Origin of the sequence: Streptomyces sp. ISL-66 (assembly GCF_018614135.1) — a bacterium.
Lineage (GTDB): Bacteria > Actinomycetota > Actinomycetes > Streptomycetales > Streptomycetaceae > Streptomyces.
In genome coordinates this window covers 1-55,559 of record NZ_JAGGOW010000019.1, presented here as the reverse complement: position 1 = coordinate 55,559, position 55,559 = coordinate 1, and the positions used below count along the sequence as shown (strand labels likewise).

The window sequence follows — 55,559 nt, the reverse complement described above, 5'->3', positions numbered from 1 at the left end:
CACCGTGCTGGCCATCCACGGCGGCGGCATCGAGATGGGCACCTCCGAGCTCTGCCTGGGCATAGCGGGCTACCGCCCCGACACCCTCGCCCCGGTCACGGCGGGCGCCCCCGTGTACGACTACTGGATGCTCGAAGGTCTGCGCCCCTCCAACAACGGCGACCTGCACGTCACCGCGTCGCACTGTGACGACTCGATCGCCCGGTCCATGGCGGCCGGCAGCGCGAACGTCCTCAGCCTGCACGGTTGTACCGCAGCTCAGGCCGGCGCGCCCGCGGGTCAGCCGAAGGCGGTCGTGGTCGGCGGTCTCAACCCCCGCTTCCGCCAGCTGCTGTCCACGAAGCTGACCGAGGCCGGCTTCCAGGTGCTCGGCGGCAACCCGGAGGACCTCAACGGCGACGTGCCCGAGAACATCTGCAACCGCACCCTGACGGGCGAGGGCGGCGGCCAGCTGGAGATCACCACCGAGCTCCGTCAGAGCCTCTTCGGCAACTTCTCCGGTGCGGGCAACCGTGCCTCCACCACCAACACGGAGTTCTGGAAGTTCACCGACGCCTGCCGCGCCGCGATCGCGACGATGGAGGCCGAGCAGCTGGCGCGCACGAGCCTCTTCGTCCACTGAGCGGACAGCACGGGGCTTGACGGCTGGTTCTTCCCTGGCATCGGCGAAGAACCAGCCGGCCGCGGGTGACCGGTCGGCCCCTGCGGCCGGCCTTCGCGCGCCGGCGCCGGGGCCGACCCCGCGGCGGCTCAGACCCCGGGCGGCCGGGCGGCGATCATCTCTGCGATCAGCTCCGGGGCCACCGCGCGGGAGTACAGCCAGCCCTGGCCGGTGTCGCAGCCGACGCGGCGCAGCCGGGCCGCTTGGCCGGCGGTCTCCACGCACTCGGCGGTCACCGTCAGGCCCAGCCGGTGCGCGAGCTGCACCAGGGCCTCGACGATGGTCTCGTCGGCCGGGTTCGGATGGGCGCCCTCCTCGTAGCGGAAGCCGCGGACGAAGGAGCCGTCCAGCTTCAGCACCGAGACGGGCAGCCGGCTGAGGTAGGCGAGGTTCGAGTACCCGGTGCCGAAGTCGTCGATGGCGATCCGCACCCCCATGTCGCTCAGTGCCTGCAAGGCCTGGAGCGGCCGGCCGGCCGAGCCCATCACCGCCGATTCCGTCAGCTCCAGCTGGAGCAGCTGCGGGGCCAGGCCCGTCTCGGAGAGGATCTCGGCGACGTCGCCCACCAGGTCGGAGTCCCAGACCTGGCGCACCGCCACGTTGACGGACACGAAGACGGGGGAGTCGCTGGGCTGCTCGATCTGCCAGCGCCGCGCCTGGCGGCACGCCGTCTGCAGCACCCACCGCCCCAACTGGACGATGGAGCCGTCCTCTTCCGCAATTCCGATGAACCGATTCGGCGTGAGCGTGCCGAACTGCGGATGGTTCCAGCGCACCAGGGCCTCGACCCCGCGCACCACCCCGCTCTCCAGGTCCACCAGCGGCTGGTACTCCAGCGTGAACTCGCCGCGCTCCACGGCCGGCCGCAGGGTGGAGGACAGTGCCTGCCGCGTCATCCGGTGCGCGTTGCGCTCCGGGTCGAAGAGCGTCCAGCGGGCCTTGCCGTCCGCCTTGGCCCAGTACAGCGTGGTGTCCGCGGCCTGCATCAGCCCGGTCGCCGAGGTCCCGGCGGCCGCCCGCTCCACCACCCCGATCGACGCGGAGACCGCCAGCCGCTGCCCGGCCAGGTCGAACGGTTCCTGTACGGCGGCCAGCACGCTCCGGGCCAGGTCCGCGAGCTGCTCGGTGCCGGTGGAGTCCTCGACGAGCAGGGCGAACTCGTCGCCGCCGAGCCGCGCCACGAGGTGCCCGCCGGTGCGCCCGTAGCCGGACTGGTCGGCGCACTGCGTCAGCCGGGCGGCCACGGCGGCCAGCAACCGGTCGCCGACGCGGTGGCCGAGGGTGTCGTTGACGGCCTTGAAACCGTCGAGGTCCAGGTAGCACAGCCCGATCCGGCCGGTGCCGCCGTGCTCGTACGAGGACGCCTCCAGGGCGGCGGAGAGCCGCTCGAAGAACAGTGCCCGGTTGGGCAGCCGGGTGACCGGGTCGTGCATCTGGAGGTGGCGCAGCCGGGCCTGGAGGTCGCGCCGGTCGCTGATGTCGGCGACGGACAGGAGCACCTCGCCGGTCCCGGGGACGGGCCCGAGGGTGATCTCGGTCCACAGCGAGTGCCCGTCGGGGTGCTTGATCCGGCGGGTGCAGCGCAGCCGGGCCTGACGGCCGCGCAGCACCTCTTGGTACGCCTGCCAGGTGCGGGCCTCGGAGGCCAGGTCCACCAGATCGGCGGCGGACCGCCCGGCGAGGGCGTGGGGCTGGGCGCCGAGGAGGGCGGCGAGCGCCTGGTTCGCGGAGACGACGTGACCGGTGCGGTCGACGAGGGCCATCGCGAGGTGGGCCGCGTCGAAGGCGGCCCGGTAGTCGGCCCTGTGCTCGGGCCGGCCGTCGGGGAGTGCGGACCGTGTGCGGTCCGGGGTGGCCGTCGCCGCCACTGCGGTGTGACGCTGCGTCATGGCCGGTCGGATGCTGTCGGCCGCCGAACCGGTTCCTTCTGAGGTTCCGCTCACCGTTGGCTCCCGCAGTGCGTGTGGGTGTCCGTGCAGGAAAGTCTGCCGATCATAGAGGCTGCCGTACGGCCCTATCCAGCGGCGTCGCCGTGGGGGACGCGGGAGTTCAGTGGGGTGACGGTTCGTCGGCACGTGCCCGCGTGATCGTTCCTGCACGGCTGTGACCGCACTGCGCCCGCTGCTGACCTCATCTGATCGGTCGTGACGTTCTGTAGGTGGGCGCGTGAACCCGCACGTCACCGGCTTGCCCTGGTGCTCACTCGTGTGGGGCAGCGGAACAGGGCATTAGTAAGACAATCGCCTCAAAGTGGATGAACAGGTACCAATCCACCACCGGAGGTCGATGTGCCGCGACAGCAGACACCCGGGGGAGTGGACCGCTCCACCTTGCGAACCACGGCGGCGGCCCTCACTTCCCTGACGGCACTCGCCGCCATGTCGCTCGTCGCGGGCCCCGCGGTCGCCGCCCCCGGTTCCGGGCCCTGCGCACTGACCCGCACCGCCGCGCACCATTCCCTGGGCCTGGACACCTGGAACGGCGCCTACCCCAGGCCCGAACGCACCCTCAACGCGGTCATGGTCTTCCTCTCCTTCCCCGACCACCGCACCACCCTGACGACCGAGCAGCTCACCGGCGACTACTTCCCGGCGACCAGCGACTTCTTCGAGCGCGCCTCGTACGGCCGGTTCCGGCTGGTCCCCCACCCGCAGAAGCAGTGGGTCAAGATGCCGAAGCCCTCGGCGGCCTACGGAATACAGCGCGACTGGGCCCCGGAGGACCGTGCCGCCTACCTGCGCGACGCCGTGGCGGCCGCCGACCGGGAGGTGGACTTCAGCCGGTACGACGTCGTCTACTTCGTGGCCGACCCGGACGCCCCCGGGGTCGACTCGGACGCCACCAAGGTCGTCAACTTCGACCGCCCGATCAGCGCCGACGGTACGCAGCTGCGCCGCATCGTCACGGTCTTCGAGAAGCACCCGCCGGACCGCAACGTGCTGGCCCACGAGACCGGACACGTCTTCGACCTGCCCGACCTGTACCACCGGCCGACGGACGGGAAGGGCGATTGGGACACCTACGTGGGCGACTGGGACGTCATGGGCAGCCAGTTCGGCATGGCCCCGGACCTCTTCGCCTGGCAGAAGTGGAAGCTGGGCTGGCTGGACGCCTCCCAGATCGACTGCGTGCCGTCGGGCTCCTCCCTGCACACCCTCCAGCCCCTCTCCGACGCCCCGCCCCGGGGCGGCACGGGCGGCACCCGGCTCGCCGTGGTCCGTACGGGCTCCGGCAGCGCGATCGCCGTCGAGGCGCGGGGCTCCGCCGGCAACGACGGGGAGACGTGTACGGAGGGCGTCCTCGTCTACCGCGTCCGCAACGAGGCGGCGTCGGGTGGCGGGCCCATCGAGGTCGTGGACGCGCATCCGGACACCGAGGCGTGCTGGGACCGGTCGGTCTACCCGCCGCTGGCGGACGCGCCGCTGGAGGTGGGCGAGACGTTCACGGTGCCGGGCGAGCGGATCACCATCGAGGTGGCGGACCGGACGCAGTCGGGCGCGTACACGGTGAAGATCACGCGGTAGCGAGGGCCGTGGCGGATGCGCGTGCGGCCGCACACGAAAAAGGCCCCCACTCGCGTGGGGGCCCTTCTCCGTCTGTGCGCCGCCAGGGACTCGAACCCCGGACCCGCTGATTAAGAGTCAGCTGCTCTAACCAACTGAGCTAGCGGCGCTTGGTGACGAGGAAGACATTAGCACCCCGACCGGCGATCGGAAAAATCGATATCCGCAGCTCGGGCGGCACGGACGAAGGCCCACAGCAGGGCCTCCGGTCCGGGCAGCCAGGGCAGCCGGGTGTCGGGCGCCACCAGCCAGCGGGACGGCCCGGGGCCGGCGGCCAGCGGGGGCACGGTGACGGCGTCGCCGCGGCCGTGGCACAGCGGGGCGGCGGCGGCCGGGGCAGTGGAAGCGGCCGGGGCGGCGGGGGAGGTGGAGGCGGCCGGGGCGGCGGGAGCGGCCCATTCCTCCCAGGCCAGGAGCGCGGGGAGCCGGTGGGCGGTGCCGGGGGCGGCGAAGAGCAGCATCCGCCCGCGGTGCACGGCGGCGGGCCCGGAGCCGGGGCCTTCGGCCCAGAGGAGGTCGAGCATGCGGCGGCCGAGGACGAGCGGGACGTTGACGACGTCGAAGGCGGTCCCGCAGGGCAGCACGGCGGGCGCGGTGGGCCGGGCCTGCCAGGCGGAGAGCGTGCGGTGGGGGTGTGCGGACGCCGAGGCGAGCCAGGCGGCGCCGGTCGGGGTGACGTGTGTGGCCGGCGTCCGCGGAGTCCGCGGGGTGCGCGCGTCGATGGCGGGACAGCTCGTCAGGGTCGTCATATGCCAAGGTCTACCCGCCGTAGCGGTTCGATCCCCGAGAGTTATGAAAACCGGGACATGCGGGGGCCGACTGGGGTATGTTGCGCCCCGCATATGCCAGTGGTGGTGAGGGGGCGGTGGTCGGGCGCGCGGGCCGCTCCCTCCCGAGCACGCGCTCGCGCGACCGGTCTTCGCGCCGTCCGAAGCGAGGGACGACGGAGCGGCCCTCCGCCGGGCGGCCCCGCCCCCGCGGCCCTCCGCCCCGGAGGGGGCCTACGGAAGCTCGGGAGCGCTGCCGCGGAGGAGGGATTCGCCGAATTCGATCATCTTCCGCGCGTAGTCCTCGGTCCACTCCGCCTGCTCCGCGATCGCCGCCGCCGGCAACCGGTCGAACCGCCTGGGGTCCGCCAACTGCGCGGCCGCCACCGCCTGGAACTCCACCGCCCGCTCCTGCGCCGCCCGGAAGGCCAGTGTCAGCTCCGTCGCCCGGATGAGCAGCTCGCGCGGGTCGTCGATCGATTCGAGGTCGAAGAAGTGTTCCGGGTCGGTGACGGTCTCCGACGGCTCGAAGAGCAGCTGCGCGGGCCGCAGCCTGCGCTCGGTCCGCTCGGGCTCTGCCATGCGTGTCCTCCTGCTGCACGTGGGAAGGCGTGGGACCGAAAAGCTTCCGGGCCACCGTCCATTGTCCAGCGTCGCGCAAGATGGCCCGAGCGTGCCCGCGCGCGGCTGCGTACGGTCGGGAACACGTGTACGGCCGATGGTGCGCAGGGGGAACCGGACCGGCACCGTGACGAGGGCATCGAGCAGGTGACCGGCCGCCGCCGACCCCTCCACCCCTCACCCCTCCACCGCGATCCCGGGCCCCCGTCAGGGCCGCCAGCTCACCCGGTGTTCCGCCAGGTGCGCCAGTACCGAGTGGTTCGCCTCCCAGCCGTCCGGGAACTTCATCGTCACGCCCAGCTGCACCGGCTCCGTCGACGGGTGCTCGTCCAGCAGTTCCGCTATCCCCGCCCGGGCCACCACCACGCAGGCGTGCCGGTGCCGCGAGGCCAGGACGCACAGCCGGCCCGTCTCCAGGTGGAAGGCGGTCGCGTCCGGGCGGCCCGACAGGGGGTGCAGGACGACCGTGAGGTCGTACTCGCGCCCCTGCAGCCGGTTCGCGGTGTCCACCGTGACCCCGGTGACGCCCAGGGCGGCCAGCGCCGCGCGGACCGCCGCCGCCTGGTCGCGGTGGGCCGTGCCCACCGCGATCCGGTCGGCCGTCAGCGGGGACGGGCCGCCGGGCAGCTCGTCCACGGTCACCGCGCCCCGGTCCAGCGCCCGGCGGACCACCAGGGCCACGGCCCGTACCGCCTCCGGATCGGTGCGCGGCGTGTGCCGGGCCGGGAGCTCCAGCAGCCCCCACCCCGACTCGGCGGCCTCGTCCAGCACCCGGTCGGGGCCCGAGCCGTCGCCCGCCACCCCGTAGGACAGCCGGCGCTCGCCGGGGCCCGTGCCGCTGCGGAACTGCGTGTACGGGTAGAACGCGCGGGAGACCAGTGGTGCGGCGGAGGCCGGCAGCCGCCACGACACCGGCAGCCGGTGCTGCGGCAGCGTCGGGTTGTGGGCGAGCAGGGTGCTGACCGCCGAGGCGGAGGGGTCGTAGGACAGGCCCGCCCACTGCTCGGCGCCGACCACGCTGAAGGGGTCCAGCTGCCCGGGGTCGCCGACGAACAGGGCCCGGTCGAACAGCCCGGCCACGGCCAGCAGCGCGTCCGAGCGCATCTGGTAGGCCTCGTCCACGATGGCGTGCTCCCAGGGCTCCACGTCCTTGACCCAGGCCCACTTGGCCGCCGTGGAGATGGTGACCGGCAGCCCGGCGAGGTCCGCCGCCTTCGAGGAGAGGACCACCGAGTCCAGCTCGCGCAGGGCCGGATCGTAGGCCTCCGCGTCGCTGCTGTGCAGCCGGCCGACCTTCAGCTCCGGGTCCTTGCCGTGCAGTCGCAGCACCAGGTCGTCGACCTGCGCGTTGGTCTGCGCGACGACCATCAGCCGGCGCCCGGCCGCGGCCAGCTCCCGCGCGGCCCGCACCACCAGCGTGGACTTGCCCGCCCCGGGCGGGGAGTCGACGACCACGCCCCGCGCCCTGCCGCTCACGGTGTCGCGAAGGATGGCGTCGACGGCACGGTCGGCCTCGGTGCCCGGATCGAAACTCACAGCAGGTCCTCGTCGGTCACGGGGTCGGGCAGCGGCAGCGGCGGCGTGGCCGCGGCGCCGGTGGTCAGGTGCGCGGGCGGTCCGCCGTGGGTCCACGGGATCTGCTCGGGGTCCGGCAGCTTCGGGCCGCCGCGCGAATCGTGCTCGAACAGCGTCCAGCACACCCGGTCGCCCTTCTCGGGCACCGAGCCGGCCTCCGGTTCCCTGCCGCGGCCCATCTTGTCGAGGAGGCGCAGCACGAGCCGGCCTTCCTCCTCCCAGCGGACGAACCGGGCGCTCTGGGGGCGGCCGTCCAGCGAGCGGAACACCTTGGCACCGCCGCTGCCGCCCTCACCGCTGCCCTCGGTGAGCTGCGGCCGGTCCTCCGTGGCCACCGTCACCAGCGGGCGCGGGCTCGGCCGCTTCGCTTGCGTCCACTCCATGACCACTTCGACGACCTCGCCGGCGAAGGCCTCGCCCGCGTGCCGCCGGCCCGCCATCACCAGCGGGTCGTCCAGGGCCTCGTGCGCGCCGAGCTTGACCTGCTCGCGCTCCCGCGCGGCCAGCTTCGCGGCCGCCGTCACCGCGTCGTCGCGGCGCGGCTGCGGGGCTTCGCCCGAGCGGACCCGGTCCCGGTGCGCCGTGTACGACCAGCGGTCGCCGGTCCAGCGGTCCACCGTCCGCTCCCCGGCGGGCAGTTCGCGCAGCAGCCGGACGGCCTGCCAGGTCGCGTCCCAGGTGCTCCGCATCTGCTCCTCGACCAGCCGGCGCACCACCCGTTCCGCGGACCGCCGCCCCTCACCGTCGGGCGCGGCGGTCCGCGCCGCGTCGTACTTCGCGAGGGCCGGAGCCAGGAGCTTGTTGTCGAAGGCCGGATCGGTGGCCGGACCGGCGGGCGGAACCAGCAACTGCCCGTCCGCGCCCCGGCCGAGCTCCGCGCGCAGCGCCCACTCGGCGCCGGACTTCCCCGCCGGCGGGTCGATCCACGCCAGCAGCGCCCCCAGGTGCTGGTCCTCCAGGTTGCTCTGGCCGGTCGCCCAGTGCCGGGCCAGCAGATCCGTCGCCGACAGCAGCATCGAGGACCCCGGCACCCGGGAGCGCTCCGCGAGGTGCGTGAACCAGCGCCCCAGCAGCGGTACCCGCGCGGGCGCCGGATACGGGTTCTCGGGGTCCTCCTCGGCGGTCCGGCGGAACCGCATGGACCGGCCCAGCAGCCGTACGTACTCGATGCCCGCGCGGCTCGGCACGATCAGCTGCGGCGCGTCCAGGCACAGCTCGGCCGTGGCCTTGAGCCCGGTCTCCGGATCGGTCTCGCCGCGCTCGATGAGCTCGACCTCGTCCGCGTAGCCGTCGATGTACGGGACCACGTACGCGGCGAGCTCCGCCAGGAACTCCCAGCGCAGGTCGCGGTCGCGCGGCTGCGGTACGACCAGGATCCGCGGCTCGTGCGGATCGGTGCCGAACATCGCCCCGAGCGGAGCCCCGGCCTCGCCCGCCGTCGTCAGCGGTACGAGGACCAGCGGGCGCTCGCTCAGATGCCGGTGCCGTACGGTCGCCAGCGCCTGGGCCCGGCCGGCCCGGACGGCCTCCAGCCGGGCCAGGGTGTTCAGCAAGGACATGCGGAGGCCTCCTGGCGGATCCGGGCGGGAGCCTGCTCCAGCGCTTCGGCGCGCAGCCGGGCGGCGTACCGCAGCGCGGCCGCGGTCGGGTCGGCTCCGGCCGCGGCCCGGAAGCCGGCGGCGCCGACGGCCTCGCCCTCCGGGCCCGGCAGGGACGCCGCGAGGGCGGCTTCGACGGTGGTCAGCGCGCCCAGCTCGCCCCGTACGGAGCGGCCCAGCGCGGTGACCTCGTCGGCCCCGCGGGCCCGTTCCCGGCAGTGGAAGGCCAGCTCGCAGGCGGCGAGGCACTCGGGGGCATAGGCGGCGGACACGGCCGAGACGGCCTCGGTCAGCTCCTCGGCGGAGCGCGCCGGATCGAAGCTGAGCCCCTCGGGCAGGGCCCCGGCCAGCTCCTCGACCCGGGTCAGCCGCTCCAGCTGGCGCAGGGTCACGGAGCGCTCGCGGCGGATGTCGACGGGAGAGGCGGTGGGCAGATTGGAGAAGTCCTTGGGGCAGACCAGCAGCACGGTGTGCCCGACCTCGGCGCCGGTCAGCTTGGCGGCGGTCTTCTCCAGGGCGAGCACGTAGACGGCGGCCTGGCGGGCGGCGGCGCCCACCTTCGCGGCGTCGGCGGTCCCGTCGATCATCGGGAACGACTTGATCTCCACGACGGTCCAGCGGCCGTCGGGACGCACGACCACGGCGTCCGGCTCCAGATAGGCCGGAGACCCGGCCACCTCCAGGGCGAGCATGGGGTGGTCGAGCAGGGTCCAGGCCCCGGCGGCGGTCGCGTCCCGCAGCGCGAGCGCGGTGCGGGCGGCGCGGCCTTCCGGCCCGGCGGCGGTGAGGTCGGGCACGAGGGCGTCCGCGCCGGGCGGCTCGGCCCGGCCGCCCGACCCGGTCGCGGCTCCCGCGCCGAGGTGTTCGTACACGAGCCGCAGGAGCTCGGCGCCGCCGTCGCCCTTGACCTTGGCCTCGAAGGAGTTCCCGCGCACGATGGCGAACTGCGACTGCCCGAAGGGGGCGGGCGAGCCGAGGGCCGCCGCCAGGACGGTCTTGTCCACGCCGGCGCCGTCGAGCAGGGCGCGTCTGCCGCAACCGGGGTTGGCGGCGAGGGCCGCCAGCGCACGCGCGTCGAGCGGGCGGGGCGGTACGGCGGGGCCGCGCAGCTCAGCGAGCCGCTGCCGCAGCGCCGCCGGCTGCGGGATCCTCGGCTGCGGGGTCTGGGGCGCCTGAGCCGGGGGCTGCAGGCTCTGCGGCGGCTGACCGCTGGACGGGTAGGAGCTCACCCGCGGAAGTCTCCCATCCGCCACTGACAATCGTGGACTTACCGCGGAAACCGGCTGCTCGGGCGGTGTCCCGGGCGGACGTGGCGGACGCGGCGGACGTGGGGGGCCCGGCGGACGAGGCGGCCCCGGCGGCCCCGGCAGACCCGGCAGAGCCCGCGGACGTGGTGGCGGACCGGGCGGGTACGGCGGGCACGACGGCGCGGGCCGCGAGCCAGCCGACGCCCATGACGGCGGCCCCGGCGACGGCGTCGAGGAAGTAGTGGTTGGCCGTGCCCATGACCACGAGGGCGGTGACGGCGGGGTACGCGGCGCCCAGCGCCCGCACCACCGGGTGGCGTCCGTGGCGCCACAGCGCGATGCCGCACCACAGGGCCCAGCCCACGTGCAGGCTCGGCATCGCGGCGAACTGGTTGGTGAAGGAGCCGAGCCCGCGCGGTGCGCTGGCCTCGCCGCCCCACCAGCCGTATCCGCTGTAGCGGGCCATCGTGTCGACGAAGCCGTACGAGGCGTCGAGCAGCCGGGGCGGGCAGGTGGGGACCAGGGCGAAGCCGATGAGCCCGAGGAGCGTGGAGCACATCAGCCAGGTCCTGGCGAATCGATACTGCGCGGGGCGGCGGCGGTAGAGCCAGATCAGCACGGCCGGGGTGACCAGGTAGTGCAGGGAGGCGTAGACGAAGTCGGCGGGTATGCCGAGCACGCTCTGCTCGGTGAAGATCCGGTTGAGCGGCCGCTCGAAGTCGATCCGCAGCAGCTCCTCCAGGCGCAGGATCGCGAGCCCGTGCTCCACGGCGAGCCGTAGGTCGCCCCGGGCGAGGAGTCTGCCGCCCGAGTACGCCGCGTAGACGAGCCCCAGGAGCAGCAGTTCGGCCCACCAGCGTGGGGGTTGCCGCCGATTAGTCATACGGCGTAAGACGTGTGTGAAGTGACGGAGGTTGCACGCCCTTCACGTGATGGATGATGGATGGACGACGCAATCCCCGCAAAGCCGTGCGAATGATTCCGCCGTCGCGCACCCCTCCGCCCTTCGACCGGGAGAACTCACATGGCCCCCCGCATCCTCCTGGCCCGCCACGGCCAGACGGCCTGGTCCCAGCTCGGCAAGCACACCGGACGCACCGACGTGCCCCTGCTGGAGGAGGGCAGGCGCGGCGCGAAGCTGCTCGGCGAGCGCCTCGCCCGCGAACCGTGGGCGAGCCTGCGCGGCCTGGAGGTGCGCACCAGCCCGCTGGTGCGCGCGAGCGAGAGCTGCGACCTGGCCGGCTTCGGGGTCGAGGCGGAGCCGTGGGACGCGCTGATGGAGTGGGACTACGGCGACTACGAGGGCATGACCCCGGCCGAGATCCAGGCGGTCCGCCCCGGTTGGCTGATCTGGCGCGACGGGGTCCCGGGCGGCGAGTCCATCGCCGAGGTCTCGGCCCGCGCGGACGAGGTCGTCACCTGGGCCCGCTCGGCGGAGCGGGACGTCCTCGTCTTCGCGCACGGCCACGTCCTGCGCACCCTGGCCGCGCGCTGGCTCGGCTTCGACGCCTCCTTCGGCGCCCGCATCCGCCTGGAGCCGACGTCCCTGTCGGTCCTGGGCTGGGCGTACGGGGCCCCCGCGCTGGAACGCTGGAACGACACGGGCCACTTGGACGCGTAGCGGTCGGCACCTCGGCCGGGCCGGCACCTCGGCCGGGCCGGGGTGCCGGGCGCGTCTCAGGCCGAGGCGTGGCGGGTCAGGAAGGCGCCCACGCGCGGGGAGCGCTGGTGGGGGACCAGGGTGCGGGCCGTCGCCGCGAGCATGGACTGGACGCGGGTCGACTGGACCTCGGCCAGCAGGTCCAGCACCCGCCCGCCCGCCCAGGAGGCCTCGTCGGGGGCGCCCGCGTGCGCCAGATCGTCGGCCAACTCGGCTGTGTACAGGGCGACGTTGCGGGCGAAGTGCGGATCCTGGAGGTCCGCGGCCCGGCGGGCGTGCCGGGCCGCGCGGGCGTGCTCGCCGAGCGCCGCCCAGCAGCGGGACTCCAGCGACTCCAGCTCCGCCTCGCCGAAGAAGGACATCCACTCGGGGTCCGCCCCCGCCTCGCCGCGCGAGAACTCCGTGTGCGCCCGGGCCAGCGCCTCCTCGCACGCCTTGCGGTCCGCCAGCCCCGCCCAGCCGCCGGCCTCGCGCAGGGCGAGCAGCGAGAGCAGCCGCGGGGAACCGAGGGCGCGCGCGGCGCGGCGGCCCGCCTGGGCCGCCCGTACGGACTCGCGCGGCCGGCCGCAGTCCCGCGCCAGGAAGGCCATGTTGCTGAAGGCGTGCGCCTCCAGGCCCGCGTCCCCCGAGACCCGGGCCGTGGCCAGGGCCTCCGCGTAGTGCGAGCGGGCGTCTTCGAAGCGGCCCGAGTCGTGCGCGAGCCAGCCCACCGAGACGGCGAGCTCGCCGGCGCCCGCGTGCAGCCGGTCCTCGGTGGACTGCCGGGTGGCTCCGGCGTCGAGCAACGCGTAGGCGGTGCGCAGGGGTTCAGCGGCCCGCCGGTACAGGGCGTCCGCCCCGTGCCGGTCGTCCAGCAGCCGGATCTGGCGTACGGCGTCCTCGACGGCGGCCGCCTCGGACTCGCCGGCGCGGGAGGGGAGGCGGCGGGCGTCGCCGAGCAGGGTGAGGCTGAGGGTCGCGGCCGCCACGGTCGCGGAGCCGCCCGCCATGAACGCGCGACGCAGCACGTCGCTCTCCTTGGAACGCGAAGGGGAACCGGGACGGGGACGCTGGGTGAAGGGGGAGAAGCGCGAGGCCTGTTCGCGCTGGGCGAGCCTGCCGCGCACGGTCTCGCGGGGGGAGAACCCGAGGTCGGCCAGGGTGCGGCCCGGGAACATGTGGAGGAAGACCCGCTCGTAGGCGTAGTTGGGGCAGCGGATCTCGCCGGACTCGACCCGGCCGATGTAACGGGCGTCGCAGGAAACCGTTTCGCCGATCTCCTTCGCCGCCCTGCGCACCAATCCGGCGAATTCGGCCGGGGAATGCTGCCCGCGCAGCCGCCGGAAGGAGGAATTGGGTGAGTGGGGGGACGCCGCCATGGACGTGGCCTCTCTGGGGCAAGGGACGCGCTGCCGGTGGCTGTGTGACGGGGTGTCCGGCGGGCTGAAGGTACCGCCAGTGACCGACGGCTGACCCGGTGTTTGGCTACAAAACGGATATCTCACCCGCGATCCGCCATGAACTGCCATCCTTTGCAGCGTCTTGCCACCGCACCCGTTGACGTTCCCGTGCGTTGAACCCATGCGGAGTGGGAGGAACCTTTCTGGTGCCGTCCCTTCCCCGCGAGGCTCGTACGCGGATCGAGGAGGGGTTCCCTTGGTGGAGGCCGGCATGGAGAGCACTGGAACGAACACCGCGCCCGAGCCCGGCGCGACCCTGACGGCCGGTGGGCCCCCGGCGCCCGGCATGCCCCTGGAGACCGGCGCGCCCCTGATCGCCGGCGCCCCGGACCTGGTCACCGTGCCCACCCGGCAGGGACTGGAGGCAGTCGACATCATCCGCCGGGCCGCCGGCCAGGCCAGCCGGGCGGGCGGCGTCGGACCGGTCCTGCACGACGGCTCCGGCAGCACCCTCGGCTTCCTCGTCCCGCCCGGCACCGCCGACGCCTGGGACCTCCCGGGCAGCGCCTGTACCCAGACCAACGGGCGCGGCATGCGCTTCGGCGACGCCTCGCCCGCCGCGGGCGCCACCGGCTGGCTGCTGCCCCCGGAGGCCGTCGGGCCGGTCACCGACCCGGAGGTGCTGCGCGCGGCGCTCGGCGAGGCGGCCCGGCTGATCGAGGCCGCGGACAACTGCCGCTGACCCGCTCCCGGCCCTGACCAGCCATAATGGGCGGGTGGCAGGCAAGGGCAAGGACAAGCGGCGCGGACGCGACACCTCCGAGGCGCATCTCGGGCAGGTGGACGGCGGCCAGGCCGCGCTGGAGCCCGACCGGGAGCGGCCCCGTGCCTGGACCCTGCTCATCGACGGAGCCCCGCAGTCGCACGTGGACCTTGACGACCCCGGTCACCTGGACTTCTCCTACCAGCGCCGGATCGGCCACCTGATCGACCTCTTCGCGCCCGCCAGGCAGCCCCTGAACGTGCTCCACCTCGGCGGCGGAGCCTTCACCCTCGCGCGCTACACGGCCGCCTCCCGCCCCCGCTCGACGCAGCAGATCGTCGAGATCGACGCCGGGCTCGTGGCCTTCGTACGGGAACACCTGCCCCTGGACCCGCAGGCGCGGGTCCGGGTCCGGGCCCTCGACGCGCGGGCGGGCCTGGCCAAGGTCCCGGACGGGTGGGCCGACCTGGTGATCGCGGACGTGTTCAGCGGCGCCCGGACTCCCGCGCACCTGACGAGCGCCGAGTTCCTGGACGACGTACGCCGGGCCCTGGCGCCGGGCGGCTGGTACGTGGCGAACCTCGCGGACGGTCCGCCCCTCTCCCACCTGCGGGGCCAGATCGCGACGGCCGCCTCCCGGTTCGCCGAGCTGGCGCTGGCCGCCGACCCGGTGGTGTGGCGGGGCAAGCGCTTCGGCAACGCCGTTCTGGTGGCCGCCGACCGGGAGCTCCCGCTCGCCGAGTTCACCCGCCGCGTGGCGAGCGACCCGCACCCCGGCCGGGTCGAACACGGCCGGGCCCTCACCGACTTCGCGGGCGGCGCCGTCCCGGTCTCGGACGCCTCGGCGGTGGCCTCACCGGAGCCCCCGCCGTCCGTGTTCCGCTGAGCGGGAGGCCGCGGCCATCGCCCGCAGCCTGCGCTTGTCGGGCTTGCCCCGGTCGGTCAGCGGGAGTTCGGCCTCCCAGAACACCGCCGCCGGCCGGTGGCCCTCCGCCAGCGCTTCCGCGACCAGCGCGCAGGCCTCGGCCGCCGCCGCGTCCGTCGGGGCGTGCCCGGGAGCCGCGACCAGGAACGCGCACACCGCCTCCCCGGTGACGTCGTCGGTCCGCCCCACCACGGCCGCCCTGGCCACGGCGGGGTGCCGGGTCAGGGCCGCCTCGACGGGACCGCAGTAGATGTTCTCCCCGCCCACCATGACCACGTCCTTGACCCGGTCGTCGAGGTACAGGTACCCCTCGGCGTCGAAGTGGCCGACGTCCCCGGTCCGCAGCCAGCCGTCCCGCAGCACCCGCGCCGTCAGGGCGGGCAGGTTGCGGTAGCCGGCCATCACCATCGGGGAGCGCACCCACACCTCGCCCGTGGCGCCCGGCCCAGCGGCCGCCCCTCCCGCACCGCGCACCTCCACCTCCACCCCGGGTACGGGCCGGCCGACGGAGCCGAGCAGCTCCGGGCGGTCGGCGGCCGCCGCGTCGTGGTCCGCCGGAGACAGCCGGCAGAGCACGCCCGCCTCCGTCATCCCGTACCCCTGGCGCCAGCGCACCCCCGGACCCCAGCGGCTCAGCGCCCGGCGCAGCCGCTCCGGGTGGACGGGGGAATCGCCGTAGGAGACCCGCACCAGACCGGGCACGCCGTCGGCGGTCGCCGGGTCGTCGAGCAGCCGGTACAGCATCGCGGGGGTCAGATACGTGGACGCGGGTCCCAGGCGTCGGCAGGCCTCGGCGAACTCCCGGGTGCCGAACGGGTGCAGGACCTCGGCGCGGCCGCCCACCCGCAGCTGCTCCAGGCAGCGGCCGCCGGAGCGCTGGGAGAGCGAGTCGGTCGATACGAACACCGGCGGGGCGGAGCCATCGGACCCGCTTTCGGACCCGCCATCGGACCCGCCGCCGGGCTCGTCGCGCGTCGCCGTCCGGGCCGCCATCGCGGCGAACGTCGAGGCCACCCCCTTCGGGCGGCCCGTCGTGCCGCCCGTGTAGGTCACCCGCGCCACGTCCTCGCCGCGCGCCGCCACCGGGACCGGCAGGGCCGGGCGGGCGGCGGCCAGCCGGAAGAGTCCGGCCAGGCCGATGCGGGCGGCCGGGCCCGGCGGTACCGGGGTGTCGTGGACCACCAGGGAGGGCGCGCAGTCCCGTAGGAGGAGGTCGAGGCCGTGGGTGGCGGGACCGACGCACACGTGGGTGAACCGCGCGCCCAGCACGTGCGCGGCCAGCCGCACCAGCAGGGTCCGGGGCGGGTTGCCCGCCGACACGCAGGCCAGCCCCGATCCGCGCCGCACGCCCAGCTCGGTCAGGGCGCCCGCCAGCCGGTACGTCCAGGAGAGCACCTCGGAGTACGTGAGCACCCACGGCCCCGACCCGAGTGCGGGCCGGTCCGCGTACCGCTCGCAGGCATCGATCAGATCCGTGACGTACCGCGCGCCGCCGTTCATACGGTGACCGTATCGGTGCGGCAACGACTACGGGTCGACGATCTCCACCAGCGGCGGGTGGTCGTGCCAGGTGCAGAACACGGACACCTCGCGGCCGTCACGGGTGAAGGTCACCCGGATCCACTTCTCCTGCTTCCACACCTGCATCCGCCAGCCGGCCGACGGGGTCGCCGAGACCAGATCGGCGGTGGAGGCGTGCAGATCGAAGACGACCCGGCCGCCGGAGACGGTGTACGACTTCACCACCTCGCTCCCGGACCCCTTCCCGTACGGCTGCGGGGCGGACGCGGACGCGGACGCGGACGGAGAACGGGCGGCGGAAGGCGAGCCGGGCCCCGAGGGGGCGGGAGCGGACGGCGACGGAGGGGCCGACGGCGAGGACTCGTCGGGCGACGGGTCCGGCGGCTGCGCCCGGTGCGTGGAGGAGGAGAGCGACTGCGTGGTCAGCGGCACCGCGAGCGGCGGATCGTACGCCGTGCCGGACATGACCGTGTGCACGCCCCACCACGACAGCGTCACCGCCGCCCCGGTCGCCAGCGTCCACGCCCCGGCATGTGCAAGTCCTCGTCGCATCGGGGACATACTGCATCACCCGCCACAGACGTGGCCCGCCACCCCGGGGTGTCCCCCAAATGGGTTACGGTGCGGGCCATGGCTAGTGTGCTCGTGGTCGAGGACGACCAGTTCGTACGTTCCGCCCTCATCCGGCACCTGACCGAGGCCTCGCACACCGTGCGTAGCGTCGGCACGGCCCTGGAGGCGCTGCGCGAGGTCGCGCACCACCGCTTCGACCTGGTGATCCTCGACCTCGGGCTGCCGGACCTGGACGGGGCCGAGGCCCTCAAGATGCTGCGCGGCATCACCGACGTGCCCGTCATCATCGCGACCGCGCGCGACGACGAGGCGGAGATCGTCCGGCTGCTCAACGACGGCGCCGACGACTACCTGACCAAGCCCTTCTCCGTGGAGCACCTGTCGGCCCGGATGGCCGCCGTCCTGCGCCGCGCCCGCTCCGCGGCCGGCGCCGAGCCGCCCTCCCGCGTCCTGCGCGTCGGCGGCCTCGCCATCGATCCGCTGCGCCGCCAGGCCGAACTGGACGGGACCGTACTGGACCTCACGCGGCGGGAGTTCGACCTGCTCACCTTCCTCGCCGGGCGGCCGGGCGTGGTCGTGGCCCGGCGGGAGCTGCTCGCCGAGGTCTGGCAGCAGTCGTACGGCGACGACCAGACCATCGACGTCCACCTGTCGTGGCTGCGCCGCAAGCTCGGCGAGACCGCCGCCAGCCCGCGCTACCTGCACACGCTGCGGGGTGTCGGGGTCAAGCTGGAGCCGCCGGCGTGAGCGGCGCACGCGAGGAGGCCGCCGGGCCGCGGGCGACCGCGACGGCCGCACCGTCGCACCGGGCGGGCGCCCGTGACGACCGCCGGTGCCGCTGCCTCGGTGGAGCGAGCCGCCGCAGATGAGGTGGGCGCTGGTCAAGGTGTGCCTCGCCGTCACCGCCATGGTGGTCGTGGCCTTCGCCGTGCCGCTCGGGCTGGTCGTCCAGGAGATGGCCAGCGACCGCGCGTTCTCCAACGCCGAGCGGCAAGCCGCCACCATCGGGCCGACGCTGGCCATCACCACCGACCCGGTGCAGCTGCGCAAGGCCGTGGAGTCCACGCAGATGGGTGCCGCCCGGCGGATGGCCGTACACATCCCGGCGACCGGAAGCAGCCCGCGCGTGGACATCGGCGACGGCTGGGCCGGCGAGCAGGCCGTGACCCGGACCCGGGAGATGGGGCGGGCGGCCACGGTGTCGGTGGGGCGCGCCGGCTCCGCGCTGCTCCAGCCCATCGCGCTCGGCACCGGCGACATCGCGGTCGTGGAGATCCACGTCCCGGAGAGCGAGCTCAGCAACGGCGTCGCGACCGCCTGGGTGGTCCTCGCCGGGGTCGGCCTGGCCCTGATCGTGGGTTCGGTGGGAGTCGCGGACCGGCTCGGCGCCCGCCTGGTGCGGCCGGCCGAGCGGCTCGCGGACGCCGCGCACCGGCTGGGCGAGGGCCGGCTGGGGGCACGGGTCCCGGAGGAGGGCCCCAAGGAACTGCGATCGGCGGCCGTCGCGTTCAACTCGATGGCGGACCAGGTGATGGAACTCCTCGCCAACGAGCGGGAGCTGGCCGCCGACCTCTCGCACCGGCTGCGGACGCCGCTGACGGTGCTGCGGCTCAACGCGGCCTCCCTCGGCGACGGTCCCGCGGCGGAGCAGACGCGGGCGGCCGTGGAGCAACTGGAGCGCGAGGTCGACACGATCATCCGTACGGCGCGCGAGCAGCGCGCGCCCGCTTCCGCCACGGGCGGCGGCGCGGGCGCCGGCTGCGACGCCTCCGAGGTGATCCGCGACCGGATGGCCTTCTGGTCGGCGCTGGCGGAGGACGAGGGCCGCGAGGTGCGGCTCGCGGGGGTCGACCGTACGGTACGGATCCCCGTGGCCCGGCCGGAGCTGGCGGCCGCGCTCGACGCCATGCTCGGCAACGTCTTCAGGCACACCCCGGAGGGCACGCCCTTCGCGGTGGACGTCCACGACGCCGGGGACGCGGTCATCGTGCTCGTCTCGGACGCGGGGCCGGGGATCTCCGACCCGGACGCGGCGCTGCGGCGGGGCAACGACGGGGGCCGCGACGGTTCGACGGGCCTCGGCCTGGACATCGTGCGGCGGGTCGCGGAGTCGACGGGCGGCGACGTGCGGCTGGGGCGTTCGGTCCTCGGCGGGACCGAGGTCCGGGTGTGGATCGCGCTGGACGGGCGGGCGCAGGGCGAGCGGGAGGCACGGGGGGACGGACGGCGCAGCCGGCGCAAGCGGCGGGGCGACTGACGGGCGCAGCCGGCGCAAGCGGCGGGGCGACTGACGGGCGAGGCGGGGGCGGCCTGCGGGGCGACCGGCAGGCGAGGCGGGGGCGGCCTGCGGGGCGACCGGCAGGCGACCGGCGTAACCGGGGGCGGGCCGGGGGCGCGCCGCGCGACTGGTATGTCCCCATGTCGATACGGTCCGCGCCATGGACACCCTCATCTTCGGCGGCCTCCTCGCCACCCTGATCGCGATGTACCGGGACTCTTCCCGGACGGTCGTGCTGGGCGCCTGGTGGCTGCTGCTCCTCGCAGTGATCCTGCTGCTGGCGCACCACATCACCAGCAGCCTCGCCCTCACCCTGAGCTACTGACCGTGGTCATGCACAGCTTCCTCCCGGAGGCGCCGCTGGGGGGCGGCCTGCTGGGCCGCGTCCAGTACTGGTTCGCCTGTGTGTTCGTCATGGGCTGGACGGGCGTCGTCTGCGGCGGACTCTTCTACCAGTTCGGGCTGTGGGAGTACCCCTGCCCGCTCTGCGTCGTGCAGCGGATGTTCATGCTGCTGGCGGCGATGGGGGCCGCGCACATCGTCCACACGGCGCTGACGCGCGGGACGGTGACCGGCCGCGACTACATGACGGGCTGGGGCCTGGCCCTGGTGGCCGTCATCGGGGGCTCGTTCACGTCGTGGCGGCAGACGATGCTGCACGTCCTGCCGGGCGACAAGGGGTACGGCAGCGAGGTGTTCGGCCTGCACCTGTACGTCTGGGCGTGGATCCTCTTCCAGGCCTCGGTCGTCGCCGTCGGCGTCGTCATGGCCTTCGCCCATGCCACGGCGGACCGGGCCGTCCCGGCCGAAGGGGAGGGGGCGTACCGGACGGTGGGGCTGGCAGCCCTGTGGTTCCTGGGTCTGGTGATCGCCGTGAACCTCGTGGCCGTCTTCCTGGAGGAGGGCTTCCACTGGTTCCTGCCGGACGATCCGGCGCGCTACCAGTTCTTCTACGACGTCGGAATCCTGGACGAGCCGCCCGCCACACCACCACCCGCCACGCCACCGGTCGTACCACCGGCCGTACCGCCTGTCGTACCGCGGTGAAATGACCTTGGCGCGGAGTTGACGGCGCCCGTGCGGGAATCCGCGGGACCTGCTTGAGTGGGCGCGCTCGCGGGCCCACCGCGGGCCCGTACGCCCCTGCGCGAAGTCCCGCATTCGACATTCGATTGGACGCCGTCATGCGCTACGCAGTCCTCGGCACCGGGATCGTCGGCCGCACGATCGCCACCCGGCTGCTCTCCCTCGGCCACGAGGTGGTCATCGGCACGCGGGACCCGGAGGCCACCCTCGCCCGTACCGAGTACGCAGCATGGCAGTCGGCCAACCCCGGGGCGGGGCTCGCGTCCTTCGCGGAGGCGGCCCGGCAGGGCGAGACGCTGGTCAACGCCACGGGCGGGCGGGTCAGCGTCGCCGCGCTGACGGAGGCCGACGCCGCGCACCTGGACGGCAAGGTCCTGATCGACATCGCGAACCCGCTGGACTTCTCGCACGGCTTTCCGCCCGGACTCGACCCCGTGGACAGCGACAGCCTGGGCGAGCTGATCCAGCGGACCTTCCCCGGCCTGCGGGTCGTCAAGACGCTGAACACGATGAACTGCCAGGTGATGGTGGATCCGGTCAGGGTCGAGGGCGACCACACCGTCTTCCTGTCGGGCGAGGACGCCGAGGCGAAGAAGGCCGTGCGGGAGCTCCTGTATTCCTTCGACTGGAGGGAGCACACCGTCATCGACCTGGGCGGCATCGAGACGGCGCGCGGCACGGAGATGCTGCTGCCGCTCTGGCTCCGGCTGATGGGGGCTCTCGGCCACACGGACTTCAATTTCCACGTGCAGGGTGCGAAGCGCGGGTCTTCGCCGGGCTGAGCGCCGGCTCCCTCATTCGCCCGGCCGCCGCCGATGCCAGCACGGCGGAGGCGGCCGCCGCGCCGCACGACACGGCGAAGGCGGGCCGGTGTCCGTACGCCTCGGCGAGTGGTCCCGCGGCCGCCGCGGCCAGTGCCTGGCCGATGATCAGGCCGCTGCCGACCACGGTCATGGCCTCGCCCATCCGCTGCGCCGGTCCGGCGCGTTCGACGAGGCCGAACAGTGCGATGAGGTGCGGAGCCACGGCCAGTCCGATGCCGGCGACGGCGAAGGCCGCGCCCCACAGGCCCGTTACCGCGAGCAGGGGCAGCGTCAGCAGGGCCTGGGCGACGATGGTCCGACGCAGCCGGACCGTCAGGTCCGCCGAACCGGGCCGGGCCACCGTCACGAAGCCGGCGATCGAGCTGGTCACGGCCATGGCCGACCAGACGAGCCCGGCCGTGCCCGCGGATCCGGCGGACTCGGCGAGGGCGTTGATCCCCGTATTGGCCCCGCTCCACGCGGCGCCCTGCAGGACGGCCAGGGCGAACAGCAGCGCCAGACCGGGGGACCACAGCGTTACGTCGCCGCGTGCGGCGGTGGCGGTTCCCGTCGGCCCCGGCGCCGTGGGGTGCAGGGCGAAGAGCGTCCCGAAGAGCAGGATCAAGGCGGCCGCCAGGACGAGCGCCGACGCGGGATGCACGGCCACCGCCAGGATCCCGGCCAGCGCGGGCCCCACCATGAAACCGACCTCGTCGAGGGTGGTGTCGAAGGAGAGCGCTGCTCCGACCAGAGCCTTGTCCTCTCCGGCGAGCCGCGCCCACCGGGCCCGGGCCAGCGGCCCGACCTGCGCCGACGTGAGGCCGGCGGCGACGGCCAGTACCAGCCGGACGGCGGGCGGCAGCCCGGCGAGGACGGCCGCGACGAGGGCGACGAGCACGGCGGCGTTCGCGGCGCAGGCGAAGAGCAGGACGGGTCGGTGGCCGCGCCGGTCGGCGAGCCGGCCGATGACCGGACCGCCGAGCGCCTGGCCGAGCCAGAGGGCCGCGGCGACGGCCCCGGCGGCGGCGATGCCGTCGCGTTCGTTGATGAGCAGGAGCGTCCCGATGGGGCACAGCGCGGCGGGGAGCCGCGCGAGGAACCCGTAGACGGGGAGGGCGCTACCGCCGAGGGCGAAGACCCCGCGGAATCCGCCGGGAGCGGTTTCGGGTGCGGGCGCAGGCACGGACATGGGCACGGACATGGGCACGGACAACCTCCAGCCGCGCGCCGACCCTCCCGTTTCTCCGGCGCGCGTTGTTGCCCTTGGCGGGGACCGTAGCGGCGGAATGGCCGCTTCGGTAGCCCCTGGCCGGCTTCAGGCGGTGTCGTCGTCGGAGCCCGAGTTCAGCCGCTTCGCCTGGGCGCGGCCGACTTCGGCGGCGCGGTGCAGGTAATCGGCGATGACCGCGAGTTCGGCGTCCGAGTAGCTCTGGAGTACGGCGCCGAAGGCGCGGCCGGGGGTCTCCCAGGCGGCGCCGATCCGCTCGCGGGCGGCGGGTGCGAGGGAGACGAGGGAGCGGCGGCGGTCGTGCGGGTCGGCGTGGCGTTCGACGATGCCGGCCTTGACCATGCGGTCGACGAGCCGGGTCGCGGAGCCGGAGGTCAGGCCGGTGAGGCGGGCGATGTCACCGGTGCTGACCGGGGCGGGCTCCATGTCGAGGAGGGCGACGCACTGCATGTCGGTGGGGTGCAGGCCGACGTGGTCGGCCATGGCCTGGTTGAAGAGCGAGTAGTCGGCGTAGTGCCGCTGGCTATCGGTGACGATGCGCGCGAGCAGCTCGGCGCGGGTCCACTCGTCACTCGAACGGGGGTTATTGGTTGACATCGGGTTCTCCGTGCTCCAGATTTATGTGTGTGACACAGAGATTGCGCAACGCAGAATCTGTGTCACGTACTTAGTCTACTCAATCGGGAACAGGAAGTACGTCGTATGTCACAGCACCCCGAGATCCTCGTCACCGGCGGCCGCGGCGCCATCGCCCGCGGTCTCTCCGGCCTCCTCGCCGCCCACGGCGTGCCGCACCGCCTCGCTTCCCGCGAGCCGGACAAACCCGGGACCGTCCACTGCGACCTCACCGATCCCGCCACCTTTCCCGGAGCGCTCCCCGGAATCCGCTCCGTCTTCCTCTACGCCGAGGCCACCGCCGTCGATGCCTTCATCAAGGAGGCCGTCACCGCGGGCGTCGAGCACGTCGTGCTCCTGTCCTCCTCCTCGGTGCTCGCCCCCGACGCCGCCGACAGCCCGCTCGCCGCGTCCCACCTCGCGGTCGAGCAGGCCCTCCTCGCCTCCCCGCTGCGCACGACCCTGCTGCGGCCCGGGTCCTTCGCGAGCAATGCCCTCGGCTGGGCCTGGTCGCTGAAGTCCGGCCGGCCGGTCCACCTGCCCTATCCGGGCTCCTTCTGCGACCCGGTCCACGAGGCCGACATCGCCGAGGCCGCCTTCGGGGTCCTCACCGACCCCTCGCTCGGCGGAGGCGCGCACACCCTGACCGGCCCGCAGTCGCTGACCTTCACGGGCCAACTGGCCATACTGGGCGAAGCGGTCGGCCGTCCCATACCGTTCGAGCCCGTCTCCCGCGAGCAGTGGAAGGCCGAGGTCGACGGGTACATACCCGGCCCGTACGCCGAAGCCCTGCTCGACTTCTGGGCTTCCACCGACGGCCTCCCGGTGGACCTCACCGACGCGGTCGAGCGGCTCACCGGCCACGCGCCCCGCACTTTCGAAACCTGGTCCGAAGACCACGCCGACGCCTTCCGGGCCTGATGCGCCGCGACGGCGCGATCCCGGTCCCGGCCGGCGTCGCGCACCGGGGGCGCCGGAGCGGCGTACGGAGGTAGATTCACGACCGGGAGGCACACATGAGCGGTCAGACGCGCAATGGGGGACGGCCGACGCTGGAAGAGGTCGCGGCACGCGCCGGAGTCGGTCGCGGCACGGTTTCACGGGTGATCAACGGCTCGTCCAAGGTCAGCGGGCACACGCGGGCCGCCGTCGAGGCCGCCGTGGCCGAGCTCGGCTACGTGCCCAACCGGGCCGCCCGCGCGCTCGCCGCCAACCGCAACGACGCCATCGCGCTCGTCGTCCCCGAGCCCGAGGCCCGCTTCTTCGCCGAGCCCTACTTCTCCGACGTCGTCCGCGGGGTCGGGGCCACGCTCGCCGAGACCGACGTCCAGCTCGTCCTGACCTTGGCCGGGAACGAGCGGGAGCGCCGGCGCCTCGCGCAGTACCTTTCCGGCCACCGGGTCGACGGCGTGCTCCTCGTCTCCGTCCACGCCGGCGACCCACTGCCCGAGCTGCTGGCGGAGCTGGGCATTCCGACCGTGCTCAGCGGGCGCCGCTCCGCCGCCGAGACGCTGCCCTGGGTGGACTCCGACAACCTCGCGGGCGCGGCCGCGGCGGTGCGCCACCTCCTGGGCCGCGGTCGGCGCGCGATCGCCACCATCACCGGACCCCTCGACGTCTACGGGGCCGAGTGCCGCCTCGACGGCTACCGGCAGGCGCTGGCGGAGGCCGGGCACCCCGTCGACGAGCTGCTGATCGCGGACGGCGACTTCACCGAGGAGGGCGGCCGCGGGGCGATGCGCGACCTGCTGGAGCGCCGCCCCGACCTCGACGCGGTCTTCGCCGCCTCCGACGTGATGGCGGCGGGCGCCTGCCGGGAGCTGCGCGCGGCCGGGCGCCGGATACCCGAGGACGTGGCGCTGGTCGGCTTCGACGATTCGGTGCTCGCCCGGCACATGGACCCGCCGCTGACCAGCGTGCGCCAGCCGGTCGAGGAGATGGGCCGGACCATGGCGCGGCTGCTGCTCGCGCGGATAGCGGGAGAAGAAGGGGACGCGGCCATGGTGCTCCCGACAGAGCTGGTGGTCAGGGAGTCGTCGTGAGCCGCTTCTGACGCTTCGCAGCCCGGGCCGGGGCGGCGAAGCACCGTACGAAAAGTATGAAAAGAAGGGGCGCCGGGGGAAAGGCGAAGGGCCCCGCCCCGCTTTCGCGGAACGAGGCCCTCTCGCAGGGTGAGTGACGGGACTTGAACCCGCGGCCACCTGGACCACAACCAGGTGCTCTACCAACTGAGCTACACCCACCATGTCCGGTCGGAAAACCGACCGGCCGAAGAAAAGCGTACAGGGTCCGGGAGGGTGCTCGCTCCCCCCTTTCCCCGCGCCGCCCTCCGGTGGGTGCTACTCGCCGGAGACCACGTACTTCGCGGCGATGGTGCGCGCCGTGTCCGAGTCCGGTCCGGGCTGCGGCACGAAGACCGCCTCACGGTAGTAGCGCAGCTCGGCGATGGACTCCTTGATGTCCGCGAGCGCCCGGTGGTTGCCGTTCTTCGTGGGGCTGTTGAAGTAGGCGCGCGGGTACCAGCGGCGCGCCAGCTCCTTGATCGAGGACACGTCCACGATCCGGTAGTGCAGGTACCCCTCCAGCGCGGCCATGTCGCGCAGCAGGAAGCCGCGGTCGGTCCCGACCGTGTTTCCGCAGAGCGGAGCCTTGCGTGGCTCCTTCACGTGCTTCCGTACATAGGCCAGGACCTGTGCTTCGGCGTCCGCGAGGGTGGTTCCGCCGGCCAGCTCGTCGAGCAGGCCGGAAGAGGTGTGCATCTCGCGCACCACGTCGGGCATGGTCTCCAGGGCCGCGTCCGGCGGGCGGATCACGATGTCCACGCCTTCGCCGAGCACGTTGAGCTCCGAGTCGGTGACCAGTGCGGCCACCTCGATAAGTGCGTCGTCCGTCAACGAGAGCCCGGTCATCTCGCAGTCGATCCACACCATGCGATCGTTCATGCGCCCCACCTTATGCGGAAGGTCCCCCACATCGGTGACCACCGATGTGGGGGACCTTCTCCGAGCAGTGCCTTCGCGGTGCTACGCGTGCTCGCGCAGGACCCGGCCCGGGGCGTACAGCTCCGTGACCGTGGAACCGGCCGCGGCCAGTGCCGCCGCGGCCCGCTGGGGCTGCGGAGTGCGCTGGTGCGGAACCGGCGAATCCGACAGCTGGGTCACCTGGGCCACGTCCGGCGCCTGCGGACGCCTGGCCCGGTAGGCCGAGCGGTAGGCGGCCGGGGAGGACCCCAGCTGCCGGCGGAAGTGACCGCGCAGGGCGACGGGCGAGCGGAACCCGCAGCGTCCGGCGACCTCGTCCACCGAGTAGTCGGAGGTCTCCAGGAGCCGCTGCGCCTGGAGGACCCGCTGTGTGATCAGCCACTGCAGTGGCGCGCTGCCGGTGAGCGAGCGGAACCGCCGGTCGAACGTGCGCCTGCTCATGTAGGCGCGCGCCGCCAGCGTCTCCACGTCGAACTGCTCGTGGAGGTGTTCCAGCGCCCAGGCGACGACCTCGGCCAGCGGGTCGGCGCCGATCTCCTCCGGCAGCGACCGGTCGAGATAGCGCTCCTGGCCGCCCGTGCGCCGCGGCGGGACGACGAGCCTGCGGGCCAGGGCCCCGGCCGCCTCGCTGCCGTGGTCCGTGCGCACGATGTGCAGGCACAGATCGATTCCGGCCGCGGTGCCCGCGGACGTCAGCACGTCGCCGTCGTCGACGAACAGCTCGCGCGGATCGACGTGGACGGACGGGTAGCGCTTGGCCAGCGTCGGCGCGTACATCCAGTGCGTCGTCGCGGGCCGGCCGTCCAGCAGACCGGCGGCGGCGAGCACGAAGGCTCCCGTGCACAGTCCGACGATCCGGGCCCCCTCCTCGTGCGCCAGGCGCAGCGCGTCGAGCGCCTCCGGTGGCGGCGGGGAGGTGATGGAACGCCACGCGGGAACGACGACCGTGCCCGCCCGGGCGATCGCCTCCAACCCGTATGGCGCGGTCAGTTCGAGTCCGCCGGTGGTCCGCAGCGGACCGTCCTCCCCGGCGCACACGAGCAGTCGATAGCGTGGAACTCCCGCGTCCTGCCGGTCAATGCCGAACACGGAAAGTGGAATGGAGCTCTCGAAGATCGGGCCGCCGCTGAAGAGCAGCACCGCGACGATCTCTCTGCGGCGACGCCCCGCGAGCTTCCTGCCGTCCGCGATGACGGCGGTGGAATCCTGGCTCATGGCGCTAAGCCCCCCTTGGGTGTCGCGACTCCTTGGTCTGGTCGCACCTGCACGTTTCCCCTCGGCCTTGCACGTGGATCCCCCGCCGTAAATACATGATCGAATCTACTGCGTCCCGTGGTGTCGGCGTGACAAGTTCAGCACGCAGCGCTATGTCGACTTGGCAACTTGGCGAAAAGCATTCGATCAGGAAGCGTTCCACTCCGCCACCCGGGTGGGAAGCTCACTGTCCGGCCATGGCCAGTACCCATAGGGTCAAAGTCCCCCTCCGGCGCCGTGGTCGCAGATGGTGAGGGGGTTGGGGGGACATTCCGGCAAGGGGGGTGACCTGCCGGGAAGTTGGCTTAAAACGTGCGGGTGTGGATGTGTGAACCGGTCAGTCGTGAGGGGACATCCCACCGGAACCGTGACATCCGCGACGGGATCCGGCCCCGGCCCGCGAGTGCCGGCCGCGCTGGGCGGGCGGTACGGGCTCCTCCGCGAGGACCGGCACCGCGCTCCGCGCCGCTTTCTCCGAGTGGCGCAGCAGCGCCCGGCAGGCGGCCGTGACGGCGGCCAGGCCGAGGGTGGCCACCGCCGCCCCGCCGAAGGAGGTGCCGTAGACGACGAGGACCACGGGGACGAGCAGGCAGCTGAAGGCGGCCCAGCGCACCACGTCACCCGCGGGGTCCTCGTGGGGGTGTCGCGGGGATTGCACGGACGAGTGAAGCGCGGGCGGCGACATGTGGACGGACTGCGTCGGCTGAGCGGGCGACTGAGCGGGCTGGACGGGGTGAACCGGATGACCGGGCACGGCGTGCTCCCTGCGGGCTCTTCCTGGACGGTCGGACTCGTGTCCAACGGCGGGCGGCGCGGCTCGGTCACTGCGCGCACGAGTGGCACGTGCCCGGCGCGGGGTTGCTCGTCACTGCCTGTAGGGGACAGCGGCCATTGCCAAGGGGGCGTCGCTGCGGCATGCTCCCTTGGACGCTCTCCAGGGGCGGCAAGCCCTGTGCAGCACAGGAGTGTCGCCGTACCCTGGTGGGTAAGGGCTTGGGAAGATGCTTCCCGGACAGAGCTCGGTCACACTGAGTCGCCATTTACCGAAACGCCACTGCTCACGTCGTCGCTTCCGCCCACTGCCGCTCCGCCGCCTTGTCCCTTCCCCTGAGGACCTCTTCGCCGAGACACCCATGGCCGGTCACGAATTCTCCGAACCCGCGGACCGCAAGCGCAAACGCCTCGCCGACCCGGCGTCGGCCGAGCTGCGCGCGGTGGAACAGCCACGTCATCCCTGCGACCCCGCCTTCCGGCACGGCGTCGTGGTGGGCTTCGACGGCTCCACTTCCAGTGAGCGCGCACTCGCGTACGCGATCGGGATGGCCCGTCGCTCCGGATCCGGTCTGATCATCGTCCACGTCGCGAACCGGCTGCCCACCACCGTCTGGGCCGGCTGCGAGCCGCCGGTCTTCGTCGACGTTCCGGACCACCGCACCGAGGTGCTGGGCCTGGAGCTCGCCTGCGCGGACTACCTGTCCGAGGTTCCGTGGATCCTGGTCGAGCGGGGTGGGGACATCTGCCACGAGCTGGAGGAGGTCGGCCGGGAGTATTCGGCGGACGCCATCGTGGTCGGTTCCACGCACGGGATCGTCGGCCGGATCTTCGGCTCGGTGGCGGGCCGGCTGGCAAAACGGGCGCAGCGACCGGTTGTTGTCATCCCGTAACACGCTGTATGTCGATTGTGTGGTTGTGAACCCCGTTGTAAGGGGTAGATAAAGGCTGCTGGGACGCAGCAAACAACTGCAGATCGAAGGGAGCCCGCCGTGGACAATGGTGTCTCTGCGGGAAGCACGGCCTCGACCTCGACCCTCGGGCACATCGCCCTGGGACTCACCCTTCTCGCGTACGGAATCGGCCACACGGGGATCATCGACGGTGTGACCGCGGCCAACTCCGTGTCGCTCGCCACCTTCCTGGGCGGTCTCGCCCTGTTCGTCCTCGGGATCCTCGAATTCCGCGGCGGCAACGGCTTCAACGGAACGGCGTTCGCAGGCCTCGGCGCCTTCTGGTTCACGTGGGCCAACGGCGCGGACGGAAAGGTTTCGGCACACGCGGCCGGAATGTTCCTCGTCCTCTTCGCCATGCTCGCGCTGTCCCTCACCGCCGGCGCCTCGGGCGGGCTGTTCGGACAGGGCGTGTACGGACTGTTCACCCTCTCCCTCCTGCTCCTGGCGATAGGCACCTTCGCCGAGAGCGGCGGGCTGGCCAAGGCGGCGGGCTGGGTGGCGGCTCTCGCCGGGCTGCTGGCCTGGTACGGGGCCACCGCGGCACTGGCGAGCTGGCCGATGGCGTTGAACAGGCGCTCGCGCGGGGCGGTCGCAGCGAGCTGACGGCAGGCGGGCAAGCGGACGAGGAAGGCCCCCGGGGGATCCCCGGGGGCCTTCCTCTTGTGCGGGCCGAGCGAGCCGTGCGGGCCTACGGCCCGGCGCGCGGCCGGTGTCGGGCCGGTGTCGGGCCGGTGCGCGGCCGGTGCGTGGCCCGGTGACCGGCCGGTGCGCGGCCGCCGCGGTCCGGCTATTCGACGGTGACGGACTTCGCCAGGTTGCGCGGCTTGTCGATGTCCCGGCCCAGGGCCAGGGCCGTGTGGTACGCCAGCAGCTGGAGCGGGATGCCCATCAGGATCGGGTCCAGCTCGTCCTCGTTCTTGGGCACGAGGATGGTGTGGTCTGCCTTCTCCTGCTCGCGGTGGGCGACCGCCAGGATCCGGCCGCTGCGGGCCTTGATCTCCTCGAGCGCCGCGCGGTTCTTCTCCAGCAGGTCGTCGTCCGGGACGATCGCGACCGTGGGCAGCGACGGCTCGATCAGCGCGAGCGGACCGTGCTTGAGCTCGGAGGCCGGGTAGGCCTCGGCGTGGATGTAGGAGATCTCCTTGAGCTTCAGGGAGGCCTCCAGGGCCACCGGGTAGCCCCGGACGCGGCCGATGAACATCATCGACTTGGCCCCGGCGTACTCGGCGGCCAGCTTCTTGATGTCCTCCTCGCCGTCGAGGATCTCCTGGATCTGCGCGGGCAGCTTGCGCAGGCCGTCGATGATCCGCTTGCCGTCGGTGACGGACAGGTCGCGGATGCGGCCCAGGTGCACGGCGAGCAGCGCGAAGGCCACGACCGTGTTGGTGAAGCACTTGGTGGAGACGACGCAGACCTCGGGGCCGGCGTGCACGTACACGCCGCCGTCGGCTGCGCGGGCGATCGCGGAGCCGACCACGTTGACCACGCCGAGGACGCGGGCGCCCTTGCGCTTGAGCTCCTGCACGGCCGCGAGCACGTCGTACGTCTCACCGGACTGGGAGACCGCGATGTAGAGGGTGTCGGGGTCCACGACCGGGTTGCGGTAACGGAACTCCGAGGCCGGCTCGGCGTCGGCGGGGATGCGGGCCAGGCCCTCGATGAGGCCCGCGCCGATCATGCCGGCGTGGTACGAGGTGCCGCAGCCCAGGATCTTGACCCGGCGGATGCCGCGCGCCTCGCGCGGGTCCAGGTTCAGGCCGCCGAGGTGGACGGTGTTGAAGCGGTCGTCGATCCGGCCGCGCAGGACGCGGTCGACCGCGTCGGCCTGCTCGGAGATCTCCTTGTGCATGTACGTGTCGTGGCCGCCCATGTCGTAGGAGGCGGCCTCCCACTCCACGGTCTCGGGCGTGGCCGTGGTCGTCGTACCGGAGGTGGTGTAGGTCCGGAAGTCGTCGGCCTTCAGGGTCGCCATCTCGCCGTCGTCGAGGGTGACGATCTGGCGGGTGTGGGCGACGAGCGCGGCGATGTCCGAGGCGACGAACATCTCCTTCTCGCCGATGCCGAGGACGACCGGGGAGCCGTTGCGGGCGACGACGATGCGGTCGGCGAAGTCGGCGTGCATGACGGCGATGCCGTAGGTGCCCTCGACGACCTTGAGCGCCTCGCGGACCTTCTCCTCCAGGGTGTCGGCCTGGGCGCGGGCGATGAGGTGGACGAGCACCTCGGTGTCGGTCTCCGAGAGGAAGACGACCCCGTCGGCCTCCAGCTTGGAGCGCAGCTCGGAGGCGTTGTCGACGATGCCGTTGTGGACGACCGCGACCTTGTTCTCGGCGTCCAGGTGGGGGTGGGAGTTGATGTCGCTCGGGGCGCCGTGGGTGGCCCAGCGGGTGTGGGCGATGCCGGTGGTGCCGGCGAAGCGCTTGGGCACCCGGGACTCCAGCTCGCGGACGCGGCCCTTGGCCTTGACGACCTTCAAGGCCGCGGACTTCGGGCTGTTGACGACGATGCCCGCCGAGTCGTAGCCGCGGTACTCCAGTCGCTGAAGGCCCTCCAGCAGCAGCGGTGCCACGTCACGCTTGCCGATGTAACCCACGATTCCGCACATACGGTCTTTCCCCTCCTGAAGCTTCGGTTTCTCTTGCCACTGCCACTGCCACTGCCACTGCCACTGCCACTGCCACTGCCCCGGCCCGTGTGGCCGTGCCCTGCCCCCGACCGGGGGGCGCGGGCGGCGCTCAGCCGTAGACGATGCGGCGCAGCTGCCGGAGCGAGAGCTCCGGCGGCGCCACGGCGCGGTGCGGCAGTTCCGCCGCGATGCGCTCGAAGATGTCCGCGTTGACCGCGCCCCCGGACTGGAGCTCACGGTGGCGGCGGCGGACGAACTCCTCGGTCGTCTCGTCGAAGTACGCGAGCACGTCGAGCACTACTCGGGCGGCTTCGCCCCGCTGGAGCGAGGAGCTGCGCACCAAGTGGTCGACAAGATCGTCGTGCGACGGGCGGCGGTCGGGCATTCGTAGATATTGACGGCATGAACCGCAGAACGCAAAGATCCTGCCCGGAATCGGGCAGGATAGCGCTGGTACGTACCAGAGGAACGGTTAATTTCGGTCAATGGTGATCAGAAACGCCCCAAAACCGCAGCTTTCGCCACAGCGAACTCGTCCGCGGTGAGGATCCCGGACTGGTGCAGTTCCCCCAGCTCGCGCAGCCGGCGCAACAGGGCGTCGTGGTCCGCCGAGGGGTCCGCCGCCGGGGCGCCCGCGGAAGCGCCCCCCGGGACGGCCACGGGCGGGGCCGCCAGGGAGAGCACCGGACCGGTGCCCGTGCCGGTACCCACGCCTCGCGCGGTCCCGGTCGCCGCGGGGTGGGGCAGGCGCACCGCCACTGCCGCCGCGACCAGCGCCATCAGCGGGTCCTTCTTGAAGCCGAACAGCTCCACCGCGTACGGGTCGTACTTCGGCGCGGCGGCCTGGCCCGGTCCGGCCATGCCGAAGCGGATCCACCCGTTGTCCAGCCCCCTCGACGGGGCCCACTCCACCGACCGCACGTCCCCGATCCGGAACTCGCGCGCGCCGCCGGAGCGCTTGGCCTCCTCCGTCGTCCAGTTCCACTCCAGGGTGATCCGGTCCCCGTCGAAGGCCACCGTCCCGTCGCCCGCGCCGACCGTGATCGGCACGGCGGGCCCCGGCAGGAGGTAGGAGTCCACCGGCCCCGGATCCACCTGGTCCAGCAGGAGCGCGTTTCGCACCTCGTCCACGAAGTACTCCGCGACCCCGGAGCGGTCCGGCTCCACGGTCAGCCGGTACGGATCGGAGGCCTCGGGCAGCCGACCGCCGGTCACTTGCAGCAGCGGGTCGGCGCCGTCGCGCAGGCGCAGCCGCAACCGGCCCGCCTTGCGCCCGGGTTCATGCGAGACGCCGGCCAGCGCGCGCAGCGGCACGACCACTTCGCCCAGCGTCTGGCGCAGCAGTCCCACCCCCTTGTCGCGGCCCGGCACGATGCGCACAGAGTCCCCGTCGAAGGTCCATGTGCCGTCCTTCTGGATGATTTCCGCCATCCTTCGATTCTCGCATCGGCCCTGTGGGCCCCGCTGGTCTATACCTGAGGGCATGAGAGTTCCGCGACGCGCACTCGCCGCCCTCCTCGTCCTCGCCGTCGTCCCCGCGGCCGCTTCCTGTGCCACCGCCGCCCGCGGCGACGACGCCCGACCCGGTGACGAGGCCCCCGCCGCTCTCGCCGCCTACGACCGGCTCCTGCCGGCCCCCGTCTCCGCACGCGCCGAAGGCCCCGGCTACGCCTTCGGACCGGGCACGGTCATCCGTACCGGGCTGACGGACGGCGAGGAGGTCCGCAAGGTCGGCGAGCTCCTCGCCGAACAGCTCCGCGGCCCCAGCGGACTGCCGCTGCCCGTGGTCGACGGCGCCGAGGGCGACGGGATCCGGCTGCGTCTCGACGCGGAGACCGAAGGGGCGGGCGCGGAGGGGTACCGGCTGGAGTCCGGCCCCCACGGGGTCACCCTCACCGCCCGGACGCCCGCCGGGCTCTTCCGCGCCGGGCAGACGCTGCGCCAGCTGCTGCCGGTGTCCGGGCCGGGCGAGGTCCCCGGCGGGACGGTCACGGACGCGCCGCGCTTCGCGTACCGCGGGGCGATGCTGGACGTGGCCCGTCACTTCTTCACGGTGGAGCAGGTCAAGCGGTACGTCGACCAGCTCGCGCGGTACAAGGTCAACACCCTGCACCTGCACCTGACCGACGACCAGGGATGGCGCCTGGCGGTGGACTCCTGGCCGAGGCTGGCGCAGTACGGCGGCGCCGGCGAGGTCGGCGGCGGGCCCGGCGGGTACTGGACGAAGGACCAGTACCGGGACCTGGTGGCGTACGCGGGGGAGCGGTTCGTGGAGGTGGTCCCGGAGATCGACATGCCGGGGCACGTGAACGCCGCGCTGGCCTCCTACGCGGAGCTGAACTGCGACGGCAAGGCGCCCGAGCGGTACACGGGGACCAAGGTCGGCTTCAGCTCGCTGTGCGCGGGCAAGGAGCGGACGTACGAGTTCATCGACCAGGTGCTCGGCGAGCTCGCGGAGCTCACGCCGGGGAAGTACCTGCACATCGGCGGTGACGAGGCGCACTCCACGCCCGCGGCGGACTACGCGGCGTTCATGGACCGGGCCCAGGCGGTCGTGGGCAGGCACGGCAAGACGGTGATCGCCTGGCACCAGCTGGCGACGGCGCGGCCGGCCGCGGGAGCGGTGCTCCAGTACTGGGGCCACGACCGCACGCCGGCGCCGGAGAAGGCGGCGGTGGCCGCGGCGGCGAAGGCGGGGAACCCGGTGATCCTGTCGCCGGCGGACCGGCTCTACCTGGACATGAAGTACGAGAAGGCGACGAAGCCGGGGCTGGCCTGGGCCGGCTACGTGCCGGTGCGGCGCTCGTACGAGTGGAACCCGGGCTCCTACCTGCCCGGCGTCCCGGAATCCTCGGTCCTGGGCGTGGAGGCCCCGCTGTGGACGGAGACCATCGCGACGCGGGACGACTGGGAGTTCATGGCCTTCCCCCGGATCCTGAGCCTGGCGGAACTGGGCTGGTCCCCGGCGGCCTCCCCGAACTGGACCTCGTACAGCCGCCGCCTGGCGGCCCAGGCCCCCAGCCTGGACGCCCAGGACATCACCTATTACCGGGCGCCGGACGTGCCGTGGTCCTAGCGGCGCGACGCCGTTAAGGAAGGCTGCCCGGCTGGGCAGCGGGGCGGCCTGTGACGATGTCCCTTCGGGTGGCGGGGAGATACCGCGCCACCGGGAGGGAATCCGAGCATGAGGAAGGCAGCCGCGGTCATCGCCCTGGTCCTGACGACGATGGCGGTGGGGTCCAAGCCCCTGGTTTCGGCCGAGCCCGTGGTCCCCGTGCCGTACGCGGCTTTCCACTGGAACGTCTCCGGTCATAAAATGAACAAGAACTCGACCGGCAACGGCATGGTCAAGGCGGCCGTGGACGCGGTCAACAATCCGAGATACGGGGTGAACCCCCCGGCTCCGGCGCCCCGGACGAACACCGTGGACCTCGTCTCCTTCAACGAACTCTGCTTCGACCAGTTCGTCGAGCTCAGGAAGCAGCTGGAGGGCTGGGCGAGCGGCACCACCGCCCCGTACGCCCGCTTCATACCGGGAGTGCCCGCGAACACGATCGACCACGACGGGGTCACCCCGGTCTGCGGGAGCGGGGAGTTCGGCATGGCCCTGTTCAGCAAGCACGGACTCGGCGAGCTGGAGCAGTACCAGCTCCCTCCCGACGACAACACGTATCTGGACGCGCGCGGCCTGGTCCGGGAGGCCCAGCACTCGCTGGCGTGCGCGCCGCTGGCCGACCGGCCGGGGATGAAGTTCTGCACCACGCACATCACCGGTACCTCGACCACCGCGAAGCCGTACGGCCTCCACCAGATCCAGGCCGTGCAGAAGCGTCTTGAAAAGCTCGCCGCGGACGGCGACACCTATCTGGTGGCCGGGGACTTCAACGCCCAGCCCTCCTACGGGCGGCTGAACTCCATGTACGCGGACTCGGTCAACACCCCGGCCAACCACGACAACACGGGCATGCACCGTGAGCTCGACGACACGGACACCCGCTGCCCCGGCTACGGGGAGGCCACCGCGGCCGGCAACCTCGATCCCACGAAGTACAAGCGCTCGTGCGGGAAGAACCTGCCGCCGAGCGAGGGCGGCGAGCTCCCGAAGATCGACATGATCTTCGTCCGGAAGGACCAGCTGACCCTGTCGACCGTCTACACGGCCGACACCCTGACCATTCCCACCAGCTGCGGCGGCGCGTGCTCGGACCACAACGCGCTGATCGGCAAGGTCACGCTGAACGTCCACACGACCGATTGATCCGGACCCCCGGAACCGGCCGCCCGGCCCCTGTTCACCGCCGGGCGAAGGGTGCCACGGGGTTCTTGAGGGTGCCGATCAGCTGGAGGGCGGCGGCCGGGTCGGCGAGGTCGACCATCTGCTTGTTGTCGCGCAGCTGGAGGCGGTTGAGGCAGGACAGCTGGAACTCTTCCGCGAAGAGGTCGTAGCGGGCGAAGCGGTCCGCCAGGGCCGGGAGCGACTTCTGGTAGTCGTGGCCGCAGTCCGCGACCGCCCGCCAGAAGGTGTCCTCCTCGCAGATGCCCTCCGAGACCAGGATCGAGCCCAGGAAGCGGAAGAAGCAGTCGAAGACGTCCGTGAAGATCGACAGCAGCTTCACGTCCTCCGGGATCTCCGCCCGCACGCGCTCCACGGCCGGCGGCAGGACCGCGTCCGCGTCCATGACGACGATCTCCTCGGCGATGTCCTTGAAGATCGCCCGCGTCACCACGCCGTTCTCGATGACGAGGATCGTGTTCTCGCCGTGCGGCATGTACGCGAGGTCGTACCGGTAGAAGCAGTGCAGGAGCGGGACCAGGTAGGCGCGCAGGTACGAGCGCAGCCATTCGGTCGGGGTGAGCCCGGACTCCGCGATCAGCGCGCCGACGAAGGACTTGCCCTGCGCGTCCACGTGGAGGAGCGAGGCCATCGTGGCCAGGCGCTCCTCGCCCCGCAGCGAGGCCACCGGGGACTCGCGCCACAGCGCGGCCAGCATCTTGCGGTACGGGGAGTACCGGTCGGTGGCGCGTTCGTACTGGCGGGGGTGGTAGCCGATCGCCGCGCGCTCGCGGATGATCGAGAAGTTGACGGAGCGCAGGACCTCGTCCGACTGGATCAGCTGGTGCAGCCAGTCGTTGATGGCCGGGGTGGCCTCCATGTAGGCGGCGGACAGGCCGCGCATGAAGCCCATGTTGAGGACCGAGATCGCCGTCTTGACGTAGTGCTTCTCGGGGGCGCTGGTGTTGAAGAACGTACGGATCGACTGCTGGGCGAGGTAGGCGTCCTCGCCCTCGGCCAGCAGGACCAGACGGCGATGGGCGATCTCCGCGGCGAAGGTGACCGTGGTCTTGTTCCACCACTGCCAGGGGTGCACCGGGAAGAAGTGGTAGTCCGCCGGGTCCAGGTCCAGGGCCTTCAGGGAGTTCTCGAACCGCTCGACGGCGGCTTCGCCGAGCTCCGCGCGCATGAAGGAGTCGTGGTCCAGGCCCGAGCCCGCCGTGAAGGTGGAGACGTCCTTGCGGGCCGCCACCCACACCAGGTGGACGGGGCTCGCGGTCTCCGGGGCGTACGAGAGGTACTCGTGCACGCCGAAGCCGAGGCGGCCGTTGTTGGCGACGAAGCAGGGGTGGCCCTCGGTCATGCCGGTCTCGATGTCCTGGAAGGAGGACTTCGCGAGGACGGCGGAGGAGATCTGCGGCTTCGTGTACTTGAAGCCCGAGCCGGCCAGGGTGGAGGAGATCTCCTCCAGGTAGACGGGAAGGACCTCCGCGCCGAGACCCAGGGAGTCCTTCAGCTCGATGTGGAAGTCGATGGCGTCCAGCGGCAGTTCGACGCCGTCGCGGTGGCGGGTGATGGACGCCTCGTCCACCGCCCAGTGGTCCAGGGCGTGCAGGGCCGCGGTGAAGCGGTACTCGACCGTGCGGTCGTCGCTGAGGACGGCGTACGCGTTCTCGCCCAGCGGCGCCGGAGTCAGCAGGCGCTCGTGGGAGAACTCCGCCAGGGCCTTCTTGACCAGGGCGCGGTTGGCGCGGGCCCACAGCTCGGGGGAGAGGTGGGAGACGGCGTCGGTGAGGCTCATATCGACGCTCCCGTGGTGAGGCCGGCCAGGCTCGTCAGGCCGGTGGCGGCTGCGAACTGCTCGCGGGTGCAGAAGCTCAGCAGGGCTTCCTTCTCCGGCTTGGTGACCGGGCCGTCGGGCACGAAGCCGACCGCCTCGTTCAGCGCGTGCACGGCCTCGTTGCGCACGTCGGGCTCCACCACGACGCGGCGCGTCGCCGGGTCGGCGAAGAGGGCCGCCATGACGGTGGTGATGACCGCGCGGGTGAAGCCGTGCAGCGGGGTGTCGCCGGGGGCGACGAGGAAGTGCATGCCGACGTCACCGGGCAGGGGGTCGTACAGGCCGACCAGCTCCAGCTCGCTGGGGTCGTAGCGCTCCATCAGGAAGGCGGGGCGGCCCTCGTGGAGGCCGATGAAGGCGTCGTGGTGCTCGTGGGCGGCGATGCGCATGTACTCGCGCTCCACGTCCGGCAGCGAGGCCTCCCGCATCATCCAGAACGCGGCCTTGGGGTGCGTGACCCAGCCGTGCAACAGCTCCGCGTCGGTGAAGGGGTCCAGCGGGCGGACCGAGAAGGCGCCCAGGGCCGGATCGGTGCGGGTGAACAGGACGTCGGTGGTGGTGCTCATGCGAAAGCGCCTTCCGGGGCTGCGAACTGCTGGAACGCGATGGACTTCTCGACCTTGTAGTACTCGCGGCCGAGCAGCTCGGCGATGATGTACGCGTTGCGGTACGCGGCCATGCCCAGGTCGGGCGAGGTGATCGAGTGGTTGTGGACCGTGCCGTTCTGGAGGAACACGCCGCGGCCGGTGGTGTCGATGCTGTAGTTGCGCGCCGCGTCGGGGCGGCCGCGGCCGTCGAAGTTCAGACGGTCGCGGACGGGGGCCAGGAAGTCGGGCAGCTCGTACCGGTAGCCCGTCGCGAGGACCAAACCCTCGCTGCTGAGGGAGAAGTCCCGCTCCTGCTCCTCCTGGCGCAGCCCGAGCGTGTACGTCCCCGTGGTGGTGTCGTACGCGGCGGAGTTGAGCGAGGTGTTGGTCAGCAGGGTGGTGGTGACCGGGCCCGGCGAGGAGACCTTCTTCTGGTAGAGCAGGTCGAAGATCGCGTTGACGAGCTCGCCGTCGATGCCCTTGAAGAGGTTCTTCTGCTGGGTCTCCAGGCGGTAGCGGGTGTCCTCGGGGAGCGCGTGGAAGTAGTCCACGTACTCGGGGGAGGTCATCTCCAGCGTCAGCTTGGTGTACTCCAGCGGGAAGAAGCGCGGGGAGCGGGTGATCCAGTTGAGCTGGTAGCCGTGCACGTCGATCTCGGACAGCAGGTCGTAGTAGATCTCGGCCGCGCTCTGGCCGGAGCCCACCAGGGTGATCGACTTCTTGCGCCGCAGCTCCGCCTTGTTCTGCGCGTAGGCCGAGTTGTGGACGAAGTCGCCGCCGGCCCGGGCGCAAGCCGGGGGGACGTACGGCGGGGTGCCGGTGCCCAGGACCAGGCGGCGGGCCAGGTGGGTTTCGCCCTGGTCGGTGCGGACCTCGTAGAGCCCGGCGGCCTCGTCGTGGGTGACCTCGGTGACGGAGGTGGAGTACAGGACGTTGTCGAGGCGGTCGGCGGCCCAGCGGCAGTAGTCGTTGTACTCGGTCCGCAGCGGGTAGAAGCTCTCGCGGATGTAGAAGGAGTACAGCCGGTCCCTGTCCTTCAGGTAGTTCAGGAAGGAGAAGGGCGAGGTCGGGTCGGCGAGGGTCACCAGGTCCGACATGAAGGGCGTCTGGAGGTGCGCGCCGTCCAGGAACATGCCGGCGTGCCACTCGAAGTGCGGCTTCGACTCGATGAAGAGGCCGTCGAGCTCGTCGATCGGCGCGGTCAGGCAGGCGAGTCCCAGGTTGAAGGGACCGAGACCGATGCCGATGAAGTCACGGGGCTTAACGGTGGACGACAAGGGACTCTCCCAGGAACTGCTCGGCGTGTACGGCGAGGAGGTCGAGGACGGCCGTGATGTCGGCCGTCGTGGTCTGCGGATTGAGAAGGGTGAACTTCAGGTACTGCTTCCCGTCCACCTTGGTGCCGGCCACGACGGCCTCACCGGAGGCGAACAGGGCCTTGCGGGCGTGCAGGTTGGCTTCGTCGACGAGGGCGGCGGGCACGTCGAGGCCATCGGGGCGTGGCACGTAGCGGAAGACGAGGGTGGAGATCTGCGGCTTGACGACGACCTCGAAGCGCGGGTCGGCGTCGATGACGTCCCAGCCGGCCGCGGCCAGGTCGATGACTTCGTCGAAGAGCGAGCCGACGCCGTCGGCGCCCATGACGCGCAGGGTCATCCAGAGCTTGAGCGCGTCGAAGCGGCGCGTGGTCTGGATCGACTTGTCGACTTGATTGGGGATCCGCTCCTCCGCCATCCGGCGGGGGTTGAGGTAGTCGGCGTGGTATGTGGCGTGCTTCATCGTGTCGCGGTCGCGGACCAGCAGCGCGCTGGAACTGACCGGCTGGAAGAAGGACTTGTGGTAGTCGACCGTCACGGAGTCGGCCAGCTCGATGCCGTCGAGCAGGTGCCGGCGGGTGGGGGAGACCAGCAGGCCGCAGCCGTACGCGGCGTCCACGTGCATCCAGGCGGAGTGCTCGGCGGCGAGCCGGGCGATCTCCGGGAGCGGGTCGATGGACCCGAAGTCGGTGGTGCCGGCGGTGGCCACGACGGCCATGGGGAAGAGGCCCTCGGCGGCGCAGTTCTCCAGCTCCAGCGCGAGGACGGAGGTGTCCATCCGGCGGTTGCGGTCGACCGGGACGGAGATGACGGCCTCGTAGCCCAGGCCCAGCATGGCCGCCGACTTCTGCACGCTGAAGTGGCTGGCTTCGGAGGTGAAGATGCGCAGCTTCGGGAGGACTTCGGACTTGGGAAGCTCCTGCGGCTCCCGTGCCGCGTTCGCCGCGTGCCGCATGACCAGACGGCAGGCCTCGTCGCGGGCCAGGAGCAGCGCGTGGAAGTTCGACTGGCTGCCGCCGGAGGTGAAGATGCCGTCCGCGCCGGGGCCGAGGCCGATGCGCCGCGCGGTCCAGTCGATGAGGCGGCGCTCGATGAGCGTGCCGCCGATGGACTGGTCCCAGGTGTCGAGCGAGGAATTGACGGCCGACAGGACGGCTTCCCCGAGTACGGCCGGGATGACCACCGGGCAGTTGAGGTGGCCGAGATAACGCGGGTGGTGGAAGTAGACGGCGTCGCGGAGGTAGACGTCCTCCAGCTCGTCGAGGGCGGCGGCCGCGTCTTCGAGCGGGGAGTCCAGGTCGATGCCGGCGATGACCGGGGCGAGTGCGTCGACGGATATGCCGGTGTGGGGCCGCTGCGTCGTGGCGAGTCTGGCCGCGACACGCGCGACGCCCTCGGTGACGGAACGCCGGTAGAGGTCCGCGGTCGTCTCGTTGAGCAGATGCTGACGCATCAACTTTCCTCCGGGCAGGGGGAGCAGGGTGTGGAGTTGAAACTTAGGTTAGCCTAACCTAAGTCATCAGCCAAAAAAGAGAGGGCCCCGGCCATAAGCCGGGGCCCTTTCAAGTGTCTTCAGTCAAGCGGGAGTTGGAGCGCAGGTCGCGTCGGCGCGCGACCCGGTGAACCTCTCCCGTGCGGTGCTAGAGCGCCGCCGACGGGTCCTCGCTGGGCGCCTGACCCGCGTACGCCTCCGCGAGGAGCTCCTCCTCGCTCGCGCCGAGCCGCCAGTAGCCGGTGAAGCGCACCGCGCGCCGGTCCACTCCGCGCTCCCGCACGAAGTGCCTGCGCACGGCGCGGATCGTCGCCGACTCGCCGGCGATCCAGGCGTACGGGGCTTCGGCGGCGGGGAGTTCGGCCGCCCGCAGCACGTCCAGCAGTCGATCGGTGCGCTCCCGGCCCGTTCCGCTCTCGCGGACCACCCAGGTGATGTCGGCGTCGGCGCGCGTCGGCAGGACCAGCCGGTCGTCCTCGTGCGGGACCTCGAACCAGGCCCTGACCCGGCTGCCGTCGGCGAGCCCGTCCAGGATCGCGGCGGCGGCGGGCAGGGCGGTCTCGTCCGCGTACATGAGGATCGCGTCGGTGGCGGCCGGCGGCTGGAAACGTACGGACTTGTTCTCCGCGACGGCCGGGCCGATGGCCAGGATGCGACGGCCGCTGACCGCGCGGCCCGCCCAGGAGGAGGCCGGGGAGGAGTCCCCGTGCAGGACGAAGTCGATGTCGACCTCGTCCGCGCCCTCGGAGGTCCGCCGCTGCTCGCGGACGGTGTACGAGCGCATCACCGGACGTTCCTCGTCCGGCATCCCGCGCCAGTGCGCGAACCAGGTGTCCTCACCCGTGGACGGCAGCACCGTGTGCTCGCGGCCGGCGGGCGGAAGGAAGAGGGACAGGCTCTGGTCGTAACCGCCCGAGCGGAACTCCGTGAGGGACGCGCCGCCGAAGGTGATGCGCAGGAACGATGCTCCGAGTCGGCGCGTGCGGAGCACTTCGAGCTCGAAGAACCGGAAGTGCCGGGCGGCGGCGGCCGGAGCCGCGCCGCCCGTGTCGGTGTCGTTCGCTTCGGGTGCGGTGGCGGTCATGCGGATTCCCCCTGGGAGTCTGCGGTGCGGCGGCGGTGCAAGAGGAAGGCCCCGGCGCCTGGGAGAGGCACCGGGGCCGGACGGTCTGAGGTCAGCTGACCTTCTTGGCGTTCTGGATGGACTTCGCGAGGTCTTCCAGGATCTGCGCGCACTTCTCGTACGAGTAGATCGGCTCGGTCACGCGGGGGGTGACCTGGTTGGCCTTGACGGCGGGCAGCTCGGCCCAGGTCGGCTTGGCCTTCAGCTCGGTCGGCTGCAGCGTGCCGGTGCGGCTGTCGAGGAGGACGACGTCGGCCTTGTACTTGCCCGCGTTCTCCCAGCTGAGGCTCTCGAAGAAGCCGCCCTCGTCGGTCTTCTCCGGAGTGACGAACTCGACGCCGAGCGACTGGAAGTACTTCAGGTCGGCGGAGGTCGCGGCGGTGGAGACGTAGAACAGGTCGGCGGAGCCGGAGCCGACGAGCACCTTGATGCCCGGGTTGGCCTTGGTGGCCTCGCGGAGCTTCGCGGAGGCCGCCTCGAAGCGGGCCTTGCCGTCGACGGCCTTCTTGGCGTTCATGTCGGCGCCCAGGGACTTGGCGAGGTCCGCGGTGCGGGCCAGGGCCTTGTCCATCGAGACGTCGCCGCCCACGCCGATCGCCGCGGCCGGGGCGAGCCCCAGGATCTTGTCCTTGGAGGCCTCCGGCACGTACCAGTACGTGCCGTCCCAGGTGTTGGTGACCAGCAGGTCGGGCTGGAGGGCCGCGTACTTCTCGACGTTGAACTCGTCGTAGACGTTGCCGAGGATCTCGACCTTGGAGATGTCCATCGAGCCGGCCTGGACGTCGGCCTTGCCGTCGGCGGTCTTCGCCGGGCCGAAGACGCCCTTGACGTTGACGCCGTAGTCGTACAGCGCGGCGGCGGTGCCGGTGAAGGCGACGATGTTCTTCGGCGTCGACCTGGCGGTCAGGGGCTGCTTGGCGAGGTCGTCCTGGAAGGTCCAGGGGCCCGCGGCCGCGCCACCCTTGTCCTTGCTGCCCGAGCCGTCCTCCGCGGTGTCGTTGCCGCCGCAGGCGGTGAGCGCGGCGACGAGGCCGAGAGCGCCGCCCGCCGCGATGAGACCGCGGCGGGTGAGGAGGGAGGATCGGGACTTGGGCATGTCGATGTCCGCTTTCGTGCGTGCCGGGCGGCCGTCGGGCCGTTCGTTAGGAAGGTTAGCCTAACCTTGCCTGAAAGCGGTAAGGGGGCCCTAAGTTCCAGGGCCCCCTTCATTGGTTGGTACGCGGCGTGGCTAGCCCGGAAGTCCCAGCTCGCGGGCGATGAGCATGCGCTGGACCTCGCTCGTGCCCTCGCCGATCTCGAGGATCTTCGAGTCCCGCCACATGCGGGCCACCGGGTACTCGTTCATGAATCCGTATCCGCCGTGGATCTGCGTGGCGTCGCGCGCGTTGTCCACGGCCACCGTCGAGGAGTACAGCTTCGCGATGGCCGCCTCCTTCTTGAACGGCTCCCCGGCCACCAGCCGGGAGGCCGCGTCGCGCCAGCCGATCCGGGCCATGTGGGCGCGCATCTCCATGTCCGCCAGCTTGAACTGGATGGACTGGTTCTCGCCGATCGCCTTGCCGAAGGCGTGCCGCTCCTTCGCGTACTTCACGGACTCGTCCACGCAGCCCTGCGCGAGGCCGGTCGCGAGCGCCGAGATGGCGATGCGGCCCTCGTCGAGGATCCGCAGGAACTGGGCGTAGCCGCGGCCCTCCTGGCCGACGAGGTTGGCGAGGGGGACCCGCACGCCGTCGAAGGACAGTTCGCGGGTGTCCGAGGAGTTCCAGCCCACCTTGGAGTACGGGGCGGCCACGGTGAAGCCCGGGGTGCCGGAGGGGACGATGATCGAGGAGATCTCCGGTCGGCCGTCCGCCTTGCGGCCCGTCACGGCGGTGACGGTGACCAGACCGGTGATGTCCGTACCGGAGTTGGTGATGAAGCACTTCGAGCCGTTGATCACCCACTCGTCGCCCTCGCGGACCGCGGTGGTGCGGGTGCCGCCCGCGTCGCTGCCCGCTCCCGGCTCGGTCAGGCCGAAGGCGCCCAGGACCTCGCCGGAGCACATCTTCGGCAGCCACTCCCGCTTCTGCTCCTCGGTGCCGAAGAGGTAGAGGGGCATCGCGCCCAGCGAGACGCCCGCCTCCAGGGTGATGGCGACCGAGGAGTCGACGCGGGCCAGCTCCTCCAGGGCGATGCCGAGGGCGAGGTAGTCGCCGCCCATGCCGCCGTACTCCTCCGGGAAGGGCAGGCCGAACAGGCCCATGCGGCCCATCTCGCGGACGATCTCGTACGGGAACTCGTGCCGCTCGTACAGATCGCCGATCTTCGGCGCCACCACATCGTGCGCGAACGCCTCGACGGTGCGGCGGAGTTCCTCGTGCTCGGGGGTGAGCCGGTGGTCGAGGGCCATGGTCTTCGTTACTCCTTGTGGGAGAGGGCTCGGACGGTACGGGAGGGGCTGGGTCGCCCCAACTGCTCGGCCATCCACACGCTCGTGGCGGTGAGGGCGGCCAGATCGACCCCGGTCTCGATGCCGAGGCCGTCGAGCATCCAGACGAGGTCCTCGGTGGCGAGATTGCCGGTGGCGCTCTTCGCGTACGGGCATCCGCCGAGGCCGCCCGCCGAGGCGTCGACGGTGGTCACGCCGTGCTGGAGCGCGGCGAGGGTGTTGGACAGGGCCTGGCCGTAGGTGTCGTGGAAGTGCACGCCGATGCGGTCGGTGCCCACGCCCGCCTCGCCCAGCTCGCTGAGGAGGGCCTGGACGTGCCCCGGGGTGGCGACGCCGATGGTGTCGCCGAGGCTCAGCTCGTCACAGCCGAGGTCGAGCAGGGCCTTGGCCACGCCGACCACCTGGTGGACCGGGACCGGGCCCTCCCAGGGGTCGCCGAAGCACATGGAGAGGTAGCCGCGCACGTGCGCCTCCTGCTCCTTCGCGCGGGCCACGACGGGCTCGAACATCGCGAGGGACTCGGCGACGGTGCGGTTGAGGTTGCGGGACGCGAAGGTCTCGGTGGCCGAACCGAACACGGCGATGCGGGTGGCACCGAGCGCGAGCGCGCGGTCGAGGCCGCGCTCGTTGGGTACGAGGACGGGCAGGGCGGCCTCCACGTCGGCGAGGAGGGGGAACAGCTCCTCGGCGTCGGCCAGCTGGGGCACCCACTTGGGGTGCACGAAGCTGGTCGCCTCGATGGTGGTGAGTCCGGCGGCGGCCAGCCGGTGCACGAACTCGGCCTTCACGCGGGTCGGGACGGCCGTCTTCTCGTTCTGCAGCCCGTCGCGGGCGCCGACCTCGTGGATGCGGACCCGGGCCGGCAGGCCCTCGGCCGCGAAACTCATCGGGAGCCCGTTCATTCGCTCTCCTCGTCGGGGGTGACGACGGCCAGGACCTGGTCCATGGCGACGGTGGTGCCGGGGGTGACGTCGAGTTCGGTGACGGTGCCGGCGTGGGGAGCGGAGATGACGTGCTCCATCTTCATGGCCTCCACGACGAGCAGGCTCTGCCCGGCGATGACCTTCTCGCCGACGGCGACCTTGACGACCGTGACGGTGCCGGGCATGGGGGCGGCGAGGGTGTCCGCGCCGCCGCGTCCGGCGCCGCTGAGGTTCGCCGCGACGGGGTCGTGGTCCTGGAGGTGCCAGGAGTCGCCTTCGCGTCCGAGCCAGGTCCCCTCCGGGGAGGAGGCATGGCTGAACCGGTGGGTGACGCCGTCGAGTTCGATGGTGACGGTGTCGGCGGTGCGGCTGAGGATCCTGCCACGGGCCGGTGCGCCGGGGCTCTGCCCCGGACCGCGCGCCTCAGACGCCGGCGAGACCGCATGTGCCCCGGCGTCGGCCAGGAGGACCTCCGTGAAGCCCGAACCCGGGCCCGAGCCGAGGGTGGAGCCGGAGTCGGTTCCGGCCGGGCGGGTGCGGATCATCACTGGATCCTGGCCCGGGAGGCGGAAGTGGTGCACGGTCCAAGCGGGAGTACCCCCGAGGCGCCAGCCGCTGGCGGCGTCGAACGGGTCGATCCATCCCTCCTGCCCAGCAGCCACCCTGAGCCCCGCCGGCGTGTGAGGCGCGGGCTCCGGGGCGGAGGCCCGGTTTCGGGAAGGGGCGGGGTGGGGGAGCGACAGCATTGCCGCCGCCGCATACACCTCCGGCGGGACGCCCGCCGGCAGGAGCTCGGCGAGGTCCCGCTCCACCAGACCGGTGTCCAGGTCGCCGGAGACCACGTCCGGGTGTGCCAGCAGCCTCCGCAGGAATCCGGTGTTGGTCTGGACACCCAGGATCACCGTGTCGGCCAGAGCCCCGCGCAGCAACCGCAGGGCAGCCGCTCGGTCGGGTCCATGGACGATGACCTTCGACAGCATCGGGTCGTACGTGGACCCCACCGGCACGCCCGCCAGCAGCCCGGAATCCGTACGGACGGGGCCGCCGTTCGGCTCCGACAGGGCCAGGACCGTACCGCCGGACGGCAGGAAGCCCCGCGCCGGATCCTCCGCGCAGACCCGGGCCTCGATCGCGTGCCCGGTCAGGGTGACGTCCGACTGGCCGAAGCCCAGCTCGGCGCCCGCCGCCACCCGCAGCTGCTGTTCCACCAGGTCCAGCCCGGTGATCAGCTCCGTCACCGGGTGCTCCACCTGGAGCCGGGTGTTCATCTCCATGAAGAAGTACGACGAGGGGTCGCCGCCCGGGACGATGAACTCCACCGTGCCCGCGCCCACGTACCCGCACGACCGCGCCGCCTCCACCGCCGCCGCGCCCATCGACGCGCGCAGCTGCGGCGTCAGCAGGACCGACGGCGCCTCCTCGATCACCTTCTGGTGCCGCCGCTGGAGCGAGCACTCGCGCTCGCCCAGGTGCACCACGTTCCCGTGCGCGTCCGCCAGCACCTGGATCTCGATGTGCCGGGGCCGGTCCACCCACCGCTCCACGAGCAGCGTGTCGTCGCCGAAGGAGGACCGCGCCTCGCGCCGCGCCGAGGCGATCTCCTCGCCCAGCGCCGCCGCGTCCCGCACCAGCCGCATGCCCTTGCCGCCGCCGCCCGCCGAGGGCTTCAGCAGCACCGGCATGCCGATCTCCTCGGCGGCAAGGACCAGTTCGGCGTCCGACAGACCGCTGCCCGAGGAGCCGGGGACCACGGGCACGCCCGCCGCCTTGACCGTCTCCTTGGCGCGGATCTTGTCGCCCATCAGGGAGATGGCGCTCGCCGGGGGCCCGATGAAGGCCAGCCCGGCCTCGGCGCAGGCCTGCGCGAAGGCCGCGTTCTCGGCGAGGAAGCCGTAGCCGGGGTGGACCGCTTCCGCCCCCGTCCGGCGTGCCGCGTCGAGCAGCCGCTCCACGGACAGGTAGCTCTCGGCGGCCGCCGCCGGGCCGATGCGGACGGCCGTGTCGGCCTCCCGTACGTGCCGGGCGTCCGCGTCGGCGTCGCTGAAGACGGCCACGGAGCGGATGCCGAGCTCGCGCAGCGTGCGGATGACCCGTACCGCGATCTCGCCCCGGTTGGCGACCAGAACAGTGCTGAACATCAGTGAGGTCCTCACGTCACATGCGGAAGATGCCGAAGCCGGAGTCGCCCAGGGGGGCGTTCGCGCACGCGGTCAGGGCCAGTCCCAGCACCTGCCGGGTCTCCAGCGGGTCGATGACCCCGTCGTCCCACAGCCGCGCGGTGGCGTAGTAGGCGTTGCCCTGCGCCTCGTACTGGGCCCGGACCGGGGCCTTGAAGGCCTCCTCGTCCTCGGCCGGCCATTCCTGGCCGGCGCCCTCGATCTGGTCGCGCTTGACCGTGGCCAGGACGGACGCGGCCTGCTCGCCGCCCATCACCGAGATCTTGGCGTTGGGCCACATCCACAGGAAGCGCGGCGAATAGGCCCGCCCGCACATGGAGTAGTTGCCCGCGCCGTACGAGCCGCCCACCACCACCGTCAGCTTCGGGACCCGCGTGCAGGCCACCGCCGTGACCATCTTGGCGCCGTGTTTGGCGATGCCGCCGGCCTCGTAGTCCCGGCCGACCATGAAGCCGGAGATGTTCTGGAGGAAGAGCAGCGGGATGCCGCGCTGGTCGCACAGCTCGATGAAGTGCGCGCCCTTCTGGGCCGATTCGGAGAAGAGGATGCCGTTGTTGGCGACGATGCCGACCGGGTGGCCGTGGATCCGGGCGAAGCCGGTCACCAGGGTCTGCCCGAACTCCGCCTTGAACTCCTGGAAGCGGGACCCGTCCACCAGCCGGGCGATGATCTCGCGGGCGTCGTAGGGGGTGCGGGAGTCGACCGGGACCGCCCCGTACAGCCCGTACGGGTCCACCTTGGGCTCCTCGGGAGCCTCGACGGACCAGGGCAGGGCCCCGCGCGCGGGCAGGGTCGCCACGATGTTCCGTACGATCCGCAGCGCGTGCGCGTCGTCCTGCGCGAGGTGGTCGGTGACGCCGGAGGTCCGGGAGTGGACCTCGCCGCCGCCCAGCTCCTCGGCGGTGACGACCTCGCCGGTGGCCGCCTTCACCAGCGGCGGGCCGCCGAGGAAGATCGTGCCCTGGCCGCGCACGATGACGGCCTCGTCGCTCATGGCCGGTACGTACGCGCCACCGGCCGTGCAGGAGCCGAGGACGGCGGCGATCTGCGGGATGCCGGCCCCCGACATGCGGGCCTGGTTGTAGAAGATGCGGCCGAAGTGGTCGCGGTCGGGGAAGACCTCGTCCTGCATGGGCAGGAAGGCGCCGCCCGAGTCGACCAGGTAGAGGCAGGGGAGACGGTTCTCCAGGGCCACCTCCTGGGCCCGCAGGTGCTTCTTGACGGTCATCGGGTAGTACGTGCCGCCCTTGACGGTGGCGTCGTTCGCGACGATCACGCACTCGCGGCCGCTGACCCGGCCGATGCCCGCGATGACCCCGGCGGCCGGGGCCGCGCCCCCGTACATGTCCTCGGCGGCCAGCGGGGCCAGCTCCAGGAAGGGCGATCCGGGGTCGAGGAGGGCGTCCACGCGGTCGCGGGGAAGGAGCTTCCCGCGCGCGGTGTGGCGGGCCCGGGCCTTCTCCCCGCCGCCGAGCCGGGCCGCCTCCAGCCGGGCGCGCAGGCCCTCGGCGAGCTCGCGGTGGGCGGCCTCGTTGGCCCGCCAGGCGTCGGACGCCGGGTCGGCGGCGCTCGCCAGCACTGGTGCCTGCTGCATCGGTCGAGCTCCCTTGCTCGGTACACGCCTGTTAATGAGCGTTAACGCATGTGGGACTTAGGTTAACGACCGCTAACGGCCCTGTCTAGAATGGATTCCCATGAGCACCAGAGCGGCCGCCCCGACCCGTCGCGAGCAGATCCTCAACGAGGCCGCCCGCCTCTTCGCCGCGCGCGGCTTCCACGGCGTCGGCGTGGACGAGATAGGCGCCGCCGTGGGCATCAGCGGCCCCGGCCTGTACCGGCACTTCGCGGGCAAGGACGCCATGCTCGCCGAGCTCCTCGTCGGCATCAGCGAGCGGCTGCTGACCGGCGGCCGCCGACGGGTGGAGGCGGCGGCCGGCGACCCGTCCGGCGTACTGGCCTCCCTCATCGACGGCCACATCGACTTCGCGCTCGACGACCGGGCGCTGATCACCCTCCACGACCGGGAGCTCGACCGGCTGCGCGAGGCCGACCGCAAGCTCGTACGGCAGCTGCAGCGCCAGTACGTCGAGCTGTGGGTCGACGTCGTACGGGAACTGCATCCCGAGGTGGGCGAGGTGGAGGTACGGGTCTGCGTGCACGCGGTCTTCGGCCTGCTGAACTCCACCCCGCACCTGGCCGCGCTCGGCCGGGAGGCGATGGAAGCCCTGCTGCGGCGGCTCGTCAACGGGGCCTTCGGGGCGTTGTCGGGGTGACGGGGCTCGTCCGCTGGTCGGGATGGAGGGGACGGCTCCGGGCGGGCGGCGGCAGAATGGGCCGCATGCCGAAGCCGATAGAGACGCCTGTCCCCAGCCGAGCCGAACTCGTCGACCACCTGGTCCGGACGAGGATCGCGGGGGACGTGGCGACCCCGCGCGACAACAACCTCGCGCATTACCGCAAACTCGCCAACGGCGACCGGCACTACTGGCTCGGCCTGGAGCTGGGCGACCGCTGGACGGACGAGCAGGACGTGCTCGCGGTGATGGCGGAGCGCTGCGGGGTCGTGGACGACGTCGCCCACCGCTTCGGCCAGGACACCATCGACCCGGAGCTCACGGTGGCCGGCCTGGACCGTCTCGCGGCGCGGCTGCACAAGGCCGCGCTGGACCGGCAGAGCGTGCTGCTGGCCACGGGCCACCCGGGAGGCCTGCTGGACGTCCACCGGGCCACGGCCGCCGCCCTGCGCGCGGCCGGCTGCGAGATCGTGGTGATCCCGCAGGGTCTGGTGGCCGACGAGGGCTCGGTGTGGCAGTTCGCGGACGTCGCGGTCCTGGAGCGCGGCGCGACGCTGTGGCACACCCACTCCCCGGCGCCGATGGCGGCGATCCTGGACGGCCTGGCCGCGCACGACCGGCCCCAGCCGGACCTGGTCGTCGCCGACCACGGCTGGGCGGGCTGCGCGGCGCAGCGCGGCCTGGACGCGGTGGGCTACGCGGACTGCAACGACCCGGCGCTCTTCCTGGCGGAGGCCGAAGGCACCCTCCAGGTGGCGGTCCCCCTGGACGACCACGTCCGCGATCCGCGCTTCTACGACCCGATGGTGGCCTACCTCCTGGACGCGGCGGGCCTGCTGTAGCGGTTCCCGCGCGCGGCGCCGCTGACCGGGACCAGCCCCCGGACCCCAGCGCCGCAAGCTCCGCCGGCTACCGCTGGGAGGGGCCCCCGGGCGGGGGGAGGCCCCCCAGGGGCCGGGCCGTGCGAGCGGCGCGTCAAGAAGGAGTCGGGGTCGGGTCCAGGTACACGCGGCGGATCGCCGGGAACCGCTCCCGAAGCTGCGCCTCGGCCTCCTCGCACGCGGCCTCCACCTGCCTCGCCGACGCCAGGTCATGGAAGTCGATCTTGGCGGCGATCAGCACCTCCGCCGGCCCCTGCACCAGCGTGGTCAGCTCCAGCACCGCCTCGATGTGCGGCACCGACAGGAGCTCCTCCCGTACCTCCGCCCGCATCCCCGCCGGCAGCGGCCGCCCGATCAGGTACCGGGCGTTGGAGCGGCCCAGCTCCCACGCCACCCACACCAGCAGCAGACCGATCAGCAGCGAGGCCACCCCGTCGTACGCGCCCGAGCCCGTGAGCTGCGCGCCCAGCAGACCGCCCGCCGCCAGGGCCAGGCCGATCAGCGCGGCCACGTTCTCCAGCAGGACGGCCTTCACCGCCGTGTCCGGGGTGTGTTTCACGTACAGCCCCAGCGGCGCCCGCATCCGCGCCGCCTCGCCCTTGACCTGCCGCCAGGCGACGAGCAGCGAGTAGCCCTCCAGCAGGAAGGCGACGGCGAGGATGATGTAGGACAGCGTCGGGTTCCCCGGGTCCTCCCCGTGGACCAGCGTGTGGATGCCGTCGTAGACCGCGAACACCGCGCCGCCGACGAAGGTCGCGATCGACGCGAGCAGCGCCCAGATGTACCGCTCGGGCCCGTAGCCCAGCGGGTGCGCTTCGTCCGCGGGCTTCGCGCTGCGCTTCAGCGCGGCCAGCAGCAGGACCTCGGTCACCGTGTCCGCCACGGAGTGCGCGGCCTCCGACAGCATGGCGCTCGATCCGCTGACGACCCCGCCGACCGCCTTGGCGGCCGCGATCCCGAGGTTGGTGACCACGGCCACGACGACCGTGGTGACGCTTTCGCCTTCACTTCCGCTGCTGCTGGGCAGGCTGCTGCCGGACATGCTGCTGCTGGACATGAGCTGACGGTACGTCGGACGGCCCCGCTCACGCGCGCGGGACGCGCACCACGCCCTCCTGGATGACCGTCACGGCCAGCCGCCCGTCCTGGGTCCAGATGCGGGCCTGGCCGAGGCCCCGGCCGGCGGCCGCCGAGGGCGACTCCTGGTCGTACAGCAGCCATTCGTCCGCGCGGAACGGCCGGTGGAACCACATCGCGTGGTCCAGCGAGGCGCCGACCACGTCGCCGACCGCCCAGCCGCCCCGCCCGTGGGCGAGCAGGACCGAGTCGAGCAGGGTCATGTCGGAGACGTACGTGGCCAGGCAGGTGTGCAGCAGGGGATCGGCGCTGTCCAGCTTGCCGGCGGTACGGAACCACACCTGCGAGCGCGGTTCGACCGGCTCGCCGACGCTGCCCCAGGGCGGGACCGTGGCGTAGCGCAGGTCCACCGCGCCGCGTGCTTCGATCAGCCGCTCCACGGTGCCCGGGTCGCGGAAGACGTCGCGGTAGAGCGGGAGCGATTCGGCGGCCGTCGGCAGGGTCTGCGGATCGGGCGCATCGGGCATCGCGGCTTGGTGGTCGAGGCCTTCCTCGTCCGTCTGGAAGGACGCGGAGAGGTGGAAGACCGGCTGTCCGTGCTGGACGGCGACCACCCGGCGCGTGGTGAAGGAGCGCCCGTCGCGGATCCGGTCCACCGAGTACACGATGGGCGCGCCGGGGTCGCCGGCGCGCAGGAAGTACGAGTGCAGCGAGTGCGCCGTGCGGTCCTCGGGCACGGTACGGCCGGCCGCGACCAGGGCCTGCGCCGCGACCTGGCCGCCGAAGACCCGCGGTACCAGCGCCGAACGGCTGATACCGCGGAAGATGTTCTCCTCGATCTGCTCGAGGTCGAGCAGATCGAGGAGCGTCGTCAGTGCCTCGTTCATGGGGTGAAGGCGCTGTTCCTTCTTCGTCCGGGTCCTACAGGCCCATCGACTTGGCGATGATGGACTTCATGACCTCGCTGGTGCCGCCGTAGATGCGGTTCACGCGGTTGTCGGCGTACAGGCGGGCGATCGGGTACTCGTTCATGTAACCGTAGCCGCCGTGCAGCTGGAGGCACTTGTCGATGACGCGGTGCGCGACCTCGGTGCAGAAGAGCTTCGCGGAGGCGGCCTCGGCGGCCGTCAGCTCGCCGGCGTCCAGGGCTTCCAGGGCGCGGTCGGCGACGGCCTCGGCGGCGTCCACCTCGGCCTGGCAGGCGGCCAGTTCGAACTTGGTGTTCTGGAAGTGCGCGACCGGCTTGCCGAAGACGGTGCGCTCCGTCACGTACTGCTGGGCGAACCGGACGGCGGCCTTGGACTGCGCGTACGCGCCGAAGGCGATGCCCCAGCGCTCGGACGGCAGGTTGGCGCCGAGGTAGTAGAAGCCCTTGTTCTCCTCGCCCAGCAGGTCCTCGACCGGGACCTTGACGTCGACGAAGGCCAGCTCGGCGGTGTCGGAGGTGCGCAGGCCCAGCTTGTCGAGCTTGCGGCCGATCGAGTAGCCCTCGGACTTGGTGTCCACGGCGAAGAGGGAGATGCCGAAGCGGCGGTCGTTCTCGCCGGGGGCGGAGGTGCGGGCGCAGACGATCACGCGGTCGGCGTGCACGCCGCCGGTGATGAAGGTCTTGGAGCCGTTGAGGACGTAGTGCGTGCCGTCCTCGGAGAGCTTGGCGGTGGTCTTCATGCCCGCGACGTCGGAGCCGGTGCCCGGCTCGGTCATCGCCAGGGCCCACATCTCCTCGCCGGAGACGAACTTCGGCAGGAAGCGCTTCTTCTGCTCGTCGTCGGCCAGCATCTTGAGGTAGGGGAGGGCGAGCAGCACGTGCACGCCGGAGCCGCCGAAGTTGACGCCCGCGCGCGAGGTCTCTTCGTAGAGGACGGCCTCGAACTTGTGGGTGTCCAGGCCGGCGCCGCCGAACTCCTCGGGCACGTTGATCCCGAAGACGCCCAGCTCGCCGAGCTTGTAGTAGAACTCGCGCGGGGCCTGGCCGGCGGCGAACCACTCGTCGTAGACCGGGACGACCTCGGCCTCGATGAAGGCGCGGATGGTCTCGCGGAACGCCTCGTGGTCCTCGTCAAAAACGGTACGGCGCACAGCCGACACTCCCTTTTGCGGCCAAACCGCCGCCGCTCTCGCGGAGGCGGTTGCGCGCCGTCGTGGTTGCTCAAATGATGGCTTGGGTCTAAGCGCTTGCTCAGATTAAGTTACCCGGGAGTCAACCTGGCTGTCCAGGGTGAGGCGCAGCACGCCCGCGGCGGGACCCGGTGAACCTCACCAGCCGCGCGAAAGCTAGACGCCGTTCCTTGACGGGCGAACGTTGCCTGACGCGGCACTAGAAGCCGCTGCAGACCGCCGAGGCGAAGGAGCCGGAGGCCGTCGCCGTGATGGGCGGCGAGTCGTCCACCGTCACCGAGCAGGTGGCGGTGCCGCCGTCGGCGCCCAGCGTGACGACGAGCGAGCCGCCCTTGACGAAGCCCTTCGTGGCGATCTCCTTGGTCCACGGCAGGGTCTGGTCACCGACCTGGCTCGCGGCCAGGTTTCCGTCCCGCCAGGTCGAGTACGAGATGGTCGCGCGCGCGGCCGTTCCGGTCGCCGCGTAGGTGATCCGGGCGGGCCGCGCGGCTTCCTCGGACACCTCGTTGACGAAGACGGCGAAGAGGGCGGCGCAGCCGCCGAGCAGCAGCAGGACCAGACCGAGCAGGAACCACGGCCAACGGCGGCGCCTTCGCGCCGGGGCCGGGGGCGGGTACGCGTACGGCGGCGGGCCCTGGGGTGGGCGCTGTCCCCACCCCCGTGGCTCCGGGGAGCTGTCCGGCCGGTTCATGTCCCAAGCGTCGCCCCGAATGTCACGGACCGCGATCCGCTCCTCCCGTCAGGGGCCGTCCCGCCGGGCCGGGACGGCCCCTGCGGCGCCCGGGGGTCAGCCCGCCGGCTCGGTGTGCCGCAGCGCGAACCACAGCTCCATCCGGACGTCCGGATCGTCCAGGTCGGTGCCCAGCAGGGCGGCGGCCCGGGCGATGCGCTGGCGGACCGTGTTGCGGTGGACGCCGAGCGCGGCCGCGCCGCGGTCCCAGCTGCCGTGGTGGGCCAGCCAGGCGCGCAGGGTGTCGCGGAGTGCGGGGGAGAGCGGGCCGAGCAGGGCCTCGGCGTGGGCGCGGGCCTCGGCCTCGCCGACCAGGCCCGCGAGGCCGGGGTCCGTGTGCCGGGCCAGCGGGGTACGGGCCGCCTCGGCGCGTTCCAGGGCCCGCCCGGCCTGGGCGTCGGCTCCGGGCAGGCCTTCGGGCGCGGCCGCGGCGCTCACGCCCAGCCGCCAGCCCGCCTGCGGGGTTGGCTCGCGGTCGGTGAGCAGCCGTACGACCGGCCCGCGCGGGTCCAGCAGTACGGTGCCCAGCGCGGCCGCCAGCGCCCGCGGATCCCCGCCGCCCCGGGCGTGGACGGCGTACCAGGGCCCGGGCTCCAGCGCCCGGCCCGGCTCCCCGTCGAGCAGCAGGCGGGTCAGGGCGGCGGCCTGCGTCCCGGCCGGGCGGTCGGCGGTGAGCAGCGTCAGCAGGACGGCCGCCACCGAGGCGACGGTGTGGTCGCCGGGGGCCCGCGAGGGCGTGGCGAGGGCGAGCGCCCGGCCGTCGCCGAGGGCGTGGGCGGAGAGGTGGAGCCCGCCGTGCGCGGCGGTGGCGGTGACCGCCGCGCCGGGTGCCACGCGGCGGGTGAGCGC

At 72.5% G+C, this 55,559-nt stretch carries 50 protein-coding genes, 2 tRNA genes and 1 pseudogene (1 of these 53 running past the window's edge); 18 read left to right on the top strand and 35 right to left on the bottom strand.

The genetic code is table 11. From position 1 onward, the window contains the following. Positions 1 to 622 carry the 3' portion of a poly-gamma-glutamate hydrolase family protein gene (locus J7E97_RS04355; RefSeq protein ID WP_215022453.1) on the top strand. It extends 239 nt beyond the left edge of the window, so the window shows 622 of its 861 coding nt (coding positions 240-861); its start codon lies off the left edge, out of view; it ends in the stop codon at positions 620 to 622. A gap of 128 nt (positions 623 to 750) precedes the next feature. On the opposite strand, the gene J7E97_RS04350 is transcribed toward J7E97_RS04355, so the two are convergent. After that, positions 751 to 2,604, bottom strand: coding sequence for a bifunctional diguanylate cyclase/phosphodiesterase (locus J7E97_RS04350; RefSeq protein ID WP_215022451.1), 1,854 nt, complete (start codon positions 2,602 to 2,604; stop codon positions 751 to 753). A 345-nt stretch (positions 2,605 to 2,949) separates the two neighbouring features. Here J7E97_RS04350 and J7E97_RS04345 point away from each other — a divergent pair, with 345 nt between their 5' ends. Continuing rightward, positions 2,950 to 4,185, top strand: coding sequence for a M6 family metalloprotease domain-containing protein (locus tag J7E97_RS04345; protein ID WP_215022449.1), 1,236 nt, complete (start codon positions 2,950 to 2,952; stop codon positions 4,183 to 4,185). A gap of 75 nt (positions 4,186 to 4,260) precedes the next feature. On the opposite strand, the gene J7E97_RS04340 is transcribed toward J7E97_RS04345, so the two are convergent. The 7 genes and pseudogenes from J7E97_RS04340 to J7E97_RS04310 all read right to left on the bottom strand — a co-directional run bounded on the left by J7E97_RS04340 (position 4,261) and on the right by J7E97_RS04310 (position 10,915). After that, positions 4,261 to 4,334: transfer RNA gene (locus J7E97_RS04340), tRNA-Lys, on the bottom strand. Beyond that, positions 4,325 to 4,973, bottom strand: a pseudogene (locus tag J7E97_RS04335) (bifunctional DNA primase/polymerase). Before J7E97_RS04335 ends, J7E97_RS04340 begins: the two are co-directional and overlap by 10 nt. 252 nt (positions 4,974 to 5,225) lie before the next feature. Further along, on the bottom strand, positions 5,226 to 5,573 hold the full coding sequence (locus tag J7E97_RS04330) for a hypothetical protein (RefSeq protein ID WP_215022447.1): 348 nt from the start codon (positions 5,571 to 5,573) through the stop codon (positions 5,226 to 5,228). A gap of 246 nt (positions 5,574 to 5,819) precedes the next feature. Next, complete coding sequence (locus J7E97_RS04325; RefSeq protein WP_215022445.1) at positions 5,820 to 7,148, bottom strand: AAA domain-containing protein; 1,329 nt, start codon at positions 7,146 to 7,148, stop codon at positions 5,820 to 5,822. Then, complete coding sequence (locus J7E97_RS04320; protein WP_215022443.1) at positions 7,145 to 8,746, bottom strand: hypothetical protein; 1,602 nt, start codon at positions 8,744 to 8,746, stop codon at positions 7,145 to 7,147. The genes J7E97_RS04325 and J7E97_RS04320 overlap by 4 nt, the downstream gene beginning before the upstream one ends. Continuing rightward, positions 8,734 to 10,014 carry a hypothetical protein gene (locus J7E97_RS04315; RefSeq protein ID WP_215022441.1) on the bottom strand — a complete coding sequence of 427 codons (1,281 nt, stop codon included), beginning with the start codon at positions 10,012 to 10,014 and terminating at the stop codon, positions 8,734 to 8,736. The genes J7E97_RS04320 and J7E97_RS04315 overlap by 13 nt, the downstream gene beginning before the upstream one ends. Continuing rightward, the gene (locus J7E97_RS04310) at positions 9,896 to 10,915 is read right to left on the bottom strand and encodes a phosphatase PAP2 family protein (protein ID WP_215022439.1); all 1,020 of its coding nucleotides are present in this window, start codon (positions 10,913 to 10,915) and stop codon (positions 9,896 to 9,898) included. Before J7E97_RS04310 ends, J7E97_RS04315 begins: the two co-directional genes overlap by 119 nt. A gap of 141 nt (positions 10,916 to 11,056) precedes the next feature. Between J7E97_RS04310 and J7E97_RS04305 the strand changes: the two genes are divergently transcribed. Continuing rightward, entirely contained in the window at positions 11,057 to 11,653 is a 597-nt protein-coding gene (locus tag J7E97_RS04305) for a histidine phosphatase family protein (RefSeq protein ID WP_215022437.1), read from the top strand. Between the two features lie 56 nt (positions 11,654 to 11,709). On the opposite strand, the gene J7E97_RS04300 is transcribed toward J7E97_RS04305, so the two are convergent. Continuing rightward, the gene (locus J7E97_RS04300; RefSeq protein ID WP_215022435.1) at positions 11,710 to 13,050 is read right to left on the bottom strand and encodes a tetratricopeptide repeat protein; all 1,341 of its coding nucleotides are present in this window, start codon (positions 13,048 to 13,050) and stop codon (positions 11,710 to 11,712) included. A 292-nt stretch (positions 13,051 to 13,342) separates the two neighbouring features. Here J7E97_RS04300 and J7E97_RS04295 point away from each other — a divergent pair, with 292 nt between their 5' ends. Both J7E97_RS04295 and J7E97_RS04290 read left to right on the top strand, forming a co-directional pair. Further along, positions 13,343 to 13,813 (top strand): hypothetical protein, encoded by a 471-nt coding sequence (locus tag J7E97_RS04295; protein ID WP_215022433.1) that lies wholly within the window; start codon positions 13,343 to 13,345, stop codon positions 13,811 to 13,813. Positions 13,814 to 13,847: 34 nt separating this feature from the next. Continuing rightward, on the top strand, positions 13,848 to 14,720 hold the full coding sequence (locus tag J7E97_RS04290; protein WP_215022431.1) for a spermidine synthase: 873 nt from the start codon (positions 13,848 to 13,850) through the stop codon (positions 14,718 to 14,720). On the opposite strand, the gene J7E97_RS04285 is transcribed toward J7E97_RS04290, so the two are convergent. Together J7E97_RS04285 and J7E97_RS04280 are read right to left on the bottom strand one after the other, a co-directional pair. Then, on the bottom strand, positions 14,688 to 16,259 hold the full coding sequence (locus tag J7E97_RS04285) for a class I adenylate-forming enzyme family protein (RefSeq protein ID WP_215022429.1): 1,572 nt from the start codon (positions 16,257 to 16,259) through the stop codon (positions 14,688 to 14,690). The two genes, J7E97_RS04290 and J7E97_RS04285, sit on opposite strands and share 33 nt — an antisense overlap. Before the next feature lie 27 nt (positions 16,260 to 16,286). After that, entirely contained in the window at positions 16,287 to 16,832 is a 546-nt protein-coding gene (locus J7E97_RS04280; RefSeq protein ID WP_215022427.1) for a hypothetical protein, read from the bottom strand. A 78-nt stretch (positions 16,833 to 16,910) separates the two neighbouring features. On the opposite strand from J7E97_RS04280, the gene J7E97_RS04275 reads away from it, so the two are divergent. The 5 genes from J7E97_RS04275 (at position 16,911) to J7E97_RS04255 (ending at position 20,999) form a co-directional block, all read left to right on the top strand. Next, entirely contained in the window at positions 16,911 to 17,600 is a 690-nt protein-coding gene (locus J7E97_RS04275) for a response regulator transcription factor (protein ID WP_215022425.1), read from the top strand. Between the two features lie 118 nt (positions 17,601 to 17,718). After that, entirely contained in the window at positions 17,719 to 19,110 is a 1,392-nt protein-coding gene (locus J7E97_RS04270; RefSeq protein WP_215022423.1) for a HAMP domain-containing sensor histidine kinase, read from the top strand. Between the two features lie 181 nt (positions 19,111 to 19,291). Next, positions 19,292 to 19,456: a DUF5993 family protein gene (locus tag J7E97_RS04265; RefSeq protein ID WP_215022421.1), complete on the top strand. Its 165-nt coding sequence runs from the start codon at positions 19,292 to 19,294 to the stop codon at positions 19,454 to 19,456. An 8-nt stretch (positions 19,457 to 19,464) separates the two neighbouring features. Then, on the top strand, positions 19,465 to 20,178 hold the full coding sequence (locus J7E97_RS04260; protein WP_215022466.1) for a disulfide bond formation protein B: 714 nt from the start codon (positions 19,465 to 19,467) through the stop codon (positions 20,176 to 20,178). Positions 20,179 to 20,315: 137 nt separating this feature from the next. Next, positions 20,316 to 20,999 (top strand): NADPH-dependent F420 reductase, encoded by a 684-nt coding sequence (locus J7E97_RS04255; RefSeq protein WP_215022419.1) that lies wholly within the window; start codon positions 20,316 to 20,318, stop codon positions 20,997 to 20,999. On the opposite strand, the gene J7E97_RS04250 is transcribed toward J7E97_RS04255, so the two are convergent. Both J7E97_RS04250 and J7E97_RS04245 read right to left on the bottom strand, forming a co-directional pair. Next, the gene (locus J7E97_RS04250; RefSeq protein ID WP_215022417.1) at positions 20,953 to 22,221 is read right to left on the bottom strand and encodes an MFS transporter; all 1,269 of its coding nucleotides are present in this window, start codon (positions 22,219 to 22,221) and stop codon (positions 20,953 to 20,955) included. The two genes, J7E97_RS04255 and J7E97_RS04250, sit on opposite strands and share 47 nt — an antisense overlap. Positions 22,222 to 22,335: 114 nt before the next feature. After that, positions 22,336 to 22,845: a MarR family winged helix-turn-helix transcriptional regulator gene (locus J7E97_RS04245; protein ID WP_215022415.1), complete on the bottom strand. Its 510-nt coding sequence runs from the start codon at positions 22,843 to 22,845 to the stop codon at positions 22,336 to 22,338. Between the two features lie 105 nt (positions 22,846 to 22,950). Here J7E97_RS04245 and J7E97_RS04240 point away from each other — a divergent pair, with 105 nt between their 5' ends. Together J7E97_RS04240 and J7E97_RS04235 are read left to right on the top strand one after the other, a co-directional pair. Beyond that, positions 22,951 to 23,784, top strand: coding sequence for an NAD(P)H-binding protein (locus J7E97_RS04240; RefSeq protein WP_215022408.1), 834 nt, complete (start codon positions 22,951 to 22,953; stop codon positions 23,782 to 23,784). 95 nt (positions 23,785 to 23,879) lie between these two features. Then, positions 23,880 to 24,905: a LacI family DNA-binding transcriptional regulator gene (locus J7E97_RS04235; protein ID WP_215022406.1), complete on the top strand. Its 1,026-nt coding sequence runs from the start codon at positions 23,880 to 23,882 to the stop codon at positions 24,903 to 24,905. Positions 24,906 to 25,033: 128 nt separating this feature from the next. Here the strand turns inward: J7E97_RS04235 and J7E97_RS04230 are convergent. The 4 genes from J7E97_RS04230 to J7E97_RS04215 form a co-directional block, all read right to left on the bottom strand. Further along, positions 25,034 to 25,106, bottom strand: a tRNA-His gene (locus tag J7E97_RS04230). Positions 25,107 to 25,202: 96 nt separating this feature from the next. After that, positions 25,203 to 25,805, bottom strand: a complete 603-nt coding sequence (gene orn / locus J7E97_RS04225; RefSeq protein ID WP_215022403.1) for an oligoribonuclease — start codon at positions 25,803 to 25,805, stop codon at positions 25,203 to 25,205. 81 nt (positions 25,806 to 25,886) lie between these two features. Continuing rightward, positions 25,887 to 27,059 carry a helix-turn-helix domain-containing protein gene (locus J7E97_RS04220; protein ID WP_215022401.1) on the bottom strand — a complete coding sequence of 391 codons (1,173 nt, stop codon included), beginning with the start codon at positions 27,057 to 27,059 and terminating at the stop codon, positions 25,887 to 25,889. 376 nt (positions 27,060 to 27,435) lie between these two features. After that, on the bottom strand, positions 27,436 to 27,756 hold the full coding sequence (locus J7E97_RS04215) for a hypothetical protein (RefSeq protein ID WP_215022399.1): 321 nt from the start codon (positions 27,754 to 27,756) through the stop codon (positions 27,436 to 27,438). 475 nt (positions 27,757 to 28,231) lie between these two features. Here J7E97_RS04215 and J7E97_RS04210 point away from each other — a divergent pair, with 475 nt between their 5' ends. After that, a complete protein-coding gene (locus tag J7E97_RS04210) occupies positions 28,232 to 28,762 on the top strand; it encodes a universal stress protein (RefSeq protein ID WP_215022397.1) in 531 nt (176 codons plus the stop codon). A gap of 99 nt (positions 28,763 to 28,861) precedes the next feature. Then, positions 28,862 to 29,428, top strand: coding sequence for a GPR1/FUN34/YaaH family transporter (locus tag J7E97_RS04205; protein ID WP_215022395.1), 567 nt, complete (start codon positions 28,862 to 28,864; stop codon positions 29,426 to 29,428). Between the two features lie 184 nt (positions 29,429 to 29,612). On the opposite strand, the gene glmS is transcribed toward J7E97_RS04205, so the two are convergent. The 3 genes from glmS to J7E97_RS04190 all read right to left on the bottom strand — a co-directional run bounded on the left by glmS (position 29,613) and on the right by J7E97_RS04190 (position 32,882). Next, a complete protein-coding gene (gene glmS, locus J7E97_RS04200; protein ID WP_215022393.1) occupies positions 29,613 to 31,430 on the bottom strand; it encodes a glutamine--fructose-6-phosphate transaminase (isomerizing) in 1,818 nt (605 codons plus the stop codon). A 130-nt stretch (positions 31,431 to 31,560) separates the two neighbouring features. Beyond that, positions 31,561 to 31,836, bottom strand: coding sequence for a hypothetical protein (locus J7E97_RS04195; RefSeq protein ID WP_215022391.1), 276 nt, complete (start codon positions 31,834 to 31,836; stop codon positions 31,561 to 31,563). A 107-nt stretch (positions 31,837 to 31,943) separates the two neighbouring features. Then, positions 31,944 to 32,882, bottom strand: coding sequence for a DUF4429 domain-containing protein (locus J7E97_RS04190; RefSeq protein WP_215022389.1), 939 nt, complete (start codon positions 32,880 to 32,882; stop codon positions 31,944 to 31,946). 52 nt (positions 32,883 to 32,934) lie between these two features. Here J7E97_RS04190 and J7E97_RS04185 point away from each other — a divergent pair, with 52 nt between their 5' ends. Continuing rightward, positions 32,935 to 34,527: a beta-N-acetylhexosaminidase gene (locus J7E97_RS04185; RefSeq protein WP_215022387.1), complete on the top strand. Its 1,593-nt coding sequence runs from the start codon at positions 32,935 to 32,937 to the stop codon at positions 34,525 to 34,527. 108 nt (positions 34,528 to 34,635) lie between these two features. Beyond that, complete coding sequence (locus J7E97_RS04180) at positions 34,636 to 35,709, top strand: endonuclease/exonuclease/phosphatase family protein (protein ID WP_215022385.1); 1,074 nt, start codon at positions 34,636 to 34,638, stop codon at positions 35,707 to 35,709. A 34-nt stretch (positions 35,710 to 35,743) separates the two neighbouring features. On the opposite strand, the gene J7E97_RS04175 is transcribed toward J7E97_RS04180, so the two are convergent. The 10 genes from J7E97_RS04175 to J7E97_RS04130 form a co-directional block, all read right to left on the bottom strand. Further along, entirely contained in the window at positions 35,744 to 37,525 is a 1,782-nt protein-coding gene (locus tag J7E97_RS04175) for an IucA/IucC family siderophore biosynthesis protein (RefSeq protein WP_215022383.1), read from the bottom strand. Continuing rightward, the gene (locus tag J7E97_RS04170) at positions 37,522 to 38,130 is read right to left on the bottom strand and encodes a GNAT family N-acetyltransferase (protein ID WP_215022381.1); all 609 of its coding nucleotides are present in this window, start codon (positions 38,128 to 38,130) and stop codon (positions 37,522 to 37,524) included. Before J7E97_RS04170 ends, J7E97_RS04175 begins: the two co-directional genes overlap by 4 nt. Beyond that, positions 38,127 to 39,428: a lysine N(6)-hydroxylase/L-ornithine N(5)-oxygenase family protein gene (locus J7E97_RS04165; protein ID WP_215022380.1), complete on the bottom strand. Its 1,302-nt coding sequence runs from the start codon at positions 39,426 to 39,428 to the stop codon at positions 38,127 to 38,129. The genes J7E97_RS04170 and J7E97_RS04165 overlap by 4 nt, the downstream gene beginning before the upstream one ends. Next, a complete protein-coding gene (locus J7E97_RS04160; protein WP_215022378.1) occupies positions 39,412 to 40,920 on the bottom strand; it encodes an aspartate aminotransferase family protein in 1,509 nt (502 codons plus the stop codon). Before J7E97_RS04160 ends, J7E97_RS04165 begins: the two co-directional genes overlap by 17 nt. 187 nt (positions 40,921 to 41,107) lie before the next feature. Continuing rightward, on the bottom strand, positions 41,108 to 42,043 hold the full coding sequence (locus J7E97_RS04155; RefSeq protein WP_215022376.1) for a siderophore-interacting protein: 936 nt from the start codon (positions 42,041 to 42,043) through the stop codon (positions 41,108 to 41,110). Positions 42,044 to 42,134: 91 nt separating this feature from the next. Continuing rightward, on the bottom strand, positions 42,135 to 43,178 hold the full coding sequence (locus tag J7E97_RS04150; RefSeq protein WP_215022374.1) for an ABC transporter substrate-binding protein: 1,044 nt from the start codon (positions 43,176 to 43,178) through the stop codon (positions 42,135 to 42,137). Between the two features lie 132 nt (positions 43,179 to 43,310). Further along, on the bottom strand, positions 43,311 to 44,471 hold the full coding sequence (locus J7E97_RS04145; RefSeq protein ID WP_215022372.1) for an acyl-CoA dehydrogenase family protein: 1,161 nt from the start codon (positions 44,469 to 44,471) through the stop codon (positions 43,311 to 43,313). Positions 44,472 to 44,479: 8 nt separating this feature from the next. After that, positions 44,480 to 45,412 carry a hydroxymethylglutaryl-CoA lyase gene (locus tag J7E97_RS04140; protein ID WP_215022370.1) on the bottom strand — a complete coding sequence of 311 codons (933 nt, stop codon included), beginning with the start codon at positions 45,410 to 45,412 and terminating at the stop codon, positions 44,480 to 44,482. Next, positions 45,409 to 47,571, bottom strand: coding sequence for a biotin carboxylase N-terminal domain-containing protein (locus J7E97_RS04135; RefSeq protein ID WP_215022368.1), 2,163 nt, complete (start codon positions 47,569 to 47,571; stop codon positions 45,409 to 45,411). Before J7E97_RS04135 ends, J7E97_RS04140 begins: the two co-directional genes overlap by 4 nt. 16 nt (positions 47,572 to 47,587) lie before the next feature. Beyond that, positions 47,588 to 49,204: a carboxyl transferase domain-containing protein gene (locus tag J7E97_RS04130; protein ID WP_215022366.1), complete on the bottom strand. Its 1,617-nt coding sequence runs from the start codon at positions 49,202 to 49,204 to the stop codon at positions 47,588 to 47,590. A 100-nt stretch (positions 49,205 to 49,304) separates the two neighbouring features. Between J7E97_RS04130 and J7E97_RS04125 the strand changes: the two genes are divergently transcribed. Together J7E97_RS04125 and J7E97_RS04120 are read left to right on the top strand one after the other, a co-directional pair. Continuing rightward, entirely contained in the window at positions 49,305 to 49,883 is a 579-nt protein-coding gene (locus J7E97_RS04125; RefSeq protein ID WP_215022364.1) for a TetR/AcrR family transcriptional regulator, read from the top strand. 56 nt (positions 49,884 to 49,939) lie between these two features. Further along, a complete protein-coding gene (locus tag J7E97_RS04120; RefSeq protein ID WP_215022362.1) occupies positions 49,940 to 50,746 on the top strand; it encodes a phosphatase in 807 nt (268 codons plus the stop codon). A gap of 133 nt (positions 50,747 to 50,879) precedes the next feature. Here the strand turns inward: J7E97_RS04120 and J7E97_RS04115 are convergent, their stop codons facing one another. The 5 genes from J7E97_RS04115 to J7E97_RS04095 all read right to left on the bottom strand — a co-directional run. After that, positions 50,880 to 51,842, bottom strand: a complete 963-nt coding sequence (locus J7E97_RS04115) for a cation diffusion facilitator family transporter (RefSeq protein ID WP_251053797.1) — start codon at positions 51,840 to 51,842, stop codon at positions 50,880 to 50,882. A gap of 28 nt (positions 51,843 to 51,870) precedes the next feature. Then, on the bottom strand, positions 51,871 to 52,749 hold the full coding sequence (locus tag J7E97_RS04110) for an acyl-CoA thioesterase II (protein WP_215022360.1): 879 nt from the start codon (positions 52,747 to 52,749) through the stop codon (positions 51,871 to 51,873). 34 nt (positions 52,750 to 52,783) lie between these two features. Beyond that, positions 52,784 to 53,941 (bottom strand): acyl-CoA dehydrogenase family protein, encoded by a 1,158-nt coding sequence (locus tag J7E97_RS04105; RefSeq protein WP_215022359.1) that lies wholly within the window; start codon positions 53,939 to 53,941, stop codon positions 52,784 to 52,786. Between the two features lie 238 nt (positions 53,942 to 54,179). Further along, positions 54,180 to 54,671, bottom strand: coding sequence for a hypothetical protein (locus tag J7E97_RS04100; protein ID WP_215022357.1), 492 nt, complete (start codon positions 54,669 to 54,671; stop codon positions 54,180 to 54,182). 96 nt (positions 54,672 to 54,767) lie between these two features. Further along, a partial coding sequence (locus J7E97_RS04095) for a CdaR family transcriptional regulator (protein WP_215022355.1) occupies positions 54,768 to 55,559 on the bottom strand: 792 nt, incomplete at its 5' end.

Bases quoted from the DNA above. Each gene is read 5' to 3' on its own strand.
- J7E97_RS04170 (WP_215022381.1), bottom strand. From the start codon at position 38,130: ATGAGCACCACCACCGACGTCCTGTTCACCCGCACCGATCCGGCCCTG.
- J7E97_RS04285 (WP_215022429.1), bottom strand. From the start codon at position 16,259: ATGAACGGCGGCGCGCGGTACGTCACGGATCTGATCGATGCCTGCGAG.
- J7E97_RS04135 (WP_215022368.1), bottom strand. From the start codon at position 47,571: ATGTTCAGCACTGTTCTGGTCGCCAACCGGGGCGAGATCGCGGTACGG.
- J7E97_RS04140 (WP_215022370.1), bottom strand. From the start codon at position 45,412: ATGAACGGGCTCCCGATGAGTTTCGCGGCCGAGGGCCTGCCGGCCCGG.
- J7E97_RS04125 (WP_215022364.1), top strand. From the start codon at position 49,305: ATGAGCACCAGAGCGGCCGCCCCGACCCGTCGCGAGCAGATCCTCAAC.
- J7E97_RS04180 (WP_215022385.1), top strand. From the start codon at position 34,636: ATGAGGAAGGCAGCCGCGGTCATCGCCCTGGTCCTGACGACGATGGCG.
- J7E97_RS04245 (WP_215022415.1), bottom strand. From the start codon at position 22,845: ATGTCAACCAATAACCCCCGTTCGAGTGACGAGTGGACCCGCGCCGAG.
- J7E97_RS04160 (WP_215022378.1), bottom strand. From the start codon at position 40,920: ATGCGTCAGCATCTGCTCAACGAGACGACCGCGGACCTCTACCGGCGT.
- J7E97_RS04260 (WP_215022466.1), top strand. From the start codon at position 19,465: ATGCACAGCTTCCTCCCGGAGGCGCCGCTGGGGGGCGGCCTGCTGGGC.
- J7E97_RS04265 (WP_215022421.1), top strand. From the start codon at position 19,292: ATGGACACCCTCATCTTCGGCGGCCTCCTCGCCACCCTGATCGCGATG.
- J7E97_RS04150 (WP_215022374.1), bottom strand. From the start codon at position 43,178: ATGCCCAAGTCCCGATCCTCCCTCCTCACCCGCCGCGGTCTCATCGCG.
- J7E97_RS04175 (WP_215022383.1), bottom strand. From the start codon at position 37,525: ATGAGCCTCACCGACGCCGTCTCCCACCTCTCCCCCGAGCTGTGGGCC.
- J7E97_RS04115 (WP_251053797.1), bottom strand. From the start codon at position 51,842: ATGTCCAGCAGCAGCATGTCCGGCAGCAGCCTGCCCAGCAGCAGCGGA.
- J7E97_RS04190 (WP_215022389.1), bottom strand. From the start codon at position 32,882: ATGGCGGAAATCATCCAGAAGGACGGCACATGGACCTTCGACGGGGAC.
- J7E97_RS04120 (WP_215022362.1), top strand. From the start codon at position 49,940: ATGGGCCGCATGCCGAAGCCGATAGAGACGCCTGTCCCCAGCCGAGCC.
- J7E97_RS04250 (WP_215022417.1), bottom strand. From the start codon at position 22,221: ATGTCCGTGCCCATGTCCGTGCCTGCGCCCGCACCCGAAACCGCTCCC.
- J7E97_RS04100 (WP_215022357.1), bottom strand. From the start codon at position 54,671: ATGAACCGGCCGGACAGCTCCCCGGAGCCACGGGGGTGGGGACAGCGC.
- J7E97_RS04255 (WP_215022419.1), top strand. From the start codon at position 20,316: ATGCGCTACGCAGTCCTCGGCACCGGGATCGTCGGCCGCACGATCGCC.
- J7E97_RS04320 (WP_215022443.1), bottom strand. From the start codon at position 8,746: ATGTCCTTGCTGAACACCCTGGCCCGGCTGGAGGCCGTCCGGGCCGGC.
- glmS (WP_215022393.1), bottom strand. From the start codon at position 31,430: ATGTGCGGAATCGTGGGTTACATCGGCAAGCGTGACGTGGCACCGCTG.
- J7E97_RS04295 (WP_215022433.1), top strand. From the start codon at position 13,343: ATGGAGAGCACTGGAACGAACACCGCGCCCGAGCCCGGCGCGACCCTG.
- orn (WP_215022403.1), bottom strand. From the start codon at position 25,805: ATGAACGATCGCATGGTGTGGATCGACTGCGAGATGACCGGGCTCTCG.
- J7E97_RS04270 (WP_215022423.1), top strand. From the start codon at position 17,719: ATGAGGTGGGCGCTGGTCAAGGTGTGCCTCGCCGTCACCGCCATGGTG.
- J7E97_RS04210 (WP_215022397.1), top strand. From the start codon at position 28,232: ATGGCCGGTCACGAATTCTCCGAACCCGCGGACCGCAAGCGCAAACGC.
- J7E97_RS04275 (WP_215022425.1), top strand. From the start codon at position 16,911: ATGGCTAGTGTGCTCGTGGTCGAGGACGACCAGTTCGTACGTTCCGCC.
- J7E97_RS04185 (WP_215022387.1), top strand. From the start codon at position 32,935: ATGAGAGTTCCGCGACGCGCACTCGCCGCCCTCCTCGTCCTCGCCGTC.
- J7E97_RS04280 (WP_215022427.1), bottom strand. From the start codon at position 16,832: ATGCGACGAGGACTTGCACATGCCGGGGCGTGGACGCTGGCGACCGGG.
- J7E97_RS04155 (WP_215022376.1), bottom strand. From the start codon at position 42,043: ATGACCGCCACCGCACCCGAAGCGAACGACACCGACACGGGCGGCGCG.
- J7E97_RS04130 (WP_215022366.1), bottom strand. From the start codon at position 49,204: ATGCAGCAGGCACCAGTGCTGGCGAGCGCCGCCGACCCGGCGTCCGAC.
- J7E97_RS04330 (WP_215022447.1), bottom strand. From the start codon at position 5,573: ATGGCAGAGCCCGAGCGGACCGAGCGCAGGCTGCGGCCCGCGCAGCTG.
- J7E97_RS04310 (WP_215022439.1), bottom strand. From the start codon at position 10,915: ATGACTAATCGGCGGCAACCCCCACGCTGGTGGGCCGAACTGCTGCTC.
- J7E97_RS04220 (WP_215022401.1), bottom strand. From the start codon at position 27,059: ATGAGCCAGGATTCCACCGCCGTCATCGCGGACGGCAGGAAGCTCGCG.
- J7E97_RS04300 (WP_215022435.1), bottom strand. From the start codon at position 13,050: ATGGCGGCGTCCCCCCACTCACCCAATTCCTCCTTCCGGCGGCTGCGC.
- J7E97_RS04235 (WP_215022406.1), top strand. From the start codon at position 23,880: ATGAGCGGTCAGACGCGCAATGGGGGACGGCCGACGCTGGAAGAGGTC.
- J7E97_RS04195 (WP_215022391.1), bottom strand. From the start codon at position 31,836: ATGCCCGACCGCCGCCCGTCGCACGACGATCTTGTCGACCACTTGGTG.
- J7E97_RS04240 (WP_215022408.1), top strand. From the start codon at position 22,951: ATGTCACAGCACCCCGAGATCCTCGTCACCGGCGGCCGCGGCGCCATC.
- J7E97_RS04110 (WP_215022360.1), bottom strand. From the start codon at position 52,749: ATGAACGAGGCACTGACGACGCTCCTCGATCTGCTCGACCTCGAGCAG.
- J7E97_RS04145 (WP_215022372.1), bottom strand. From the start codon at position 44,471: ATGGCCCTCGACCACCGGCTCACCCCCGAGCACGAGGAACTCCGCCGC.
- J7E97_RS04305 (WP_215022437.1), top strand. From the start codon at position 11,057: ATGGCCCCCCGCATCCTCCTGGCCCGCCACGGCCAGACGGCCTGGTCC.